A 57,671-nucleotide genomic window follows, 5' to 3' on the forward strand; every position below is an offset into this window, starting at 1 on the left:
TTTTTGCGAATCAGAAAATCGCCGAAATGCTCGCCTTTGTGGCGTTGTTTGCCGTACTGTTCGATCAGCGGCGTTAATACGGCCACAATCTCGTCTTCGGTCAGGTTTTCCCGATACAGTTTATTGAGCCGTTCCCCGGCGAACCCCGCCCCCAAGTACAGGTTATAGCGTCCGAGCGACTTGCCGACCAGGCCGATTTCCCCCAGAAAAGGGCGCCCGCAACCGTTCGGACAACCGGTAACGCGCAGCGTGATCGCGTCTTCGCTCAAACCGTTGCGTTGTAGCACCGGTTCGAGCAGACTAAGCAGATCCGGTAGCCAGCGTTCACTTTCCGCCATCGCCAGACCACAGGTCGGCAGCGATACGCAGGAAATAGCATGACGGCGGATACCGCTCCAGTTGTCCGGCAGCGGTATCCTATGTTCGGCAAGCAGCGCTTCGATACGCGGTTTGTTGTCCGCGCTGACTCCGGCGACGGTCAGGTTTTGATTGGCGGTGAGACGGAAATCTCCCTGGTGTATCCGCGCGATTTCGCGCAATCCGACCAGCCAGGCAGTTTCCGGCGTATCCTTGATACGCCCGCTTAATATTCCCAGCGTCAGATGCCACAACCCCTGCTGACCCTGTACCCAGCCGAGCGGATCGCCGTTATGTTCGAAACGAAACGCTTGTGCGGGCTCCAGCTGAAAGCCCAAACGCGAGGTCAACTCGCGCAGAAACCAGTCGGTACCGCGGTCGTCCAGCGTATATTTGAAGCGCGCATGCTTGCGGTTGCTGCGGTCGCCGAAGTCGCGCTGTATGCTCAATATTTGCTCGGCTACCGTTAATACCTGATCGGAGCGGCAGAAACCAATCACGTCGGCGGTGCGCGGATAGGTTGCGACATCGCTGTGAGTCATGCCCATGCCTCCGCCGACGCTGACGTTGAAACCGGCTATTTTCCCGCGTTTGACTATGGCGATGAATCCCAGATCCTGCGCAAAGACGTCGATATCGTTATGCGGCGGCAATGCCAGACCGATTTTAAATTTGCGCGGCAAATAGGTCGCGCCGTACAGCGGCTCCTGTTCGGGCTGCGCATCGGCAACCGGTTTTTCATCGAGCCAGATTTCCTGAAAAGCGCGCGTTTTCGGCAGAAATTGCTCGCTCAGCAGCCGGCTCCAGTGGTGCAGCTCGGCATGCAATGACGAGAGACAGGGATTGTTGTGACTGACTACGTTACGGTTCACGTCGCCGCAGGCTGCTATACTGTCGAGCCCCGCCTGCGCGAGACCGGCGACCAAAGCTTTCAGATTGCGTTTATAAACCCCGTGGTACTGAAAAGTTTGCCGGGTGGTGATGCGTAGCGAGGGATAAGCGTAGCGGCGCGCCAGATCATCCAGAGCGAGCCATTGCTCAGGAGTGCAGATGCCGCCGGGCAGACGAAGACGCAGCAGAAACGAATAGAGCGGCTCCAGCTTCTGCTGTTGCCGCTCGTTGCGCAGATCACGGTCGTCCTGTTGATAGATGCCGTGAAACTTGAGCAGCTTGCCGCTGCCTGTACTGACCGCGCCGGTAACTGCATCGGCCAGATCGGCGGCAATGTCTCCGCGCAGAAAACGGCTGCGCGATTTCAGGTTTTCGTCTTCGCTCAACGCGTTTGCTGTTTTGACCGTCATTTGATACTTATTCATCCTTATAATTGCCCACGAAAAACACGAAAGGCGCGAAAACAAGCAAATACATAAATTTATCGCATACACACATAGCCGTACATCTTCAAAATTTTTCGTGTTTTTCGTGGACCAACTTCTTTACAGTTTAATAAACATCACGCTGGTAACGTTGAGCGCTTTGCAGCGCCTGCACGTAATCGACGGCATAAGCGCGGTCCTGCCCGCTTTCCCTCTCAACCACCCCAAGCAAGGCTTCGTGGACATCCGGAGCCATCTGTTTGGCGTCGCCGCATACATAAAAATGCGCGCCCTCCTCCAGCCAGGCGTAAAGTGCGCGGCTGTTTTCGCGCAGGCGATGCTGCACGTAGACTTTTTGATTGCCGTCGCGCGAAAAAGCCGCATCAAGATGCGTCAGCAAGCCGTTCTTGCGGTGTTCCAGCCATTCGCGCTGGTAGAGAAAGTCGGTATTGAAATTCCGATCTCCGAAAAACAGCCAGTTTTTTCCGCGCGATCCGCTGGATTCGCGTTCTTCCAGAAAGGCGCGGAACGGTGCGACGCCGGTTCCGGGCCCGACCATGATAATCGCCGTATCCGCGTCGTCCGGCAGACGGAACCCCGGATTTTCATGAACAAAAAACCGGATGAGGTTTCCTTCCGCACTGTCGGCCAGAAAAGTCGAGGCTACCCCATGGCGCAGCAGTCCGTGGCTTTCATAGCGCACCACGCCGACGGTAAGGTGTACCTCGTCCGGATTGGCGTTAATACTGGAGGCAATCGAATATAAACGCGGCTGGAGCTTACGCAGCAGCGCGACAAACTGACTCGCGGTAATGCCGTTGAGCGGATAGCGGCGCACGATATCGATAATTTCGCGTCCATTAAGAAAATCACGCAGCGCATCGCGCTGATTTTCATCCAATAAGCTTCTCAGTTCGTGTGCATCCGCCAGCGCCGCGTATTTCTCCAGAAAAGGGCGGCTCAGCGTGGTAATCTCGTAATCCTGCAGCAGAGCGCGCTCCAGCCCGGCTTCGCCGCCGCTTGCTGACGGCACCGGCGCGGACGGATCGAGTTGCAGAGCGCCAATCAGATCATTTACACGATCCTGGCGGTTGGCGGGTACGACACCGAGAGCATCCCCCGGCGCGAAACGCAAGCCGGAACCTTCGATCGATAGCGCAATGTGACGTACATCCTTGCTCGAACCGCGCCCGGTCAGACGCTGATTTTCCAGCAACGCTGCCTGGAGTGGTTGCTTTTTCGAATATGCGCCTGCTTCCGTCTGCACCGCTATAGCCTCGGTCGCCGCTACTTTTCCCGATTGCGGCAGTTTCGCCGCTATCTCATCAATCCACCCGGCAGCGGTATCTTCGAAATCGACATCGCAATCCACGCAGGCGTGCAGGCGCGACGCTCCCAGGTCTTCCAAGCGAAGGTCGATATCATGACCGGTCTTACAAAAGTATTCGTAACTGCTGTCCCCCAGCGCCAATACCGCATAGTGCAACTCCGGCAGCTTAGGGGCCTTGGCGCTGTGCAGATAATCGTAAAAAGCGCGCGCGTTATCGGGCGGTTCGCCTTCGCCATAAGTGCTGACCGCAATCAGCAGCACATGATCCCGCTTGAGCTGGGCGCTTTTATAACTCGCCATGCTTTCCAGCCGCGCCGCCGTGTAGCCGAGCTCCTGCAACCGTGTATGGAAGGTCTTGGCAAGTTTATCGGCATTTCCGGTCTGCGAGCCGGAAAGTACAGTGATGACCCGTACGCTCGACGGCTCCTGAACCGCCACGGTTGAGGATTGTACACGCGCGTTTGCGTGACCGGCCAGATAACCGCTGATCCAAAGCAGTTGCGGAGAAGAAAGTTCGTCCGTGAGTTTATTGAGGCTGTCCCATTGCTGGGAGGACAAAGGTGTGCTGAGTTTGTTCACTGAATAGATTCTCTCGTCAGTCTTGAAAGCGCCGTCAAACGGGAGTCAGACGGCGTATCGCGGAAACCCGCTCGCACAATGCCTGCCTGCAAAGGCCGGATCAAAGCGTCACAGTCCGGTATGGATGATACAGGGAGCCATTGTCTTTAAAAAATCTGAAATGTTATTTGTTTATTACCAATAGAAATATCAGACACCCCCATATTGCGATCAAATCCAGGTTGAACGATAAATAGCAAAATCGACCGATGACGGGGCTGCCACATCCCCATTGCTGCTCAGAAAGCAGTACATCAGCAACATTGCTTTCTGTGGCGCATAGCTACGGCGTATTCGACTATTAAACACCGACAAACCAATAAAGCATATCGTGGCATGCTATGTGCTTGACATGATACATGCACAACTCTTTAGTTCGTTCAGGCCTTTTTTTAGGAAGGGGAAGTTTGGTATCGGCGCAGAGAGCTTCCAAAGCCTGTCCAGAGCGAAGCCGAAAGGACGAACTTGCAGCGTGTTTCAACTGGCTTGCCTCAACCCGACTGCTTCGGCCATGAGTCTAAAGCACGCACTGAATAGATACAGTGACGCAACATAAGCTTCCGATGAAAACTTTGTATTCGCGATCGGCCTTTCGCATCCTTTAAGCCCGATCCCACGGGGATAGCCAACGGTAACCGAATAGATAATACCATCGACCCTTTCCAATTTTAATCGAGACGAAACATGTCAGAAACACGCACCCCGGAATATCCGGCCATTAATCCGTTCTACAACTCCCGGCCATGAACACAAAGTGGCTTAACACCTGTGCGCTGGTCCTGGTGGTGGTGGCAGTTGCGCTGGTAGGATTTAAAAACATTAAACGCGATAAGGGGCATCCGCTGCTCAATGTTTCCTACGACCCGACACGGGAGCTCTACACGGAAATCAACACCAGATTCATCCCCAAATACGAGGATGAAACCGGCGACTGGGTAGGAGTCGAGCAATCCCACGGCGGCTCGGCGCGTCAAGCACGAGCCGTAGCCGCTGGTTTAGCTGCTGATGTCGTAACGCTGGCGCTTCCGTCCGATATAGATGTTCTGGTCAAACACGGACTCGTCGCTCAGGACTGGCAAAAACGCTTTCCGAACCATTCGCAGCCTTACTCGTCCACCATTGTTTTTGTGGTGAGAAAAAACAACCCGAAGCACATCAAGGACTGGCCGGATTTGATCGGAGCGGATGTCAACGTTATCACTCCGGACCCGAAATCTTCAGGCAATGGCAAACTCAGCCTGCTGGCTGCCTGGGGATCGGTGATCAAACGCGGCGGCAGCGAAAATCAGGCCCGCGATTTTATTGAGCAGCTTTACAAGCATGTGCCGGTACTGGGACAGGGTGCGCGCGATTCTACCACTACATTTGTACTGGCAGGCGTGGGCGACGTACACCTGACCTGGGAAAATGAAGCGTTACGCGAAGTGAAGGAATCCAGGGGCGAGCTGGAAGTCGTCTACCCGCCGCTTAGTATCCGAGCCGAACCGAGCGTCACATGGGTCGATAGCTATGTGGAGCAGCACCAGTCCGCTTCCGCAGCCAAGGCTTATTTAAGCTATCTTTACACCGATCAGGCCCAGGAGATGTTTGCCAGGCATGGCTACCGGCCGATCAACGAAAAAATTCTGCAGGAGAACCGGAATCAACTGCCGGAAATCGCGCTATTTCCGGTAACGCTGATCGCCAGGGACTGGAACGATGCCCACACAAAATTTTTCGGTGACAACGGGATATTCGATATCATCCGCCGGCCCGTCGCCGGATCTCGCTCAGCGAATACTCAACCTCTATCGGCCAATGCCCCATGAAGACTTCTATATTTTTTCGTTTTAACTACTATAGCTGGGACGTTGCGCGCCGCGACTTGGTTGCCGGCGCCACGGTTGCCGCGATTGCGATTCCGCAGGCAATGGCTTATGCGCTTATAGCCGGAGTCGATCCGCGTTTCGGTCTTTACTCTGCAATCGTGGTAACGTTGATTGCTTCCGTATTCGGGTCGTCCTCCCATTTGATCAACGGGCCGACCAATGCCATTTCATTGCTGGTTTTTGGGACATTGGCCGCTTTCGACGAGCGCTTTGAAACTTATCAAGCGCTGTTTCTGCTGGCGATTCTGGTCGGCATCATCCAGACCCTGATTGCGGTATTCAAGCTCGGCGATCTGACGCGCTATGTCTCCGAATCGGTCATACTGGGTTTCATGGCCGGAGCCGGCGTGCTGGTGGGTTTGGGTCAGGTCGGTAATTTCCTGGGTGTCGCAAAGAAGGGCAGCGCTGACCAATCCGTGCTGGTGCAATTATGGGAAACTCTCACCAAGGGCGGAGCGTTTAATCCGCGTGCTATCGGTCTTGGTATCGGAACCATCGTTCTGGTGCTGCTTTTGCGCCGACTGATCAACCGCTACAAGCTTCCGCAAATGGACATGCTGCTGGCGTTAATCGCAGCTACCGTGATCGCAGCTATCTTCCAATGGTCTGCGCCGGGAACGGACGGCAAAACAATAGTGGCCGTCGTCGGTAAAGTCCCTGCTGCGTTGCCTTCATTTCATGTTCCGGAAATTGATTTCAACTGGATAAGCAAATTACTCAGCGGCGCCATTGCCATTTCATTTCTCGGGCTGCTGGAAGCGCTGGCCGTCGCGAAATCAATTGCGACCTATACCCGCCAGTCTCTCGATTATAATCGCCAGTGTCTTGCCGAAGGCGTCGCCAATCTTGTCGGCGGCTTCTTCCAAAGCCTCCCCGGCTCCGGCTCGCTGACGCGATCGTCCATAAATTACCAAGCCGGCGGTATCACCCGTATGTCCGGCGTCTATTCGGGGCTGATCGTAGCCGTCGTAGTTCTGCTGTTTGGACCTTATGCGCGTTTTATCCCAAAATCCGCACTGGCCGGCCTGCTTTTCATCACTGCAGCCCGATTGATCGACTGGAAACGGTTGGGCTATGCATTGCGCGCATCCTGGTTCGATGCCGCGCTGGTGCTGGTGACGGCTTTTTCGGCGATCTTCATCAGCGTCGATGAGTCGATCCTGATCGGCGTGGCTATTTCGATTTTGCTTTATCTTCCTCGCGCTACCAAGCTGACGATACGTGAGCTTGCGGTAACGCCTGAACGGGTTGTTCGCGAACGCCTGCCACAGGATGCGCAGGCCGATGCCGTGCTTATCTACGATCTGGAGGGTGATCTGTTTTTCGGGGCCGCGCCGGAGCTTGATCATTACCTTGATGACATTAAACATAAAAGCATGCAATCCGGCATCAGGTACGTCGTTCTACGCTTAAGGCGCACCCGTAATCCCGATGTGGTGGCGATTGAGCATTTAGAGCGCTTTTTACACGACGCAGAAAAACTCGGCATCACCGTGCTGTTGGCAGGAGTACGTCCCGATCTGGCAAAAATCCTGCACAACGCCGGATTCATGCGCTGGCTATCTGCAGATCGCATCTTTTTTGAGGAGGATGAACGGTACTCGGCTACCATTCTTGCCGTGCGGCACGCCTACAAACTGCTGGGCCGAAGAACCGATATGCGCGGAGAGGAAGCAGAATCATGGTATTACCTGATTTAGAGACGAAGTGTGTATATATGTATATGCTTGGCTTGCGCCGCCTGAAGCGTAGCGCGGAAGGCCTAACCCTAACCTAACCGGTCATGGCGCAAGCGTCGTCCCCTATCATGCAAACGCATGCGCCACCACGCCAGGCTTCCCCTCACCCAGCCTCTCCCAGCGGGCATGAGCATCTACAAATCTCCCATCGCCTTTCCTGGAATTTCAAACCTTCGAGGAAAAGCAAAGTCGGCGAAGGCTTGCAATTCCTCAATGGAATATTCATTCAAGACGCCCCCATAGGCTGAAGCTCTTGAACAGACCATCCAGCAAAGCGGGCGCGGTGACCGGGCGCGTTCGCTTCATTTGCCGTCCCGATAAACGCACCAAAAACTCCCGCGTGCGCACCGTCTGTTCAACGGTTTCCCGCATCGGCCGCCAAGCCAGTACGCACGCCTGCGTGGCAATGAGGACGCACTTGAATAACGCCGGTCCGCTTTCCTGTTCCAGCATTCCAACTGATGCCCCGCTGCCTTGAGCAGTTTGAAGAACGATTCTATCTGCCGGCGATAGTTGTACCACAAGGCAATCCGCTCTGCCGGAACAGATAACTCCACGTTGGTCGGCAGATACCATTCCGCTAGGCGTCGCATTCTATCTCCACGTTTTGGTGAGACAACGCCGGCAACGGCCTCGCCAAACTCAAGAGTGTTACTTGTTTATTTGACGGAAACCGCCACAATGCCTGCGCATGCGAAGCACGGCGCGTACCGGCAAACAGCGCTTTCATGCCCGCTGCCGCGGCTCATGCGTGCAATTGCCATGCGCGCTGACCAGGTTTTCGTACCGTCTCTTCAGCCGAGGTTCAAACTTGAAAAAATCTGATGCATACTACATTCATCGCAATTTATCCGACTTGTGTAGATACCTATGCCCAAGACAGAAAGGAGAGCCGGTGTTCGCTTCGCGATTTGCACGGTAACGATAAGCCATGAAAAACGCTAGTGTAGAATATGGGGTTACTGCCTACCAACCAGCAATTGGCGAGAGATTATGGACATATTGGCAGCATACTCTGAATTACCCGGCATGCCTGTCTTGTTTAGACAAGAAATTAATATATGTTAAGGTTTCAAACCGATAATTGGCATGGACGTAAAAATGAACTGCGAAAATAAACCGGTACGGTTTTGTGCCGCACCGGTTTTTTTAAACAGACTGCATCAACCCTGCAGGTTGAGGCCGCCCCCGCTGATTTTCAGCAGGGCGGAAACGAGTGCATCCACCTCTTCACGCGTGTTGTATAGCGCCAGCGAGGGGCGCACCGTGGTTTCCAGGCCAAAGCGCCGCAGGATAGGCTGTGCGCAGTGATGGCCTGAACGCACCGCTATTCCGGCGCGATTGAGTTCCGCGCCGATATCCTCCGTCCGGTATCCTTTCAGGATGAAGGACAGCACGCTCGCCTTGTCCGGCGCTGTGCCTATCAGCGTCAAACCCGGTACGGTATTGAGCCCCTGCGTGGCGTAAACCAGCAATTCATGCTCGTAACCTCCGGCATTTTCCACGCCTATTTTTTGCAGATATTCCAACGCGGCGCCCAGCCCGACGGCATCGGCTATGTTGCCGGTCCCGGCTTCGAAACGGTTGGGCGGATGCTGATAACGCGTCTGTTCGAAGGTGACGTCTTCGATCATGTTGCCGCCGCCCTGCCAGGGCTGAGTCGCTTCCAGCAACTCGGCCTTGCCGTAAACGGCGCCAATACCGGTCGGTCCGAACACTTTGTGTCCGGAGAATACAAACCAGTCACAGTCCAGCGCTTGCACGTCGGTAGCCATGTGAGCGACGGATTGCGCGCCGTCCACCAGTACGCGCGCACCGTAACGATGCGCCATTTCGACCATGTTCTTCGCCGGGGTCACCGTTCCCAGGGCGTTGGATACCTGGGTAAAGGACACCAGCCGGGTGCGCGGCCCGAGCAGGCGTTCGTATGCTTCGAGTATGACCTGACCGTTGTCGTCGACCGGGACTACACGCAAAATCGCTCCGGTTTCGGCACATAATTGCTGCCACGGTACGATGTTGGCGTGATGCTCCAGCCAGGTAATCACGATTTCGTCGTCCTTGACGAGATTCTGCCTGCCCCAGCTTTTGGCTATCAGGTTGATGCCTTCCGTGGTGCCGCGTACGAAGATGACCTCATCCGCGGAGCCGGCATTGATAAAGCTCCTGACTGTTTCCCGTGCGCCTTCGTAGGCGTCGGTCGCCCTTGCCGCCAGTTCATGCGCGGCGCGGTGGATGTTGGAGTTCTCATGCTGGTAGAAGTATGAGAGCCGGTCTATTACCACCTGCGGCTTTTGCGTGGTTGCCGCGTTGTCGAACCAGATCAGCGGCTTGCCGTTGACGCGCTCCTGCAGGATCGGGAAGTCGCGGCGCACGGCGTACACGTCGAAAGGCGGATGCGCCGACCCCGCAATCGGTCCATAAGCATCCCTGCCCTGCGGACTGAGTTGATCGACAAAGTAGAACGCCGCCGGAGACGCCGGCTGCGCCGGCGCTGAATACGGCAGCGCATACCCTGCCGGCGCCGGCGAAGTTAAATCCAGACCATGCAACGGATCGTTCCATTCCACGCCCGGCACGTCGAATCCGACGGGAACGATAATTGCGGCCGGCTCCGCTTTGGCCGGCAGCGCCTGCGCGAACGGTGCGCCGCTTACTTCGACACCGCTGGGACGACCGAGCTGCGCATGCTCGGCCATGCTGCCTTCGCTGCCGGGAACCTGGGAAAACAGCTGATTGGCCAGTTTCGCCAGTTCTTCGACGGAAGGAAGTCCAGCCGGTATGGCGTGGGTCAATGCGTCTATGCCGACATTACTTGTATTCATGATATTGGCCTACATCGACATTCTCGAGTACGGCAATAGCATCTTCAGTAAGCACTGCAAGCGAGCAATACAGCGAGATCAGGTAGGACGCGATCGCTTTGTGGTTGATCCCCATGAAACGCACCGACAGTCCGAGGCTTTGCTGACCCGGCAGGTTGGGCTGGTACAGGCCCACTACGCCCTGGCGGCTTTCGCCGGTGCGCAGCAACAGAATGTTGGTTTTGCCGTTGGTGACCGCCAGTTTGTTGCTTGGAATCAGCGGGATGCCTCTCCAGGTGACGAACTGCGAACCGAACAGGCTGACGGTGGGAGGCGGTACGCCGCGCCAGGTGCATTCGCGGCCGAAGGCGGCGATAGCCGATGGATGCGCCAGGAAGAACGCGGGCTCTTTCCAGACCAGGGACAGCAGTTCGTCCAGATCGTCCGGGGTCGGTGAGCCGGCGCGGGAGCTTATACGCTGGGCGGCTGCGATATTGTTCAGCAGGCCGTATTCCTTGTTGTTGATCAGCTCGCTTTCCTGACGTTCCTTGATGGTTTCGATGGTCAGGCGCAACTGTTCCTGGATCTGGTTGTGCGGCACGCTGTAGAGGTCGGACACCCGCGTATGCACATCCAGCACCGTGTTGACGGCGCTCAACATGTACTCGCGGCCCCATTCTTCGTAATCGACAAAGGTATTGGGCAGTTCACGCTCGTCGCGCCCGGAGCAATCCACCGTGACCCTGCTTTCGTTCTTGACCCGGTTGACGCGATAGATGCCCGCTTCAACAGGCACCCAGTGCATTAAATGAGTCAGCCAGCGCGGGGTTATCGCGGCATATTGGGGAACGGTCTTGGTGGCGTTCGCCAGGGTGCGCGCGGCAACATCGCCCAACGCGGTTTGGATCTCGTGTTTGTCAGTCATCTGTTATCCGTGTCTTCCTTATTGATTTAAAAGTCTCACACTCACGAGCTGGATATGCCTTACCATCTAACTCTAGATGCCAGCTCCCCCATCAAAGAGTTCATGTCTGACCTGCGCCTGACTGATGTTGCTGCATGGCGGCACACTCCGCGTCAACCAGACATTGCCGCCTATAACCGAACCGCGTCCGATGGTCACACGCCCCAGTATGGTTGCGCCTGCGTACACTACCACGTCATCCTCTACTATAGGATGACGTGCATTACCTTTGATCAAATTGCCGTTTTCGTCGGTCGGGAAGCGCTTGGCTCCAAGCGTCACCGCCTGATACAGGCGCACCCGATTGCCGATGATGGCGGTCTCGCCGATCACCACGCCGGTGCCGTGATCGATAAAGAAGCTCTCACCGATGCTGGCTCCCGGATGAATGTCGATTCCTGTTACCGAATGCGCAATTTCAGAGATCATGCGCGCTATCAAACGCGCGCCCTGCGAAAACAGCACATGCGCCAGACGGTAATGAATGTTTGCGACGATTCCCGGATAGCAAACCAGCACCTCATCGACGCTTTGCGCCGCCGGATCGCCCTGGTAAGCCGCTTCTATATCGCTTTCCAGCAGAACACGAATGGCCGGCAGCTCTTGTGCAAAATTCACCGCGATTTCCGCAGCCCGATCGCGTACCGCCGGTAAATTCGTCTCTACCTTGGATGAAAACAACAACTCGCGCTGCAATTGCAGCAGTAACTTGCGCAACGCGACGTCCAGCGTATGCCCGACGAAATAATCTACCCCGCCCTTCGCCAAGTCGGGCGACACCAGCCGGTTGGGAAACAGCGCGGCCGTCAACCCCTCGACTATCTCTTGCAACGCCTTACGCGACGGGAGCTTGGGAGGGTTGCTCAGACGCTGGCGTCCTTCCAGCGATTGTTCGCGAATATCCCGCAATGCTGTTACGATCTCATCAACATTCCACCCCCCCCCATCAAGCAGCTCGGCATGGACAAAATGCTGCAGTTCGCTCAGACTCATACAGCAAGACCCTGCTCGTTAAACACGCCATCGAACAAGACCGAACTCAAATAGCGCTCGCCGGAATCAGGCAGGATTACCACCAGGGTTTTACCCTGATGCTCCGGTCTCCGGGCTAGCCGCACCGCAGCCGCAACCGCCGCGCCGCTGGAGATTCCCGATAAAATGCCTTCTTCATGCGCAAGACGTTTGGCATAGAGAACCGCATCCTCATTGGTAACCTGCTCGACCTGGTCGATCAGGGATAAATCAAGCACCTCCGGCACAAAACCGGCGCCGATCCCCTGGATCTTGTGGGGGCCGGGCTTCAGCGCGTCGCCCAGACGCTTTTGCGTCAAAACCGGGCTTGCCGCCGGCTCTACCGCAACCGACAGAATGGCTTTGCCCTGAGTATTCTTGATGTAGCGGCTGACGCCGGTGATCGTACCGCCGGTGCCGACGCCGGAAACCAGAATATCGATGCCGCCATCCGTATCATTCCAGATTTCCGGCCCGGTGGTTTTTTCATGGATGGCCGGATTGGCCGGATTTTTGAACTGCTGCAGCAGCACGTAGCTCTCTGGATCGGAAGCCGCAATCTCTTCAGCTTTCGCAATTGCGCCTGACATGCCTTTGGCCCCTTCGGTCAATACCAGCTTGGCGCCATAGGCGACCAGCAGTTTACGCCGTTCCAGACTCATGGTTTCCGGCATGGTCAGCGTCAGCGGAATCCCGCGCGCGGCAGCGACAAAGGCCAGCGCAATACCGGTGTTGCCGCTGGTGGGCTCAATCAACTGCTTACCAGGCCCCAGCAATCCGCGCTGTTCTGCGTCCCAAATCAAAGCCGCGCCAATCCGGCATTTAACCGAATAGGACGGATTACGGCCTTCCACCTTGGCCAGTATGGTTGCCCCTGCGCCATCTGTTACCCGATTGAGTCTTACCAGAGGTGTATTGCCAATACTAAGTGAATTATCTTCGTACCACGTTGCCATAACCGACTCCAAAAATAAAAAACAATAAAAAAGCCGAACGCCCTGTTTGAGGGCGTCCGGCTTCCGGTTGTCCGGTCAGCACGCGAGCGTGTATACCGGGCCATTATCCCATCAACAATTACATTTCACAACGGCTACCCCGACCCGCCCGCCATAAAACGGCACTTCCTTGTAGAGACAAGCACGGTCACAGCCGCGCATCATCTTGACATTACCTATCTGGCGTTTTCATAGTCGCCAAGCTTTTGATCCAGTTTCTTCATCAATCCATCAAAACCGTCCTCTTCCAGAGTATGCGCATATTGCGATTTCTTCAGTGCTAGATCGCTGACGCCGTCAACCACTATATCGCTGATACGCCACTGGCCGTCAAACGGTGAAACCAGATATTCGAACCTCACAGGCGTTTCCTTTGGCGCTACTAATTTATAAGCCAGACGCACTCGTGTTTTAACCGGCTGAGCTGTTTCGTATTGAAACTCCTCGCCGGAATAACCGTTAAATTGTGCTGCATATGTGGCTACGCCCAACTCAGTCAGACGTTCGACAAACATATTACGCTGATCGTCGGACAGCTCCTTCCAATGTGCCCCAAGCGCGATATGGGCTATGGCGTTAAACTCAAGCGTAGCGCGCACCACAGGACCCAGCTTTTTTTTACGACCCTGAAACCCTAAAACCTTGGCATTCTTCATCGCATCGATCAGAGCGGCATTCAATTTGTCGACCACCAGACGGGCAGCGCCTGCGCTACCGTCATCGGCTGCAGCCCATGAAGAAAAAACTATGAGCAACACCCCAAAAAACACCCGCAGCCGCATGATAGATACCCCATTCCAAGTAAATTGACACGAATGGGATCATATCATACACCCATACCATTCCCCTATGAATTGTACCAATGCAACAACAAGTTGCCGCTTTTGAAACGACAAAGCCCTATCCCGCCACGACCTGCCGGAGAGGCTCCGTTCGCCGGTCATAATAAGCCCCTTTAACCAGATCGGCTCGCAGCACTTTAGCCAGCAGGAAATCCTTTTCGTTCAGTACCCCCTCAACCAGCAATTGCGTATCCATGCCATGTATAACTGAAAGCAGTGTCGTCTTGCGGCGCATATCCTCGCTTTCCTTTTTCAACGTTGAAAAAAACGTGCTGTCCAGACGCACAAAATCCGGCGTGACGCGATAAAGAAACTCGATGCAATAGCGCTCAAGAAATTGCTCGTTGGCTTTATCGTCGAACTTTATTGCTGTTCCATAGCCGCGATCCTGATAGTTTTTCAACCCTTCCAGCAGCAGCTTCAACTGCCGATCATACACCGGAGTTATCGGCACCGTGATGACAACCCGGCGCGGCTGCAGCCCGCAACGAAAAATCACCTCTTCGAAGTAAGCGCCGTGATCGCGCTTCACTCCCAGCACATGACGCGGATGCACCTGCAAAAACAGATGATAGTCCTCATGAGCAATCGGCAGGTAGTTCAGCATATGTATGGTGCGGCACAACCTGTCCAGGTTGATAATGTTACCGATGTCGGCATCGTGATAAACCCGCGCAGAAGAGGCAAGCCCTGCATCGGACTGAAAAGCCTGCAATATCGCATCGTGTCCCACTATACGATCAACCTCGCTTGAGTGATGTATGGGTTCGAATTCGGTAGCCAGACGCAATTCCCCGAAACGACCCGCTACCTGCCCCGCGCGCACAGTCAAAGGCGGCTTGGTCAATCCCTGCTCGTTACTGATACGCTGATTAAAATACTCGACTAAATCGGATAATGGCATAACGCTCACCTTGTTAATTCATTTTACCAGGGAAGCCCGTTATGCCCTGACAGATGGCATAACGGTCAAACAAACTTATAACAACATCGCATAACTTCTCCTCCACAAAAGTTGAGCAATCATCACGTCGGCGGCGCGCCGGAAATATTGGCTTCCATGCATGCATCCCTGCCGCTTTCCCTGCCTCAGCACTAGAGGCGCCACCCCGCATTTATCAGAAGGGGAGGTTACTCAGCTATCCGCTTTGGGTCTGCAGGTTAGAAGCCAGAGTGTCGAGACGGCGCCGTTACCATCCATGAAAAACTCAGGCATCCCCGCCATAAACGGTCTCGATACCCCCATTTTGCAACGTCCCATTCGGCGGCGGCTGAATAACCCGCCAAAAACAGCTTTTCCTTACGAGTAAAGAACTACCGAATTATTGCTTTTACTTACTGAGCAAAAATCTGATCGAACACGCCGCCATCGGCAAAATGCGTGTTCTGCGCCTTGGTCCACCCGCCGAAAACCTGATCGACAGTAAACAGGTTCAACGGCTTGAACTCAGACGCGTGTTTTGCAAGCACGTCCTTATCGCTGGGGCGATAGAAGTGTTTGGCGGCCAACTCCTGCGCTTCCTTGCTGTATAAGTAGGCCAGATACTCGGTAGCCACTTTTTCCGTTCCATGACGTTTGACTATCGTATCTACAACTGTCACGGGCGGTTCGGCAAGCACGCTGACCGAAGGCACGATAACTTCATACTTGTCGTTACCGTATTCCTTAAGATTAAGATAGGCTTCATTCTCCCAATTAATCAACACATCTCCGATTCCACGCTCGACGAAGGATACGGTCGCGCCGCGCGCGCCTGTATCCAGTACCGCAACGTTTTTGTAGAAACGCTTGACAAAATCGCGCGCCGAAGCTTCATCGCCGTATTTCTTTAGCGCATACCCCCACGCAGCCAGATAGTTCCAGCGCGCGCCGCCTGATGTTTTGGGATTGGCCGACACCAAGGCCACGCCCGGCTTCACCAGATCGTCCCAGTCCTTGATATGCTGCGGATTGCCTTTTCTAACCAGAAACACGATGGTGGATGTATAAGGCGAGCTATTGTTTGGCAAACGCGACTGCCAGTTTTCAGGTATCAGCTTGCCTTTCTGATAGAGCTGATCAACGTCATACGCCAATCCCAATGTCGCGACATCGGCATCCAGTCCGTCGATAATGGCTCGCGCCTGCTTGCCGCTGCCGCCGTGCGACTGATTGATTTCGAGGGTTTCTTTCGATGTTTCCGCCCAATGCTTGATAAAAATCTTGTTGTAGTCCTGATAAAACTCGCGCGTAGGATCATAGGACACATTCAACAGTGTCAGGCCCGCCGCTTGCAAAGCACCTGCGCCAAGCGTTGCAACAAGAGCAAGTGCAGTTAGAAACTTTTTTAATCTGTTTTTTGTCATGATTTTCTCTGTCATTAATAAACAACGTTACATACTATCAAATAGAATAGATACTTACCCGATCAAAGCCTCAACAATTCGTTTTATACGCGCTGAAAAAGTGCCGCATATTAAATTTTTCCCCTGGTACTTCCAGTAACGGCGAAAGCCGGCCGTCATTTTGCCCAACTTGCCAACATCCACCAAACTGCAAGGTTCTCAGCGCATGAAGCATCCCCATAAAAAAGGCGGGCAGTAAGCCCGCCAAGACGTTGACACCACGAGGAAATTAAAACCCCTTCAAACTCACGCCTTACCTGGAGTTTGCATCGAAGCGCAATTTTTCCTTGCGCTCGATCTGCACGATACGTCCGTCATGAATCACGATTTCCAGAGAGCCGTATCGTAAATCCTTCAACAATTCCGCGATCAGCAATTCAGGCTTGTTCGCCTTCCCGCTATTCGCCACAACCTGATCCGACACCTTATTCTCCGACTGCATATGTACATGTTGGGTACAGCATAACAATTGCCGGATATTTTTAAAAAGAATCAATAGTAATTTATTAATTCCATTATGGAATAACACGGTCTATACAAAAACTTAAGCCCAGCATGGAATTTGATCATATGGACGATCGGCGGGCCGGCCGATTACCGCCAAGGAAAGACATTTCACAGCGACTCGCTGAAACAGGTTTCAGAGCGATGCCGAATATTCCGAAATATCCCTTAATAAACTCAAGCAGCTGGCGAGCGGCGATTGAATACTTAAGAATACAACTCTACTACCCTGCACGAGGCCATATCGATATAGCTTAGATGAATAACCATATGGTTTAAGTGAATAGTAAGAACTATAGGCAACATAATACAATGAACATGGCCCATATTAAGGGCAGACGGGTGATGCCGTTGTGAGCGCGCTAAACGCCGCACATGTGACTTGTAACTTGTAATTTGGAACCCGAATATGAGATTTAAAACAAAACCACTGGGGTTTGCCATCACGGCAGGAACGGCGCTCATGACAGCGCAATTTGCGCTGACCTCCCCTGTATGGGCAACTACGCCGCCTTCTGATATTGATGCGACGCTCACACCGGCGCCTGTCTCTGAGCCTGCAAAGGCTGCCCCCCCTGCTACCGCCAAGCGTGAAGCGGTCCCTGCTGAATATGCCGGCCAAGGAATCAGCACAGCCAAGGCGCCCAAAGACGATCCCAAAGGCAGTATAGCGCCAGAGTACTTTAACAACCGCCCACGTCAAAACCTGGGGGCGGTCGAAAGCCAGAGAAAGGATGAGCTTTCAGGCAAGGCCAACTGGGAAAATAAAGAGAATTTCAGACTTCACGATCTTTTCCAGCTTCCGGAGTGGATTTCCTTGAGCATTGAGGATCGCATCCGCTATGAGGCCTATGCCACTCCCTGGCGTGGCGGTGCTCCAACCAAACAATCCTTCGTGGGGCAGGACGCCCTTGTTAATCAGCTGGTCGTGTGGAACGAGTTTCGTTTCAACGATCAATGGCGCGCAGGGTATGAGTTTTGGGATGCACGATCGTTGGTCAACGGGCCTTATCAGCAAGGTTACACTAAAACCGGTGCCACGGTAATTCAGCCCTATGTCGACTCGCTGAACAGCTCAACGGTAAATACCGGACAGTTCGCCCAGATTTACGCGGCTTACATCCATCGTGGCCTCTTCGATGCGGTCGATAGCGAAACCAAGGCGGGCCAGATGACGATGTCAGTCGGTTCGAACCGTCTCATCGGTCGCGCGGCTTATCGCAACACCCAGCAGCAGTATGTGGGTGTACAGCAACGTTTTCGCGAAGCGAAGGGGGATTGGGAGCTTCTTGCGTTCGCCAACGTACCCGAAATTCTGTATCCAGGTTCGCCAACTCCGCAGAATTACAGCTCAACGTATAGCACGCAGCAGGCCATGACCGATAACGTTATCTGGAACCGGCCGCAGACCAATGCCTATTTCACCGGCGCCATGTTTACACAAAACAAGCTGTTCGACGGCAGCAAGGGTGAACTCTACCTCTACTACCTGAATGAAGGCCCCGAGAACATCCTCAACCGGAGGCTCTTCACCCCAGGTTTCCGTATTTATAAAGCCAGCAAGAAGGGGGAGTTCAACTACGAACTCGAAACCATCGGTCAGACCGGAACTGCCGTTGTGAAGTCATCCACTGCGAATTTCCAGGCCAATCTCTATAACCCCACGGCCTTGACGAGCGCTTCCAACGCATCGACTTCCTCTTCCGGATACTTGCCGTCACAGAATGTAGGGGGAGTATTTCAGCACATCCATGCTGGTTATACCTTCGACACCAATTTTGACCCAAGACTCACACTCCAATGGGATTATGGTACCTCACACTTCGATACCCTCTATGGTCCGACCGTCTTCGAATACGGTCCCACGGGTATCGGCGGCTTCTTTGCCAACCGTACCAACATTAATTCCCCAGGCTGGAAGTTCGAGTTTATCCCTCATCGCGATGTCACGGTCTATGTCAACCAGCGCTGGTGGTGGCTCGCAGACGCCTACTCTACCTCGGGCTGGGCAGGCACCAACATTTTCAACTCGACCAGTGGAAAAAATTATCAGGGCAGCTATGTAGGCCAAACCATCGAACTCAATGCTCGCTGGGATGCCCACGAAAACGTGTCTTTCCAGGCGGGTTGGCAGGTGCTCATGAAAGGCGATCTGGCCATCTCTGGTACGGGCGCCGTGGGCGTGGGCAGTGTTCAAACAACCACCGGAGGCTATTCCACCAGCGGTCTTTCAGGCGGATGGACCAATGGCGCAATCCAGCACAATGGCAGCAACGTAAACCTCTGGTATACCCAGATGCAGGTTAGGTTCTAACGAGCCACTACTCACGAAACGGAAAAACGTACGCATGGGAGAGGCTTGTCCGAGAACTCGACATTTAGAAAATATAACCATAACTTTATGGTGTTTTATATAACAAAATAACACCATAATGAAGTAGCGGATTTTTCTTGATTCGTATTCTCGGACACCCTCCCAGGCATTTCTCACCTCTTACGGCAGGGACACCTGTCATCAGACGCCCGCCGCGCATACCCGAACGAGCAGTTTTCCTGCACCCGGTACCTCCGTTGCACCCTCTTTCGCGCCGGGCAAATTCGTCATGCATACACTACTGTAGCCGAAGTGCGGATTTTCTCGAAAACGAGGTTTTTTTGAAAAGGCGGACAGCCCTACACAAGTTAAACGGATTACCGTGCAAATCGCGAAGCGAACACCTAACCCCTCTCCCCGCTGGGCATGGGCATCTACAAATCTCCCTTCGCCTTTCCTGGAGTTTCAAACCTTCGAGGAAAGGCAAAGTCGGCGAAGGCTTGCAATTCCTCAATGGAATATTCATTCAAGACGCCCCATAGGCTGAAGCGCTTGAACAGACCATCCAGCAAAGCGGGTGCGGTGACCGGGCGCGTTCGCTTCATTTGCCCCGATAAACGCACCAAAACCTCTCGCGTGCGCACCGTCTGTTCACCGGTTTCCCGCATCGGCCGCCAAGCCAGTACGCACGCCTGCGTGGCAATGAGGACGCGCTTGAATAACGCCGGTCCGGTTTCCTGTTCCAGCATTCCAACTGATGCCCCGCTGCCTTGAGCAGTTTGAAGAACGATTCTATCTGCCGGCGATAGTTGTACCACAAGGCAATCCGCTCTGCCGGAACAGATAACTCCGCGTTGGTCGGCAGATACCATTCCGCGAGGAGCTTGCCTTCCTGGTCCCGTATCCGGCCAGCCACCCAGCGGGCGGCTAAGGGTGGCCCGGAATGGCTGTTACCTGTTGGCCTTGGGCGTCTTTTCCTTTGGGGCGGGACGGGTGACAACCCCTTCGGCACTGGCCAGCCATTGTTCTCCCGTCCGACCTTTGCAATCCACTCCACGCACCTGCTCGAACACCAGCTGCCGGGCCGCCTCCGCAACGCTATGGGCCCGATTTTCAAAGTGAACTTTTGATCCGCCCCTGATCCGTACCCGCCATCTTTGCCCGGCTGGGTTCCATTGCCGCCAATGGCCAGCCGGATCCGCTTCCCGGTCAATTATATGCACCAATGGCCGACTGAATCCCTGGTTTTCCAACCATGTGATCCGTTCCGTCAGTTCATCCGGATGCGTCTGACCGTCGCCCTGTCAATCCGGCACTCGCGTTTGCCACACCCCTTCATCGATGACCCCATTCTGAACCGGGGCCGCCAGCGGCGCGCCGCTCTGATCACTCGCCAGTAGCGTACTTTGCAATTCATAACCGACATCTGTGCCGTGTGTCGGTTGTTTGCGATCCTTCCTTATCGTGTGCGTGTTGTAGTTGATCCGCGACCCATCGTGAACACACAACGCATGGGCGTCGCATTCTGTCTCCACGTTTTGCTGAGACAACGCCGGCAACGGCCTCGCCAAACTCAAGGGTGTTTCTTGTTTATTTGACGGAAACCGCCACAATGCCTGCGCATGCGAAGCACGGCGCGTACCAGCAAACAGCGCTTTCATGTCAGCTGCCCCGGCTCATGCGTGCAATTGCCATGCGCGCTGACCAGGTTTTCGTACCGCCTCTTCAGCCGAGGTTCAAGCTTTAAAAAATCTGATTGCATACTACATATCATCGCAATTTATCCGACTTGTGTAGATACCTATGCCCTCAGGGAGAGGCGGGGTGAGGAAAACCTGGCTCTGCGCATGCGTTTGCATGATACGGGGCGACGCTTGCGCCATGACCGGTTAGTATTCGGTATAAACAGTTCATTCTATCCTTACGGCATAGCCCAGTACCGGCTCCGGGCTTGTCCAAGAATGAATGAAAACTGTCCGTCACGATGAAATCATCTCATGGTTAGACAGAGTTTGCCCCGAACATAGGCATAGCCGAAGCTATAGCGGGAAGATCAAACGACACGGACGAAGCGAATGCTCCGTCCGTGGTTGATAAACAGCAAAAGACGGGGAAGCTATGACGGGTTGGCAGTTGAAACTTTTCCGGAGGCGGCTTCGGCATTGCGCTGGGCCAATACCCCGATCAAACGATCCAGTGAACCGTAGCGCTCGATATCTCCGGTAAAACTGGTGCGGTAATTTTGCACCAGACTGATGCCTTCGATCAGGATATCGTAGACCTTCCAGTCATTATTGGTATTTTCCATCCGGTAACCCACGCGAACCGGTTCGCCATCCTTGCGCAATATCTCGGTCTTGACCTCGATACGCTTGGCACCCTCTTCGATTTCAAGCGGCGAATAGCGGATGGTCCAGTCTGAATACTCGGTGAATGCGGTGGTGTAAGTCCGCACCAGCAAGGTTCTGAACTCTTTCTTGAACGACTGTTTCTGCTCGGGGGTAGCGACCTTCCAATATTTCCCCAGAATCAGCATCGCCACCCGATCGAAGTCGACATGCGGATCGATCACGCTTTCGACAAAACTCACAGCCTTGGGAAAGCTGTTTTTATACTCGGGACGCTGCAACGTGGTCTGCAACTGCTTCGAAGTATCCTGAATAACCCGTTGCGGCGGAAGCAGGTCCGCATCGCCGGCCGATGCCGGAACCGGCGCGCCGAAATAACCCAAGGCGATCAATGAAAAAACCCCGGCCAGCAAAATATTGCTTAACTTCATATTTAAGTACTCTCGATTATAGCTATCATTGTATTATCATAACGCGCTGTTCAATAATACACCATCGCAATCACCCCCTGTACCCCCTTGGTCACAAACATTGGAAACCTATGCATCCAGCCAGCAACCCCGCGCTTTGTCTTGGCCGAAGGCCGCGCAGAATGCGCAAGGACGATTTCAGCCGCCGCTTGATGCGGGAAAATACGCTGACCGCCGACGACCTGATCTATCCGGTTTTTGTGCACGAAGGGCAAAATCGGCGCGTAGCGGTCGCCTCCATGCCGGGCGTGGAGCGCATCAGCGTGGACGAGCTCATCCGCGAAGCCGAGCGCGCTTATCAATTGGGCATACCCGCCATAGCACTGTTTCCGGTCACGTCCGAAGATAAAAAAAGCGGCGACGCCGCCGAAGCCTACAATCCGGACGGTCTCGCGCAACGCACCGTGCGCGCGCTTAAACAGGCGCTGCCGAAACTGGGCGTAATCACCGATGTAGCGCTTGACCCGTTTACGACGCACGGACAGGACGGACTGATTAGCGCCCAAGGCTACGTGCTCAACGACGAAACTGTTGAGGTTCTTGTCAAACAGGCGCTTTCCCATGCGGAGGCCGGGGCAGATATAGTTGCGCCGTCGGACATGATGGACGGCCGCATCGGCGCAATACGCGAAGCGCTGGAGGACGCCGGACATATCAATACGCGTATTCTCGCCTATTCGGCCAAGTATGCTTCCAGCTTTTACGGCCCGTTCCGCGACGCTGTCGGCTCCGCCGCCAGCCTCGGTCAGGCCGACAAATACAGCTACCAAATGGACCCGGCCAATTCCGATGAAGCACTAATGGAAGCAGAGTTGGATCTCTCCGAAGGCGCCGACATGATCATGGTTAAACCGGGCCTGCCTTATCTGGATGTGTTGGCCCGGATCAAGGAACGCTTTGCCGCCCCCACTTTTGTTTATCAGGTCAGCGGAGAATACGCCATGCTGAAAGCGGCGGCGGGCAACGGCTGGCTGAACGAAAAACAAACCGTTCTGGAAACCCTGCTGGCGTTCAAGCGTGCGGGAGCCGACGCCATTCTGAGCTACTACGCGCTGCAAGCAGCGCAATGGTTACGGGAAGGTCGGGGATAACTAAAGCTACTTATCGAGATACAACATGAAAAGACCTGAATCCCCTCAAAGCACCCTCCCTATTCAGGGCATTACACTGCTCATCATGATTGCATTCACACTGATCGGCGTGGCAGTCACCGATTATTCGCCGCAAGACGCATTCATTTACTGGATGGTCATGTTCCTGGTATTCGGTTTAACCTCCATCGTGGCCGGCTGGCACAGCGCGCACCTGCAGGTGCTGCTGGGGAGACAAAGCGCGGTCAAAAACCTGTTAAGGGAACAGTTCATGCACTGGTCAGGCGCGCTGGTCATAGTCTCCGCCCTGTTCAGCTTTGTAATGGCCGGACATATGACGCAGGAAGCGACCGGTCTCATGGTCATGCTGCTGCTGGGATTGACCACTTTCCTCGACGGGATACGCCTAGGCTGGCGCTTTTGCCTGACAGGCATTTATCTGGCGGTAGCGGTGGCAGCGGCCAACCTGCTGGAGAACTCCCTGCCGGCCCTGCTGGCGTTGGCGATCACGATCATCGGCGCCATTATTTACCTGCAACGCCGTAAAAGCGAACCGCCAACCGATATGAGTGCTCCACGATCATGAATACGACATTCGGCGTCGATCGCTACGCCGTCTTCGGTCATCCCATCGGCCATAGCAAATCGCCGCGCATACACACGCTTTTTGCCCAACAAACCGGGCAAACTATTGACTACAGGGCTCAGGACGTGATGCCGGAATCGTTCAACATGGACGTGGAAAGTTTCTTTGCAAGCGGAGGGAAAGGCTTGAACTGCACGGTGCCGCTTAAAGAGCTTGCCTTCAATCTCGCCTTACAAAAAAGCGAGCGTGCGCTTCATGCCGGCGCCGTCAATACCCTGATGATTGATGCAACGGGCCATTTGTGGGGGGATAACACCGATGGCGCAGGCCTGATATGCGATTTAACAATCAATCTGCAGTTGGATCTGAGCGACAAACGCTTGTTGATACTCGGCGCAGGGGGTGCCAGCCGCGGCATTATTCAACCGCTGCTGGAACAAAACCTTGCCAACCTCGTCATTGCAAATCGCACTGTAGAAAAAGCGCACGCGCTGGCAAAACAGTTCTCCGGTTCAGGGGCCCTGGCAACCTGCAGCTTCGATGCGCTGGCTGGTCAACAGTTCGATTTGATCATCAACGCCACATCCGCAAGTCTGAGCGATGAGCTCCCCCCTCTTTCCGGCTGCCCGCTGGCTGCCGACGGAGGCTGCTACGATCTGGCCTATGGCACGCAACCCACAGCATTTGTACGCTGGGGGCGGGAAAACGGCGCGTCTTTCAGCAAGGACGGCCTGGGCATGCTGGTCGAGCAGGCTGCACTGGCCTTTTATCTCTGGCGCGGGGTACGTCCCGATACAAGGCCCGTAATCGGTCTGCTGGAAAGCGAAAGAAAATAGACATGCATTGCATATCTTGACGCACTAAATTTATACGACCTTTTTATATCGCTTGCTGTAGCCTTCACATCCGTCAACCTGATTATCCGCGCAGGTTCCGACACCGTTATTTTTTTGTGGGGGTTATTATGGATTTCGCTTATCTGTCGCTTATTTTTCTGTTTCTTATTTTTATCATTTTGGGCGTAGCCGGCTACGACGTTGTCAAAATGAAAAAATACCATAAAACCATTCCCCCGTTGCAACGCGGTTCTCGTTGAGAGAGTATAAAAACCATGTCTGAACGAACTTATATTGGTATAGAAAATCAGAATAACCACGCATGGCGCGTCGTATTATTAACTGAACAAGGCAGCATCGTTTCAGGTATTTTTGAAAATACCTCCCTGGATATTGCTGCATTTTGCAAATATATTTCAGAATACTGCATCAAACCGAAAATATGCCTGAAATGGCGCGATGCGGGTGTTTTTGAGCTGATCTCGGTCATTTCAAGCATTCCCGATGTCGAGGTTATCCTGATGTCGGAAGCCGGCTTCAAGCTGCACAACGACTGGATCGCGCACAACAAAAACGAACTCGACATAAAAAAGTCTTTAACTTTGGCCAACCAACTGGCATATTGCGCAAAACGGTTTATTTAAGTTTGATCTGGTTGATGCGCTTGTTTTACCTTACAAGCATATATGGGGGGCTGGTAGTATGCGCGAGCATATTCTGACATACCGTATTTTCCGTATCTATTCCTGCACGAGCTCGATATGAGCGGCAGCCAGAGTTGGGTAGTGGATGACGACCGCTCCATACGTTGGGTGCTGGAACGGGCTTTACAGAAAGCAGATATAAAACCGCGCTGTTTTCCCAACGCGGGCCTGTTGCTTAATGCGCTGGAAAGCTCTGCTCCCGATGCCATTCTAACCGATATACGCATACCGGATATGGATGGTTTTACGCTGTTGAAACGGCTTAAAGCCTCCCATCCCGCCATTCCAGTCATCATCATGTCGGCGCACTCCGACCTGGACAGCGCAGTCTCCGCGTTTCAGGGCGGTGCCTTCGAATACCTGCCCAAACCTTTCGATCTGGACGACGCGGTCGGTCTGATCCGCCGCGCCTGCAGTCAGGGCCGGCGGCAGCGTCAGGAGCGCAACGAGATTTCGGATCTGGCCCCAGCCAAAACCCCGGAAATTATCGGCGAGGCGCCGGCGATGCAGGAAGTATTCCGCGCTGTCGCGCGTCTGGCGCGTTCGCATATCACGGTGTTGATCAACGGCGAGTCCGGCACCGGCAAGGAGTTGGTGGCAAGGGCTCTGCACCGGCACAGTCCGCGCGCCAACAAGGCGTTTATCGCGCTGAATATGGCCGCGATACCGCGCGACCTGCTGGAGTCTGAGCTGTTCGGGCATGAGCGCGGCGCATTCACCGGCGCGCAATCGCGGCGCGCCGGGCGTTTCGAGCAGGCCGACGGCGGCACGCTGTTTCTGGATGAAATCGGCGACATGCCCGCCGAGCTGCAAACGCGTTTATTGCGCGTGCTGGCGGACGGCGAATTCTTTTCGGTGGGCGCGCATACGCCGACGCGCGTCGACGTGCGCATCATCGCCGCCACGCATCAAAACCTCGAAACCCTGGTTGCACAGGGACGTTTCCGCGAGGATTTGTTTCACCGCCTGAACGTGATACGCGTGCATATTCCGCCGATGCGCGAACGGCGCCAGGATATCCCGTTGCTGCTCAGGCACTTCCTGCTGGAAGCCAGCCGGGAGCTGGGCGTGGACGCAAAGGTACTATTGCCCGACGTCGAAGAATACCTGTGCCGGCTCGATTGGCCTGGTAACGTCAGACAGCTCGAGAACACCTGCCGCTGGATTACGGTGATGGCGGCGGGGCGCGAGGTGCATCTCGACGACCTTCCACCCGAATTGCTGCAGATCCGGCAGCATGAAACCGTTGCATTGGCGGAGGGCGGCTGGGAAGCAGCTTTCAAGCGCTGGGTATACGACAGTCTGAGCCGGGGCGGACACAATGTCGCCAGGGACGCCATAGACGTTTCGGAGGGTATACTGATTACTACCGCGCTACAGTTTACGCGCGGGCGCAGACAGGAGGCGGCAAAGCTGCTGGGCTACGGCAGGAATACGCTGACGCGAAAAATCAGCGAATTGAAACTCGGCGTGTAGTTAAGGATACGGCTAAAACAAACTTCCCGGATCTGTACTATCCTGTTTTTTGGTGAATGCGCCAAGCCTATCCACCCTACTCGATAACGCCAGCCTATCGCAGGGCGGACAAGCGCAGCCCATCCGCCGTACAACCTTCCGCGCAACCGGGTACGGGAGTTATAGTTGACCTGAATACCACGCCGGAGCGCAATAAACTCCCTGCAGGAGTTGGCTTTAGCCCGCGAGCGACTTTTTACTCGCGGGCCAAAGTCCGCTCCTGCAATAAATTCAGCCTAAGCGATCATGGCGCAAGCGCCGCCCCCCTATCATACACAACGCTTGCGCCACGAACGGTTTCCCTCACCAAGCTTCTTCGGTGGGAGATATGGCCGCCAAATTTATACAAACTTTTTACACTGCTTGCTGTAGGCTTTTTCAACCGTCGACCTGACGCTCCGTACAGGTTTTGTACGCAAAAACTCTTGAAAGATGTGGAGGTTATTATGGATTTCGCGTATCTGTCGCTGATTATTATCTTTTTCATTGTCAGCATCCTGTTTGTTTTAGGGTGCGATATTCTGGGAGAAAAACAATGAGCTGGTTATATCTTCTGAGTGGCGGCGTTGCCTGCGCAATATTCGCCTATTTACTGGTGGCGCTATTTTATCCGGAGAAATTCTAATGACCGGTAATGCACTGATACAAATCTCGGTCTATATTTTCGCGCTGCTGCTGCTTGCCAAGCCGCTCGGCAGTTACATGGCGCGCATCTACGAAGGCAAGTTCGGCGCTTTTACGCGCATACTGACCCCTATTGAAAACCTGATTTACCGCGCTAGCGGGGTCGATCCCGCGCAAGGCATGCGCTGGACTCAATATGCGCTTGCCATGCTGGCGTTCAATCTCCTCGGCCTCCTCGCCGTTTACGCATTGCAACGGCTGCAGTTGCTGTTGCCGCTGAATCCGCAAGGCTTGCCGGCAGTGACGCCTGACTCGGCATTTAACACCGCCATCAGCTTCGCCACCAATACCAACTGGCAGGGTTACGGCGGCGAAGCCACCATGAGCTATCTGACTCAGATGCTGGGTCTGACCGTGCAGAACTTCGTTTCCGCCGCAAGCGGCATGGCGGTTCTGGTTGCGCTGATACGCGGATTCAACCAGAAAAATACATCGACGCTGGGAAACTTCTGGGTCGACATGACGCGCAGCACGCTCTACATCCTGCTGCCGCTGTCGTTCATTCTGGCTTTGGTTCTGGTGGGCCAGGGCGTTGTTCAAACCTTCAAACCTTATCAAACAGTGCCGTTGGTCGAGTCTTATACCTATGATCAGGCCAAACTCGGCGATGACGGGCTGGCGCTCAAAGATGCGAACGGCGAACCGGTCACGGAAAAGCAAACCGCTACCGAACAAACCATCGCAGTCGGCCCTGCCGCATCGCAGGTAGCAATCAAGCAGCTCGGCACCAACGGCGGCGGCTTCTTCAATGTGAACTCAGCGCATCCGCTGGAAAATCCGACGCCGCTTTCCAACTTTCTGGAACTCCTGTCGATACTGCTGATACCCGCGGCGCTCTGCTATACCTTTGGCGTAATGGTTGGCGATACGCGCCAGGGCTGGGCGATCCTGTCAGCCATGACCATCGTACTCGTGGTGGCTATCTTCATCACGGTCGGCGCAGAGCAGGGAGGCAATCCGTTACTGGCTGAATTGGGCGTCGACCAGATCAACTCGCCGTTACAGGCGGGCGGCAACATGGAAGGCAAGGAAACGCGCTTCGGCATCACCAATTCTTCGCTCTGGTCAGTAGCCACCACGGCGGCGTCGAACGGATCGGTCAACGCGATGCACGACTCCTTTACGCCGATAGGGGGCCTGGTGCCAATGGTGATGATGCAGCTGGGCGAAGTTATTTTCGGCGGCGTCGGCTCCGGACTGTACGGCATGATCGTGTTTGCAATGGTCGCCGTGTTTGTGGCGGGCCTGATGATAGGCCGCACCCCGGAGTATCTGGGCAAAAAGATCGAAGCCTACGAAATGAAAATGGCCGCCATCGTGATACTGATTCCTCCGTTGATCGTACTGGTCGGGACGGCGGTTGCGGTCATTGCTGCGGCGGGCAAAGCGTCGGTATTCAATCCAGGGGCGCATGGTTTCAGCGAAATTCTCTATGCGTTTTCCTCGGCCGGCAACAACAACGGCAGCGCTTTCGGCGGACTCTCTGCCAACGTACCCTTTTATAACGCGATGCTCGGCATAGCCATGTTTTTTTCACGCTATTGGCTGGCGATTCCAGTACTGGCAATCGCCGGTTCTTTTGCCGCCAAAAAGACGGTGCCGGTGGGCGTAGGCACATTGCCCACCCATACGCCATTATTTGTTGTGCTGCTGATCGGCACCGTGCTATTGGTCGGCGCCCTCACCTTTGTGCCCGCCCTGGCATTGGGGCCGGTGATTGATCACCTGCATATGCTCGGCCTGCATTGATCGTCTGGAGAATATTAATGAGTAAAAAATCCTTATCCCTTTTCGATGCGGACATCGTACAGGTAGCCCTGGTTGACTCCCTGAAAAAACTGACGCCGGGCCAGCAGATCAAAAACCCGGTGATGTTTGTAGTCTATGTCGGCAGTATCCTGACTACCATCCTCTGGCTGCAGGCGTTGACCGGACAGGGCGAAGCGCCGGCCGGCTTCATACTGGCCGTTACCTTATGGCTATGGTTCACGGTATTGTTCGCCAACTTTGCCGAAGCGGTAGCGGAAGGACGCAGCAAGGCGCAGGCCGCCTTTTTGCGTAGCGCCAAGCGCGACATCGCCGCCAAAAAGCTGAGCTCGCCGGCCTACGGCTCCGCCCACTCGCTTGTTCCGGGCGCCAGTCTGAGACGCGGCGACGTGGTGCTGGTGGAAATGGGCGATTTCATTCCCGGCGACGGCGAGGTCATCGAAGGCGTAGCCTCCGTGGACGAAAGCGCGATTACCGGCGAAAGCGCGCCGGTAATCCGCGAATCGGGCGGCGACTTCAGCTCGGTAACCGGCGGCACCCGTGTTTTGTCCGACTGGCTGGTGGTGCGTATCAGCGTCAATCCGGGAGAAACCTTTCTGGATCGCATGATAGCTATGGTCGAAAGCGCCAAACGCCAGAAAACGCCCAACGAAATCGCGCTGACCATACTGCTGGTCGCGTTAACGCTGGTCTTTCTGTTCGCCACGGTTACCTTACTTCCGTACTCGGTTTACAGCGTGGAAACATCCGGTGACGGTCACCCGGTTACCATCACCGTACTGGTAGCGCTGCTGGTCTGCCTGATACCTACAACCATAGGCGGGTTGCTTTCCGCGATCGGCGTCGCCGGCATCGGACGCATGATGCAGAAAAACGTCGTCGCCACTTCCGGTCGCGCGGTGGAAGCTGCCGGCGACGTCGACGTGCTGCTGCTCGACAAAACCGGCACCATTACCCTCGGCAACCGTCAGGCGTCCACCTTTATCCCGGTCAAAGGCGTGCTAGAACGCGACTTGGCCGACGCCGCGCAATTAGCCTCGCTGGCCGACGAAACACCTGAAGGCCGCAGCATCGTGATTCTGGCCAAACAGAAATTCGCGCTACGCGAACGCGATGTGCAGTCGCTGGGCGCGACCTTCGTGCATTTCAGCGCGCAGACGCGCATGAGCGGCGTCAACCTGAACGACCGGCAAATCCGCAAAGGCGCCGCCGACGCGATCCGTCAATATGTCGAAGATCAGGGCGGCAGATTTCCGGACGATATCAGCAACCTGGTGGACGATGTCGCACGGCGCGGCAGCACACCGCTGGTCGTGGCCGAAGGCGCGCGCGCCCTCGGAGTAATCGAGCTGAAGGACATCGTCAAAGGCGGCATCAAGGAGCGTTTTGCCGAACTGCGTCAAATGGGCATCAAAACCATCATGATTACCGGCGACAACCGCCTGACCGCCGCCGCTATCGCGGCTGAAGCGGGCGTCGACGATTTTCTGGCGGAAGCCACGCCTGAAGCCAAGCTGCGCCTGATACGCGATTACCAGTCCAACGGACGTCTGGTCGCAATGACCGGCGACGGCACCAACGACGCGCCGGCTCTGGCGCAAGCTGACGTCGCAGTGGCGATGAACAGCGGAACGCAGGCCGCCAAGGAGGCCGGCAACATGGTGGATCTGGACTCCAATCCCACCAAACTGATCGAAATCGTCGAAACCGGCAAGCAGATGCTGATGACGCGTGGCGCGTTGACCACATTCAGTATCGCCAACGATGTCGCCAAATACTTTGCGATTATTCCGGCAGCGTTTGCGACGACCTACCCTGCGCTCAATGTGCTGAACGTGATGGGACTGGCCACGCCCGCCAGCGCGATATTGTCGGCGGTGATATTCAACGCGCTGATCATCGTCGCATTGATTCCGCTGGCGTTGAAAGGCATCAGCTATAAACCGGTCGGCGCTGCAACCCTGCTGCAGAACAATCTGCTGATTTACGGCTTGGGCGGCTTGCTAATTCCGTTTGTCGGCATAAAGGCGATTGATCTCGTACTGGTTGCCCTGGGTCTAGTTTAAGGAGGAAAACCTATGTTTACACAACTCAAACCCGCCGTCATCATGCTGTTCCTCTGGACAGCGATAACCGGCGCTATCTATCCAATGCTGGTCACCGTACTGTCTCAAGGCCTGTTTCCATCCCAGGCGAACGGCAGCCTGCTGAAAAACGCGCAGGGAAAACCAGTGGGTTCGGCCTTGATCGGCCAGCCGTTTTCCGACACCCGCTACTTTTGGGGCAGACCATCGGCGACTTCGCCGATACCGGACAACGGCGCGGCATCCAGCGGTTCCAACCTGGGACCTACCAACCCGGCGCTGGCCGATGCAATCAAGGCCCGGATTCAGGCGCTGAAAGAAGCCGATCCGAAAAATCAGGCGGCTGTGCCGATTGACCTGGTCACGGCATCCGGCAGCGGTCTGGACCCTCACATCAGCCCTGCGGCTGCGCGCTATCAACTCAACCGGATAGCCCAGGCAAGACGCATCAGCGCCGCCAAGGTTTCGGAACTGATAGAAGCGCATACGGAAAAAAGATTCTGGGGTTTGCTGGGAGAACCGCGCGTCAATGTGTTGAAACTTAACCTCGCGCTGGACGGGATGTGGTTTTAACCGGGGTTTATTGTATACAATCGGTAAGGTACGCCATGCGTACCTTACGCGGCTTGAGGATATGGTTAAAATAATTTACGGTTTGCAGCCCCCATCGACAAGGTTCTCCCGAGCGTAGTCGATAAAGCAGGATAAACGGAGATGACGAACCAAGTTTTTTTACCATATCCTTAATGCCAGGAATTAAAGATTTATGTAGATCAAAGAGAACATCATCATGAATGCACTTTCGGAATGCCGCAACGCCATCGCATGGATAAGCGGTTTCAAAGTCAAACGCAAAAAAGACCTGATGCATCTGCTGTTGCTTGCCCTGATGGCGAGCGTAGGCACAGGCGTCATCCTCTCCGTCATCGATCCCGCCATCCATAACCCGTTCGACGGCATCTGGGCGGCATGGGGCACGATGACGCATGTCGGCTTCGGCGACGTGGTGCCGACCTCATTTTTCGGACGGCTGCTGACGGGACTGCTGATCCTGGTCGGAATCATCCTGTTTGCGCTGTTTACCGCGATCATTTCGGCGGAATTGATCGGACGCGACGTGCATACGCTGGGTAACGATGTCGGACGTGTCGAAGGCGCAGAAAACCAGATACTGCACGAAATCAAACGCTTGCACGAACGCCTGAACGAGCTAGAGAAAAAGCTCCCGTGAACGACATACGCCCGAACCCGGACGAACTGCTTGCGCGCGTCGAACGCGACAAATCGCGCGCGCGCCGCGGCCGCCTGAAAATCTTTTTCGGCGCCGCCGCCGGCGTAGGAAAAACCTACGCCATGCTGCTGGCGACACGCGAAAGAAGAGCTGAGAACATCGATGTTCTGGTCGGCCTGGTCGAAACGCACGGACGTAAGGAAACACTGGCGCTGCTGGAAGGGCTGGAGGTGCTACCCCCGCGCCAAATCGAGTACCGGGGCAAAACCCTGCACGAGTTCGATCTGGATGCCGCGTTGAAACGCAGACCCTCCATCATCGTCGTAGACGAATTGGCGCATAGCAACGTAGCCGGTTCGAGACACCCCAAACGCTGGCAGGATATAGAAGAACTGCTGGAAGCGGGTATCGACGTTTATACCGCCCTGAATGTACAGCACCTCGAAAGCCTGAACGATATCATCGGTCAAATTTCCGGGATACGCGTCTGGGAGACCGTACCCGACACGGTGTTCGAAGGCGCAAATGAAGTCGAGCTGGTCGATCTTCCGCCCGACGAGCTGCTGGTACGGCTCAAGGAAGGAAAAGTCTATTTGCCCCAGCAGGCCAGAGAAGCCGTCAATAATTTTTTCCGCAAGGGCAACCTGATTGCGTTGCGCGAACTGGCATTGCGGCAGACAGCCAATCGCGTCGACGCGCAAATGCTCGATTACCGCGAAGACAATGCGATACGCGATATTTGGCAAGTCAGCGAGCGCGTAATGGTTTGCATAGGTCCCAACGCGGCGCTGGCCGAACGTCTGGTGCGAGCGGGAAAGCGCTTCGCAAACGGCTTGCGCGCGCCGTGGATCGTGCTCTATGTGGAAACCCCTGAGCTGCAGCGCCTGCCCGCCGAGGAGCGTGACGCGGTATTGCGCATCCTGCGCCTGGCGGAACAGCTCGGTGCGGAAAGCGCCACCCTGAGCGCGCCGGATATGAGTCAGGCCATCATCCGCATCGCACGGGAACGCAACGTCAACAAACTGGTGATGGGCAAACCGTCGCGGCGAGGATGGAAACGCTGGCTGCTGGGCTCGGTAGTCGATACCCTGATCGGTCAGGCTCACAATATCAACATCTATTTGCTGGGCAGCCCCCAGGGCGAAGAACACACGACCTACAACATTCCAGGACTATCTACGCCGCGGCGTGCGCCGTTACCCGGCTTGACTACCCGGATTGCCAGTAAAAAAACCGGCTATATATGGGCGCTATTGGTAACTCTGGTCAGCACCTTGCTGGCGCGCCTGATGTTCGAACGCTTCGAGCTTGCCAATCTGGCCATGGTCTACCTGCTCGGCGTGGTTTATATCGCAACGCGCTATGGCCGAGGCCCGTCCGTGCTGGCGTCGGTGCTGGGCGTGGTCATGTTCGACCTGTTTTTCGTTACGCCGAGCTATACTTTTTCGGTTTCCGACACGCAATACCTGTTCACCCTGGTCGCGATGCTGACCGTCGCCATGCTGGTCAGCCACCTGATGGCCAACGTACGCTCGCAGGCCAAGGTAGCCTCGCACCGAGAGCGCCGGGCAACCGTACTCTATGCAATCAGCAAGGAACTGGCGAGCAGCCAGACCGAGGCGGATGTCGTCAGTACCGCGGTCCGCCACATCTACGCTGAATTCGGCAGCCGCAATGTGATTCTGTTGCCTGATCATAACGGCCACATAGTCAACCCCTGCGGCCGCAGCATGAAGGAATCGCTGCATAAAACCGATCTGAGTATCGCGCAATGGGTTTTCGACCACAATGAAATGGCCGGACAAGGCACCTATACCCTGCCGGGCGCGAAAGCCATCTATTTCCCGCTCAGCAGTGACGAAAATACCGTAATGGGCGTACTGGCCCTGCTGCCGGTCAACCTGCGCCGCATATTCCTGCCGGAACAGCAAAAGCTGCTGGAAACTTTTTTACGCCTGATTGCCCAGGCGATCCACCGCCTGCGCATGGCCGAGCAAACCAAAAAGGCGCATATGCAAATGGAGGCGGAACAACTTCGCAACTCACTGCTAAGCTCGATATCGCACGATTTGAGAACGCCGCTGGCGACCATCGTCGGATCGGCCAGCGCATTAGTGGATGAAGAGGCCAAAATTTCGCGCCAGGACAAGCTCGAACTGAGTCACGCCATTTATGCCGAGGCCTTGCGCATGTCAAACCTGGTCAACAATATCCTCGATATGGCGCGGCTGGATGCCGGCGTTGTGGAACTGAACAAACAATGGCACCCGGTAGAGGAAATCGTCGGCACGGTTTTGACGCGACTGCAGAAACACCTGGAGTCGAGACCACTCAAGGTTTCCATGCCGCCGGGCCTGCCGATGGTATACGCCGACGCGGTGATGATCGAACAAGTGCTGATCAACCTGCTGGAAAACGCGTTGCGCTATACGCCCGACCGCTCCGCACTGGAAATTCTCGTGGAAAGCTCGAGCGAAGCTGTCTACATTTCGCTTGCCGACAGAGGCCCCGGCTTGCCGCCGGGACAGGAAAACCGCTTGTTCGAAAAATTCGCGCGCGCCAAGCACGAAGCGGCGCAAAGCGGCGTCGGGCTGGGGCTGGCCATTTGCCGCGCGATCGCCGAAGCCCATGGCGGCACCATGACGGCAAACAACCGGCCTAACGGCGGCGCCATATTCACGCTGAAATTACCCTTGGAGCAGACCCCGCCGACGCTGGCAGGTGAACAGTAATGGATACGGCCGAAACCGTCATCCTGGTGATAGAGGACGATCCTCATATCCGAAAATTTCTGAAGACCGGGCTGGCCACGCATAACTTCAAAATTTTTGAAGCGACAACGGGGCGGGCCGGCGCCACCGAAGCCTTGGACAGAAAACCGGATCTGATCATACTGGATCTGGGCTTGCCCGATATGGACGGCGTACAGGTCGTGCGGGAATTGCGGCAATGGACGGCGCTGCCTATTATCATTCTGTCGGCGCGCAGTACGGAGCAGAGCAAAATCGAAGCGCTCGATGCCGGGGCGGACGATTATCTTATCAAACCATTCAGCCTGGGTGAATTGCTGGCGCGTATCCGGGTTGCACTCCGTCATGCGGTCAGCACGCGCGAGCAGGATCAATCCGGCAGCTTCGAACATGAGGGGCTCAAGGTTGACCTGATCAACCGCGCGGTATATATCGACGGGCAGGAAATTCATTTAACTCCGATCCAATACCGCCTGCTCGCGATGATGGTCAGAAATGCGGGACGCGTATTGACGCACCATCAGATACTCAAGGAAATCTGGGGGCCGACATTTACCGACAACGCGCATTATCTGCGTATTTACATGAGTCAGCTCAGACAAAAAATCGAATCCGATCCGGCCCAGCCAAAATATCTATTAACCGAATCGGGCGTCGGTTACCGGCTAAAGGTGTAAATCAGTGCGTCCCTTTTACTCAAAAAGGACACACGCTTCCGCGATTTTATCACTGTTCAATATCACCGAATAGACTGCTATTCAACAAAATAGGCTGCGGGAAAGGATGATAGCGCAATCAAGCCACCACCGTCGGCCCTGATCGTAGTAGCCCAAGAGGGATGGATTCGCTTCGTAGTTGATAGATGGACAAGCTTCCGCGCGTCCCTACATACTTGCCCGCAAAACCAAAGCCGGTAGATGCATAATTCCCGATTTTAAACATAAGTAATCTGAACAGTTATGCTGCCAGCACCAGCATCGGAAAAACCTCGACCAGCCCTTGGGTGATGTACTCAACCGCAATGGATAAAATAATCAGGCCGAATACGCGGGTTATCACATTCATACCGGTAGTCCCCAGAAAATCAGCGATTTTGTCTGCCATAACCAGACACAGCAGCACAGCCAAAGCCACAGTAGCAATAACACAACACGCGATTAAATCATAGCTCCATGAATTGTTCAGACTATGGGAGACAATAACGGTACTCATGGCTCCAGGACCACTCAACAGAGGAATTGCCATCGGCACGATAGCAATAGACTCTTTACCAAACGATTCTGCTCGTTCTTCCGGTGTATTCCGGGAACGGTCGTGAGAAGCCTGAAGCATGGAAACGCCCATAAACGAAATAACAATACCGCCTGCAATTTGAAATGCTGGAATACTGATACCAAAAAGCTCCAGCAAAAATTTCCCAGTTATCAGAGTAATCAACAATACCGCACCAACCGCCAGCGCACAAACACGGGCTACTTCCCTCCGCTCCTCAGGGCTTCGATGTACAGTCAGACTAATGAACAACGGAATGGCGGCAATAGGATCTACTACCGACAGGAGACCGGCAAGCAGTTTGATATATTCATCAAATTCAAACATCATTTTTCTCCGGCGGTATCTCAGCGTTCATCACAAATCATCACAAGAAATATTCACAGTAGAATACCGAGGCTCATCATCGCTAGGACACAAAAAAGCGTTAACTCTCATTATTTCCATAAGACCATTAATTACTTCCGACATAATCCTGTTCGCATAGCCGCACGACTCATAATCTATTTAATTTCAATTAGACCATATATTCGGCACAATCGGCAAGTATCCTCGCATTACTGACAGTTGATTTAGAATTGCGGTACCTGTTCAACCGTAATTTATACTGTTAAAATCCTGTCCGCGCAACAAACCATGGCTTTGTAATTATTCTGCAATCACGACAGTATTCGCAGAGCGCTTCGTTTACTTCATGGCGAGACCGCCTCATAGCAACCGTTATTTTCCACATGTAAAACAAGGTGCAAACAGATGATGTTGAGTACAAAATCCAGTTTTCAGCTAACGAGGTGATACTTGTAAAGTACCCGCTGCTTTCAGGGAGCGACTGAACGGCTACCAGTTTCAGCGTAAAATAAAACCGTGCATCAAAACAAACATAAACCTATGGGAAAAATTATGAACGCATCCTATCGCAAAGGAAAAGAGCCAAAATCGTTCGATTATTTGGCAAAAAAACTGATATATTTAGTTGAGTTAAACAGTGAAAGAAGCGATTTCCATCGCTCTGGAAATGCAGCCAAATCAGCAAGCGCTTCATTTATCTCACTAAGAAACAGCTTTAATGCCCTACTACTGCCTCTTCAACGCGACAATAAGCTTAGTTTTTATATTAACGCAATGAATACAGAGCAGGTTATGAATATCAAATTGAACATACTGGAACAATGTAACATAGATATTACATTGAGACTGGACGGAGAAAGACTGGAATCCTTTCAGACGGTTAGCACGCTCGACAAGACGACAGAAGAGACAAACAATATTTCGTTCACCATTGACCTGGATAAACGCGACATACCGGTATGGGTTTCTCAGGAAAAAGATGTCGTTCCCACAACGGGCCTGGCGGAATTTATATTAAAATACTACATGGCCATAGCTATTGACTTGTACCCGGCTTTTGGCTCTATCCGATAGTTACCGGCAACGAAAAAGCACCGTTCGATTATCGGTGCCGGCACATAATACATAATAAAAACGCCTTTGTAAAACAAGGAACCCCGTTTATCTGAAACTGCAGGAGGATTAAATAAGCACTTTTGAGCGCGATGTAAACCGTATAAACTATCCGATGCTAAAACAGTAGAGGACGGTGGCAATCAATAAGCCATGCCATCACCCGATTGTCATATCCTGCCGTGACTGCAAAACGCTTATAGGCGACTGCGCAGCCGACTGGCGCTCGGCATACCTCAAAATATTCCCATCTCGAAATATGCGCGCCCCAAAATGCTGACGTGCCTAAAGAGTTATCTGGATCCCGCTCAGCAACAAATCGCCGCATCGCTGCAAGTATGAAAAACAGCAACAAACGAAACATCAAGAGGGCGAAAAGTGACTTTTGCAACCTTCAGCGCCACAACAAAGCAAGCGCTCCAGCGTGAATCGCTCCTGTAGTGAGCCCCGAACACTCAATTCACGCTGTCAACTCGTGTTTACGCTGTTACGTCAATGTTATGGCCAAGACTGCCGTGCGGCTTGCCGACATGTACGATAGGGGCGGAAGCGGCTGGAGCAACTTGCGCAGTAGACTCCAGGGCTTTCGCAAACTGCTGTTGCTGCAAGTGGCTGACACTGCTCAAAGATTGAGCTAAAGTGGCGGAATAGCCATTGATTGATACACTCACAGTTACCCCCCCTCTTATAATTCGACAAGTTATGGTTTAATAGATAACAGATGCGGATCGAACGGTGTCGACGCAACAAACATGATAGCGATGTTGCTTACCGGTCATTACCTTCGTGTCTAATTTTAAACAATATCTACTACGCATTCCATCGTCTGCTTCAGGTTTACAATCCATCGGTGAACTTTTCCTTAAAGTTTCGACAACTATGCAGCATACGGCGACGAAAAGGAAGCGAGGGGACCGGATGGCATGGATGGACGCAGTTCGGGCTCCCTCGGTTAAACGGCTTTTTTGGGGTGAAACCGGGCGACTGCCGCCTCTTCACCCATATCCAGAATTGCCCTCAACTCACCGGTTTCGAACAGTTTCTGCATCTGAACCACGATATCCGGGTCGAACATGATACTTTTTTTATCATTAATTTCCGCCATCGCCCGTTCAACAGGCCACGCGTCCTTGTAGGGGCGTTTGGTGGTCAGCGCGTCGAACACATCGGCAACTTTTACGATTCGCGCCGATAAGGGTATATCGCTGCCTTTAATTCCATACGGATAACCGCTGCCATCATAATTTTCATGATGACCGGCGCATATTTCGCGGGCAGTGCCGTAAAACATATTGCCGCCTAAAATACGAACGCCGGCCATGGAATGGGTTTTCATCACCACCCATTCATCATCGGACAGTTTCCCCGGTTTCTTAAGAATCTCGTCCGGGACGGACAGTTTGCCGATATCATGCAACATGCTCATCAGCCCCATATGCTCAGCCTGCTCGGCCGGTACACCCATCGCAATCGCCAGCGTTTCAGTATAATGGCGTACACGGTAAAGATGGCTGGAAGTATCTTCGTCCTTGCCTTCGGCTGCGATGCACAGCATAAGGACCGCGTCTTCATAGGCAGACTCCAGTAAACCTTGCGCCTCATCAAGCCGGCGTTTCAAATCGTATGCATCAAGCGCACGCGCAACGGTAAAGCTCAGCTCTTGCGGATCCCAGGGCTTGGCGACGTATTTATAAATATGCGCTTCATTAACGCAAGCCACCAACGATTCCATGTCCGAATATCCGGTCAACAGAATGCGCACTGCATCAGGCTGCTTGAACAACGCATGCTCTAAAACCTGCTCACCGGTAACGCCGGGCATGCGTTGATCGCAAATAATAAGATGAACCGTTTGTTCGTTCAATATCGATATAGCTGCACTACCATTATCAGCGGTAAGCACATTGTAGCCTTTGCGAAATGCCCGGCGCAAAGCGGCAAGAACATCCGGGTCATCGTCAACAATAAGAAGAGTATGCATCTAACTCGCCCTCTGCGAAATAAGCGGAATGGAAATAATAAAGGTGGTGCCTTTATCAACATCGGATTCAACAGTCAGTGTTCCATGGTGCTTTTCTATAATTCCATAGGAAATGGATAATCCGAGCCCCGTGCCTGTACCCACATCCTTGGTAGTAAAAAAAGGATCGAATATTTTCTCCTTTACCGCATCGGATATACCGATACCGGTATCGCGGATAGTGACGACAGCGCAATCGCCCTGCCTGGCCGTTTTGACAGTAATAACGCCCTCTTTCGGTATTGCCTGTATCGCATTGGCCAGTATATTCATAAAAACCTGATTTATTTCTCCTGCGCAGCAATCCACCATTTCATTGAGTTTATAATCTTTTTCAATAACAACGCGATTTTTATAGAGATGCTGCAGCATTTGCAAGGTCGAATTCAGTCCGTCCTCGATCAATACGCTTTTAACTTCGCCCTGATCGAGCCTGGAAAAATTTCTAAGCGCCAGCACGATATTTTTTATCCTTTCCGCGGCCTGTTGCTGACTGCCTATTAACTGCTCCAAATCGTCAACAATAAAATCATAATCAATTTCGCCGAGAAGCTTTTGAAGCTTCTCCCGCCCATCGCCCGTCATACACTGTCGCTGCGCAAAATCCAGCGTGTTCTTTATATCGTCGATATATTCCTTCAACGGCTTCATATTCGCATAAATGGCGCCGACTGGATTATTGATTTCATGAGCTATGCCGGCAACCAGCTGCCCTAAGGATACCATTTTCTCCGACTGCACCAGATGGGCCTGCGCGGACTGCAGTTTCTTCAGTGCCTGCTGGAGCTCTGTCGTCCTTTCATTAACCTGTATTTCCAGATTTGCATTAAGATTTTCAAGCTCCTTTTCCACCGACGCCTGTTTCGCAAATGCAGCCGCCAGCTTCTCCGCCATCCGGTTGAATGCATATCCCAGATTGGCTACCTCATCCTGACCGGAAACGACTACTCTGACCGATAAATCATTTGAATCCTCGACATTTACAATCGTGGATGTCAGTTTCTTGATCGGACTAACCATATGGCGGCTTAACAGCATTACCAGCAATATCATGGGGAACGCAACGGAACCGGCAGCGATAAACAAATCCAGCATCAATTGTTCCAGAGGTGCTCGCGCAACATTTTCCGGGACAAATGCGGCAATCTGAAATTTGAAATTACCTATCTCCATGGGAGAAGAAATCGAGCCCAGGTAGCGCTTCCGATCGAACACCCATAGCTTTTGCGCGGAAAAACCGTCCTCGACGGGAATGGACCTGACCCCTGTGTCGGTAAACAGGTCGGCATTGTTCATGGTGGATACGCGCAACGCAAAATTGGTTTCCGCAGGTTGCAAGGTACGGCTGACATCCTCCCAGGAGTGCGTCATGACCAGATAGCCCTGCTCAGGCAATTGCGGCGCTCTAAGCGACGCGGCATGCGCAATGATGTCGCCCGCTATGTAATCGACATGATGCTTGAAAATAAACCTGTAATCATTCTCAGGCAGCCATTGTCCGGGCATCGGATTACCAAGCACGCCCGCCTGGGTAGATGCAATCAATACCTTTTTCGCATTAAAAACGTACAGATCGCCGTGTAAATGGTAATAATTTTTCAGATTCAGCAGTTCCATGCCGATGCGTTTATCCAGATCGTCCACCACCACATCCAGCATCACGGAAGAGCTGAGCCAGGACATGAGATTGATACGCTCGAACTGCAGAATACGGTTAAGCTCGTCAGCCTTGTGATCGGCGATATCGGTCAGATTATGATTGATTTGCAGATCGATTTTATTGGCGAAGGCATGAAAAACAACAGCGCTTAATGAAGCGGTTACCAGCAATACGCTAAAACTGACAAACACAGCCAGCCGGATCGACAATGAAAATCTGGACATATCAGTTACCAGGAAACTGCTGAATTATTTTTATCTGCGGATTTTGCGGCCTGGTTTCCACATAACCAATAGCTCCCTTAACTCTCTCTACAAAGAGAATAACCGCCTGTTCGGAGTTCTGGATTATTGGCGGATTAACCCCCCTGAACAGCATTTCATCCCAATAACTACTCAATTTTTCAGGAGAACTGTTGAATATCGCAGATGTAAAACGGCTTCTGACAGTACTCTGCGCCGGGAGATTAATCGGCATTATATTATCGCCATTCGTCCAGCTTCGTTTCTTCAGCAAATAAATGGAAGCTATATCGTTTTTATCCAGCTGTTCCTGATGCAAATCCTTGTTGACGATAATATAGATATCCGCCTGCACCGGCAATACCGAAAATAATAGCAACAGGAATGGCAGGAAAACGCGCGTCATCAAAACAGCACCGCAACCGCACCGAATACTCCGGTTTGAATCTGCTGGTCATACACGGTACCCGGCACCTGATTCGCCCCGGAAGACGTCTGCTGCCATTCCAGTTTGATGGAATAATGGCTCTCAGGACGCCAAACCAGACCGATCAAACCGATATCGACGGGATCGCTTTTATAGGCAAACTGAAAATGCTCAAACCTGCCAATGGCATGAAAACCATAAAACAAAGGGATAGCCATTTGCAAATAACCGCCCCAATCGGCTGAATGCGCCAACGGGGTCGGGTAATATACGTGCGTATAAAGCAACTCCGTTTCCAGCTCGAAATATCGGTGTTTCCAGTTGGCGTCGAAACTGACGCCTGCATGACTGGAGTCAACACTGTTGCTGTTTTGCAAGCGCGCATATTGCAGCTCGATACCGGCGTAAAACTCCAGATCCTCGTGCAAAGTCCAGCGTCCGCCGAATGTAGTCTGATAACCGGGCTGATTGGGTCCTATGGAAACCGGCAGGAATTCAGTATAGGGCTGAACATAGACCTCCACGGCATGTCCGGACATCAGATCGAATTCGTGGCGCGCCTGCAGACCGGTTATATAGTTGGCTACCGAAGAAGCCGAGGTTATCGGTCTGTTGACGGTCCAGACCAGCGGCGAGGCATGTATCAGGTTCCAGTGATTGATCGGCGCTAGAAATTTGCCCGCGCGTAAGGTATCGCTCTCGGTGACTTCGAAATCGTTATATAAACGCTCGATTGTCAGTTGCGCGCTATTGAACTGCGCGCCCTTTCCCTCAACCCACAACGGAGCGGCGTATATTTCCGCCTCCATGAAGGGGTTTATCCAGCGATTGATTCTGGCCGAAACGAACAGCGCAAGATCGTCCAGCGTAATCGAAGCCTGCGCGTTCTTTGGTCCGGCGCCCTCCAGATTGACATACCCGGAAAAACGCCATCTATCGAAAAACGAGGGTTCGGCGTCTGCCGCCGAAAGTTCTTTATGCTCGTCCAGCCATTGCGCTTGCCACTGATCGAAAAACGAAGGCTGATCGCCGGCGCGCGCTACCGAGCCGCACGCAAGCAGTATCATGCCGAGCAGTGCTGCTGAAACCCGGACTAAGACTTGTCCGGATTTGTACTTACATGAGAGCAAATATCAGTCCTATGAATCGTGATAAGCAACTATCGGGGTTGCAGCCTCTGCAAACCATCATCATCTGTTGTTGCTATTGTAAGCGTAATCGATGCAATGCGGGCAAACCGAGCTCCGTCTACGGACGAAAAGTGTATCCAGGTCTTCGCAGCAATTAAGTGAGAAAGGATGGAAAGGCTATTACGATTGTTTGAGCCGATAGCAACCTGACAACTTTAAGCTGCGATAGCGTATGTCGATCTGGATCCGGTGCGCGCCGGGATTGCCGAAACACTGGAAACTTCAGAACTCACCTCGATACAACAGCGCATAGCCGATTTGTCCGGCATGGGCGCGGCATCCGGCAACAATCCACGAAATGCGCAGAACTCCGGCAACCCATACGCCGAAACGTCTACCTGGGCGGCGCTGATGCCGTCCGACGCCACCAGCCGTAGCGGCTGGGCGCATCCGTTTGCGTTCGAGGGCTATCTGGAGTTGATCGGCTGGCGCGGCCGCGCGTTGCACCCCACCAGGCGCGACTTTATCCAGGAAGACCAGGCGAAGTTACGGAATCGTCTCGGGTTTCGAAGACAAAACGTTTATCAATGATTTTGCCGATCACATTCAGAAAGCGTTTGGTTCCGCGATAGGCGTTCCGGCGGCAGAGTAAGTATCTTCGCGGAGTCCGAATGGCGAGAAAGATGTTTGCAGCTGCGCAAGCGGCATGGCGTTTCTAAGGGAAACGTACGAGAAAGCCAAACGAAACAAACACAAACGCACCCGCTTTGTATACCCGGCACAACCTCCGCAAGCTCCTGCAGTATAGAAATCACGCAATTTTGCAATAAAAAACCAGATAACCAAAACCGGCGCCCGCAAGGATTAACCAACCCGAGTTAACCCGGTAACGGAACAACAAGAAAACCGATGCCAGGGCAAGCAAGCCGGTGAAGCAGTCTACCATTGTCGTCGCCCCCAGCCGCCAGGTTACGATTGCCATCAGCGCGAGCGAAGCGACATTCACGCCATCCAGGAATGCGCCGGCAATTGCGGATTTGCGTAGCCTCGGTACGAATGGCCCGCTGATCGCGACAAAGAAAAATGCAGGGATGAAAATGCCGGCTGTGGCTACTACCGCTCCCTTCGTACCAGCCAACACATAGCCGATGAACGTGGCGGTGGTGAACACCGGCCCCGGAGTGATCTGGCCAACGGCAATCGCATCCATGAGCTGGGCGTCGGTCAGCCAGTGCCAGCGTTCGACCAGATCGGCATTAAGAAAGGCCAGCAGCACGTAACCACTGCCGAACAATATGGAACCCACCTTGGCGAAGAATAAAAACAGCGTCCAGAGGTTGAACGGCATGGATACGGCGGCGGCTCCGGCAACGCCCGCAGCCGAAATGAACGGGAAAACCGGCGCGATGCCCAGCAAAGGCGGGCGAGACCCGAATACTGCGTTTCGCCATGCTTTCCCGGCCCGAACACCCGCCACGAGCAGTCCTGTGCCAAAAAGAACGGCGAGTTCATCAGCGCCGAAAAAAATCAGCCCGACGCCGAGCAGCCCGGCCAAGGCCAGCCCCGTATTTTTGACCGCAGTGCAGCCCAGCCCCCACAAGGCTTGGACAATCACTGCGATGATGACGGGTTTAACGCCGTAGAGCAGCCCTTCGGTTTGCGGCAGCTCGCCAAATCGAACGTAGGCCCAGGCGATGACGCCGACGATCAGCGTTGCAGGCAAAATGAAGCAGCATCCGGCAATCACCAGGCCCGCCCATCCAGCGCGGCGATGGCCGATGTGTATGGCCAATTCAGTGGAGTTCGGACCGGGAATCAGGCTGGTCGCACCGAGCAAATCGAGAAACGCCTCGCGCGTGAGCCATCGCCGCCTACGCACGACCTCGTCTTCCATCATCGCAATATGCGCAGCCGGACCGCCAAACGCCGTCGTACCCAAGTGGAGAAACAAACCGGCGAGTTCAAGCAACCGGTACAGCCAAAGGCTGATATTACGTACTTTCTCTGTCATGCCCACGATCCCGGCAACACGCTCGGCCGAACGTCAGGATAAACACAGGCCGGGCGAGCATACCCGGCAAGACCGCCAGGCATCGAACAGATTGCGCTGCGCCTGCGTCAGCTTTATTCATTATTTCGTCAAATCGCGGTAAGTACGGAAAAAAGAAAAGGCGGAGTAAATCATCACAGCAAACAATACCCACTCTTCCACCGACACGGCGGCCGGATCGTCATCCAACACGATCATCGCAATGGCCGAAACCGTAAATAGTGAGAAATAACTCAACAGCGTCAACATCATGCCCCCCAAAGCTCCAGCGCTTCCTGCTCGCTGCCTTCGGTATCGGCGACCTGCAGATCTGAGCGTAGCGATTCCAGACCGGCAAAGTCGAACAGCGCCACGTCCGCCAATTGCGAGGGCGCCACGTTCTGCAACGCGCTGAAAATGGTTTCCGACCGTCCCGGCGCCTGCTTTTCCCAGGATAACAACATTTCCTTCATCGCCTGACGCTGAAGGTTTTGTTGCGATCCGCAAAGATTGCACGGAATAATCGGAAAATCCTTGGCCTGCGCATAGCGCGCGATATCCTTTTCCTTGCAAAAAGCCAGCGGACGAATGACGATGTGCCGCCGGTCGTCGCTCAGCAGCTTGGGCGGCATGGATTTAAGGCTGCCGCCATGAAACAGATTCAGAAAAAATGTTTCAAGTATATCGTCGCGATGATGGCCCAACGCGATTTTGGTTATACCATGCTCGCCGGCATAGCGATACAGCATGCCGCGTCTGAGCCTGGAACACAGCCCGCAAGTGGTTTTCCCTTCGGGGATCACCCGTTTAACGATACTGTAGGTGTCTTTTTCAATGATATGAAACGGGACGCCTCTGGCGCTCAGGTAACCCGGAAGCACATCTTCCGGGAAGCCGGGCTGTTTCTGGTCGAGGTTCACGGCGACGATATCGAAATGCACCGGCGCGTTGACTCTCAGACTCAACAGCATATCGAGCAGCGTATAGGAATCCTTGCCACCGGAAAGACAAACCATGACGCGGTCGCCTTCCTCTAACATCCGGTAGCGGGCAATGGCTTCGCCCGTCAGCCGGCGCAAACGTTTTTGCAGTTTATTGAACTCGTACCGCTGCTTTTCGTTAAGCGCCTGTGCAGCCGGCTTAGCCTGCATACCGCTGAAAGATCAATGTCGCATTGGTGCCGCCAAAACCGAAGCTGTTGGACATGACGGTATCAAGCCGAGCATTGTCAACACGCTCGCGCACCACGGGCACGCCTTCCGCGCCGGGATCCAGTTGCGTGATATTAGCGGAGGCGCTGATAAATCCTTCCTGCATCATCAGCAGCGAGTAGATCGCTTCATGCACGCCGGCGGCGCCCAGCGCGTGACCGGATAACGATTTTGTCGATGCGATTGGCGGCACCTGGTCGCCGAAAACTTCCTTGACCGCCTGCAACTCCTTGATATCGCCGATAGGCGTACTGGTGCCGTGGGCGTTGATGTAGTCAATTTGCCCCCGGGTGGTCGCCATAGCCAGACGCATGCAGCGCACCGCGCCTTCGCCCGAAGGCTGCACCATGTCATAACCGTCGGAAGTGGCTCCGTATCCCACCACCTCGCCGTAAATTTTCGCGCCGCGCGCCTTGGCGTGCTCCAGTTCTTCCAGCACCAGCACACCGCCGCCTCCGGAGATCACGAAGCCGTCGCGCGTCTCGTCGTAAGGCCTGGAAGCGGTCAGCGGATTATCGTTATATTTCGAAGACAAGGCGCCCATCGCGTCGAACAGCACGGTCATGGTCCAATGCACTTCCTCGCCGCCTCCGGCGAACACAACGTCCTGCTTGCCCAGTTGAATCTGCTCGGCGCCGTTGCCGATGCAATGCGCGCTGGTGGAGCAAGCGGAGCTGATGGAGTAATTCACGCCCTTGATCTTGAACGGCGTCGCCAGACACGCGGAGTTGGTGTTGGACATGGCGCGCGGCACCATGTACGGTCCGACCTTTTTTACGCCCTTTTCACGGAAAGTATCCCACGCAAGCAACATGTTCGAGGTCGACGGCCCACCCGATCCCATGATCAGACCGGTGCGCGGATTCGAAACGTCGGACTCTTCGAGTCCGGAATCCTGTATGGCTTCCTGCATCGCGACATAATTGAACGCCGCGCCGTCCCCCATGAAACGCCGCGCCTTGCGGTCGATCAAATCTTCCAGCGCGATTTTAATAGGCCCATGCACATGGCTTCTGAAGCCCAGCGTCTGGTACTCTTCGCTGAATGCGATACCCGAGCGCCCCTCGCGCAAAGACTCGGCAACAGCCAGTTTATTGTTACCCAAACTGGAAACGATACCTACACCGGTTACGACTACACGTCTCATAATGGGCCTCCTCAGAAATCGTCCGTAGAGATAAACAGACCGACGCGCAGGTCGGTCGCTTCATAGATGATTTTGCCGTCGCACGCCATTGTTGCATCGGCGATCCCCATCACTAATTTACGCATCATGACTCTTTTGAGATTGATCTGGTAAGTAACCAGCGAATTGTGCGGCAATACCTGTCCACGAAATTTTACCTCCCCAACGCCAAGCGCCCGTCCGCGCCCCTTTCCATCCATCCATCCCAGATAGAAACCGACCAATTGCCACATGGCGTCGAGACCCAGACAGCCGGGCATAACCGGATCGTTCTGGAAGTGACAGGAAAAAAACCACAGAGCGGGATTTACGTCCAGCTCCGCAACTATCTCTCCCTTTTTAAGGGCTCCACCATCGTCGTTGATTCGGATAATCCGGTCAAACATCAGCATCGGCGGCAGCGGCAGCTGCGCGTTACCTGGACCAAACAATTCACCCCTACCACATTGGAGCAGTTCTTCCCGGGTATAGCTATGCTGCTTTTGCATTGTTATTTTTGGCACCTTGACCGGCATATATTAAGTTAAGAATGATATTATCGCTCACTTGGAAAATAAATTCAGTAGCAACGTCAAAACCAGGGCTACAGACTCGCCATACATATAATGAACTCACGCCACGACATGCATACACATTCGCTTGCGTCCGACGGCGTCTATGAACCGGCGGAACTGGTACGACATGCCGCGCAGGCCGGCATCACCGAACTGGCGTTAAGCGATCACGACACCACCGCAGGCATAGTCGAAGCCGACGCAACGGCGTGCCAGACAGGGATAAGACTGATTCCCGCCGTTGAAGTTTCCACAAGCTGGCAGTCAAAAGCCATACACATTGTGGGCCTCAACATCGACATCGACTCGCCGGTTTTGCAAGCCGGCTTGCGAGAGCTGCAAAACATACGTGACGCCCGCGCCAGAGAAATGGGAGCCCGGCTGACAAAACACGGTTTTCCGGATAGCTATTCCGCTGCCATGGCGCTTGCCGGAGCAGGCATGATAACGCGCACGCATTTTGCCAGACACCTGTGCAATATCGGCGTAGCAGGCAGTATCAGCGAGGTGTTCGAGCGCTATCTGAGACAGGGAAAGCCGGGCTATGTATCCACGCAATGGGCGGAAATCGGCGATGCCATTGCCTGGATTAAAGCCGCTGGAGGCGTAGCGACATTGGCGCATCCCCATCGCTATAAACTGACCGCCAGCTGGTTGCGCCGGCTGCTCACCGACTTCAAGCAGGCGGGAGGACAGGCAATGGAGATTGTTTCAGGAAACACGCCGCCGCAGGATATACAAAGCGCCGCCACTCTGGCGCGAAAATTCGAGCTATTGGCTTCGACAGGCTCCGATTTCCACGCCCCCGAACACACCTGGGTCAAACTGGGCAGGCTGCCTGCCTTGCCAGCCGACCTTGTGCCGGTTTGGAGTTGCTGGCGTGCATGACGGCAAAAACACCATTGAGCGATGTCTGTGGGCCTGTAAAACGCCGGAAGAGCAGCATTATCACGACAAGGAGTGGGGCGTTCCCCAACACGATGACCGCGTTTTGTTTGAGTTTCTGGTGCTCGAAAGCGCTCAGGCCGGCTTGAGTTGGCTGACAATACTGCGCAAACGGGAAGCCTACCGCGCAGCTTTCGCCGGATTCGCTGTCGAACAGGTTGCAGCGTTCGACCCGAAAAAAGTCGAGGAACTCATCGCCAATCCCGGCATAGTTCGTAATCGTCGCAAAATCCTCTCGGCCGTTTCCAACGCAAAGCTGTTTCTGGACATACAGGAAAGCTTCGGCAGCTTCGACAGCTACTTATGGCGCTTTGTCGACAATACACCGCTTCAAAACGCCTGGCGCGGCGCCGGCTGCGTACCTGCGCATACCCCGCAATCGGACGCATTAAGCAAGGATCTGCGCCAACGCGGCTTTCAGTTTACCGGCACCACTATAATGTATGCCTATATGCAGGCAGTAGGCATGGTGAACGATCACAGCATTAACTGTTTTCGCTGGGCGGAGTGCGCACGCCCCAAACAGTTGCAGGAAACCCCATAAAGACGCTTTGGCGCATCCAATAGCAACCCCCGGTAGACAACAGCCATTGACACCTTACAAAGCGGCGAACCAGCCGTTCCACGGTTGAAGAATGCAACCCGCCTCCATCCCTAAAAAATAATACAGCATTTACGCATGAATGATTGAAATAGACATAAGGCTTCTGTATGCTTGAACTCGGCTGCGTTTAGGATCGTTGCAGTTGAGTCTGTACAGTTAGCCTCTGTGACCCTCTTCAACCGCTCCCTCTCCCAGTTGGAAAGCCGCGCGATCAGTAAATATAACGGGTTGTATCGGCTCAGTTGAGCATATTTAAGTTAGTGAGATTTAACAAGCATGTCACAAGAGCAGAAAGGAACCGTAAAATGGTTCAATGAAACAAAAGGTTACGGGTTCATCCAAAGTGAGAAGGGTGGCGATTTGTTCGTTCACTTCCGCTCCATAGTCGGGTCGGGATTTAAAACACTCAAGGAAGGGCAAGCGGTATCCTTCATTGAAGTACAGGGACAGAAAGGCCCGCAGGCAGATAACGTAACTGTTCTGTAACGGCGTATTTAGGAAATGCTTTGAAAAAGCAGGCCGCAAGCAGGCCTGCTTTTTTGTTTTTTAGTCCGCAATCGGCTGCGCCCGGGTAATACTGCGGACCCAGTGTCATACACTCCATAATAAATTTTTGAGTCATCCTCCTGATGGAATCAACCGAAACATCCTTCACATTCTCAGAACTTTCGATTTCCGCTCCTCTACTTCGAGCAATCAGCGAAATCGGTTATGAAACCCCGTCACCTATCCAGGCGGCAAGCATCCCTCACCTTCTGGCGGGACACGATCTCCTGGGCCAGGCGCAAACAGGAACCGGCAAAACCGCCGCGTTTGCCCTTCCCATACTCAATGCCGTGGATCTTAACCGGCGCGAACCGCAGGCTTTGGTGCTGACTCCTACGCGCGAACTGGCGCTGCAGGTAGCGGAGGCATTCCAGAGCTACGCTCGCCACCTGCGCGACTTCCATATCCTGCCCATCTACGGCGGACAGTCCATGGACGTGCAGCTACGTCAGCTACGTCGCGGCGCCCATATTATCGTCGGTACGCCGGGCCGGGTAATGGATCACCTGCGCCGCGAAAGCCTCAACCTGGACGGTTTGCGCACGCTGGTGCTGGACGAAGCCGATGAAATGCTCAAAATGGGCTTTATCGACGATGTCGAGTGGATACTCGAACATACGCCGCCCAAGCGGCAAATCGCATTGTTCTCGGCGACCATGCCGGAGGCGATCCGCAAGGTTGCAAAACGTCATCTGCGTGATCCAAAGGAAGCACGCATAGAAGCGAAAACAGCGACGGTCGAAGCCATCTCGCAACGCTATTGGCTGGTATCCGGCGCGCATAAGCTGGATGCGCTGACGCGCATCCTGGAAGTCGAAGACTTCGACGCGATGATCATTTTCGTTCGCACCAAAGTCGCTACCGAGGAACTGGCGGAAAAGTTATCGGCCCGAGGTTATTCCGCTGCGGCGCTGAACGGCGACTTGAGTCAGGCGTTGCGTGAAAAAGCGGTAGAGCGTCTCAAGAAAAAGTCTCTGGACATCCTGGTCGCCACCGACGTCGCCGCGCGCGGACTGGACGTTGAACGAATCAGCCACGTCGTGAACTACGACATACCTTACGATACGGAAGCCTACGTACACCGCATAGGCCGCACCGGACGCGCAGGGCGCAAAGGCGAAGCCATACTGTTTGTCGCACCGAGGGAAAAACGCATGCTGGGCGCAATAGAAAAAGCCACGCGCCAGCGCATACGCGAAATGCATCTCCCCTCCCAGCAGGACATTGCCGATCGCAGAGTCGAACAGTTCCGCGAACTGGTCATGAGTACGCTGGAGAATGAAGAACTAAGCTTCTATAGCAACTTCGTACAGCATCTTGCCAAGGAACAAAAACTGACTGCGCTGGATCTGGCCGCAGCGCTGACTTTCCTCGCGCAAAAGGAACGCCCGCTGCTGCCCGCCCTCAAACCTCCCGCCAGCGAACTCTCTCATGACAGAGGCGACGCCAAAACCCCGCGCGCGCCCCGCAGAGAGCGCCCCGAACAGGCGGGCGGCGAACCGCGCGAAAACCGACGGCGCGAAAAAGGCGGTGATGAAGAAGGCGTGTTGTACCGTCTGGAGGTCGGACGCAACGACGGCGTGACGCCACGCGAGATAGTCGGCGCAATCGCCAATGAGGCCGGCATTCCGGGACGTTTTATCGGACACATCAAACTTTACGACGAATTCAGCACCGTCACGCTTCCTGCCGACACGACCAAGCAGGCGCTCAAGAAACTGGAAAAAACCTGGATCATGGGAAAACCCATACAGATACGGCTGTGGGCGGACGAAAAGGCAGGCCCGAGCGTTTCAATCAGGAAACCTAGAAAAAAAGCCGTATCGCCCGAGTAAGCTGTTTGAGGAATCGCGTCCGGAGCGGCAGAGCGGAAGCTGACCCGTGATAAACGCACTGTGGTAAAATGCTACAACGCATGTCGAATACGGCTTTAATCGCGGCGCGCAAAAGCACAGAGCAAGTGTCCGTTGTTCCGGTACTTTGTCGTCCAGAAAGCTTCCATGCGGAAGCATGGCAAGAGTTGAATAATTATCAGCTAATATACGAACTAAAAAAATCGGGAAGGATTATATAATTATGAACCTAAATTTTATTCTGGCAAAAACATTGCAATTTGTAACGTTTTTGTTTTTTATCTTCATGGTATTGGTGTATTTCGGCCTGGTACTAATGCTGGCGCTCGCGGTGCTGTGGTACACAACCAAAATCATCACGCTGATCGGTTTGCCGGCAGTGATTGCGGTTGCCGCAGGAATAGCCGCCCTGGGTTACGTCGGTCTGACCCTTACACGCATGCCACTGCTTTACACGCTGATTCTGGAAGTCGGTCTTGAACTGGTTAACTTCGGTCAAACCCAGGTTAAACGCTTCGATCCCATCGTCGAAAAGGCTGCAAACAGATAACCGTACCGGACACGTAGAGAGGGGTATGAAGACTGCCGACAGCATTTGATCTGGTCGGCAACACCCCTCTGGTTCGTATTAAACACTTGCTGCCCAAATCGGCTGGAGCCGCGCAAGTCGTTGCCAAACTGGAGTTCTTCAATCCTGCTCACAGCGTAAAAGACCGCATCGGTCTGGCCATGATCAATGCCGCCGAACAGGCAGGATTAATCAAGGCCGACACCATCATACTCGAGCCCACCAGCGGAAATTCCGGCATAGCGCTGGCGATGGTTTGCGCAGCGCGCGGCTATCCTTGCGCGCGCTGACCATGCCGGAAACCATGAGCAGGGAAAGACGCGCGCTGCTGCGCGCCTATGGCGCCGATTTGATTCTGACTCCGGACCCGGCGGAAGGCATGTCCAGCGCCATCCGCAAAGCGGAGGAGCTGGCTGCCGCGGATCCCCGTTACTTTATTCCGCAACAGTTCAGAAACCCCGCCAATCCGGCCATCCATCGCAGCACGACCGCAAAAGAAATCTGGCGCGATACCGACGGGCAAATCGACATACTGGTTGCGGGCGGTGGACACCGGCGGCACCATAACCGGCGCAGGCATGGCGCTTAAGGAACGTAAACCGTCAATTCAATGCATTGCAGTGGAGCCCGACGCGTCGCCGGTACTTTCAGGCGGACAAAAAGGCTCACACCAGCTACAAGGCATCGGCCGCCGGTTTCGTACCGGAAATACTTAATCGAAACGCCTACGATGAAGTTATCCATGTAAAAAATGACGATGCGCTGGAAACAGCGTGCCGTTCGGCACGGGGGAAGAAGGTCTTCTGTAGGCATCTCGCGTCCGGCGCAACCTTGTGGACGGCATTACAGGTCGCTCAACGCCCGAAAAACAAGGAAAAACTGATAGTCGCAATCGTCCCATCCTTCGGAGAGCGCTATCTGAGTACGACGCTTTTTGCCGGGCTCAGTGATTAAAGGCGGCATGGTAGGATAGGGTGCGCGACCAGTATTTGCGCCGGTATAACCCTTAACGCCGCCGCGTGGTCTTGTCGTCAGGCAATACGATGTTCAGCTCGAGTATTTCCCGCGTTTCATCCTGATCCATGGTCACGGTAATATCTTCGCGATCAACTTTCACATACTTTCCGATTACCTCCAACAGTTCGCGCTGCAAATCCGCCAGATAGGGCGGCTTGTTGCGCTCAGCCCTCTCGTGCGCGACCAGTATTTGCAGGCGCTCCTTGGCAATGGAGGCGCTCGGCCGTTGCGTAGACAGAAAATAGTCAAGCAGCCCCATATCGTTACCCTCCAAACAAGCGGCCGAAAATTCCTTTTTTCTCCTCCTCCAGAAAACGATGAGGAACCTCTTCGCCCAGATATCGGCGCACTACATCGGAATATGCTTGCCCTGCATCGCTACGCTCATCAAGAATCACCGGCGTACCGGCATTGGAAGCGCTCAACACGGCCTTGGACTCGGGAATGATGCCCAACAGATGCAGCGACAATATTTCCTGCACATCATCGACACTGAGCATTTCACCCAACTTCACGCGCTGAGGCGAATAGCGCGTCAACAACAGAAACTCCCTGATCGGCTCAGCACCGGTTTCGGCGCGGCGCGACTTGCTTGCCAGTATGCCCAGCATGCGGTCCGAATCCCGTACCGAAGAAACTTCAGGATTGGTTACGACAATCGCATCGTCTGCAAAATACATGGCCAAGGTAGCGCCACGCTCGATGCCTGCCGGCGAATCGCAAATGATATACTCAAAAGTCTCACTCAACTCATTGAGTATTGCTTCAACACCGTCGGCGCTCAGCGCATCCTTGTCACGGGTCTGAGAAGCGGGCAATATGAACAGATTCTCCGAGCGCTTATCCTTTATCAAGGCCTGATTCAAGGTCGCTTCACCGTTGATGACACTGATAAAGTCGTACACTACACGACGTTCGCATCCCATAATCAGATCAAGATTACGCAACCCGACATCGAAATCTATCACTGCGGTACGATGTCCTTTCAGCGCCAGCCCCATGGAAATAGCAGCACTGGTTGTCGTTTTTCCTACACCGCCCTTACCCGAAGTTACTACAATGATACGCGCCAAAACCAAATCCCCCGCTCATATTTTCAAGATCCTCCTTGCAACAAGAAGGTCAGTTAAGGAAGCACTGAATAAAGCACTCCGTTCGTGATTTTACAAACCCGCCATGAACGGAAACTATAGCTTGCCGATCATCCCAAGCCCGTCCGGGCATAAAATCAACTTTCCCGCATGGATACGCTGCGACATGTTCGAAGTCAGCCGCCGCAGCCTACCCTCCGGATATCGATAGCCTGAGAACCTAGCACATGATAAAACTTGTAAATCCAGCTTATCCACACGCTAATGACATGACGATCGGAGATAAACTATTTTCAAAAACGACACGCCGGGCGATTTCTCTTATCAGTACGCAACATTGATATTACGCAAAAGAATAATCAGTATTTACCTAAATCACAAGTTCTCGATAATCAGCGCGTTATCGCGCAACTGAATCTTGACAGGCTTACCTTTGTCGTTTTCGTTCAATTGCTCGTTAACCCGGTAATGCCCGGCTACCGAAATCAGTTCCGCCTGCAGATCCTGACAGAATATCCGGCTGCTTTCCTCCCCCTGCGCCCCGGCCAGAGCACGTCCGCGCAAAACGCCGTAAACATGAATATTGCCATCGGCGATGATTTCAGCTCCGGCGCTAACCGGCGCCAGCACCACCAGATCGCAGCCCGAAGCATAAATATGCTGTCCGGAGCGGACAGGTTGATCGATTATTTTGCTTGGTGTCCTGGCCGGAACGGCGGAAGGTTTTACCGCTGCAGCAGGACGATGAGCTACTGCTGTCGCGGCCGGCTCGTGACGCAAATCGGCCAAAAGCGTCAGACCTGCTTGCGTGACGGCATCCTGCAAGAACGCGCCGCCACCGCGTAAACCGATGGGCGTCATCGATAACGAACGCAATATTGCCAGCAACTCGAACAATTCATGCTCAAGCAAGGACTCCTGCAGCTCCTGCAAATCAATGATCAGCGGCGCATTGCGAAAAAAAATCGGGGCCCGCTCGACCTTCTCAGCAAGCACAGGCTGCAAGGTTTGAATCTGTTTACTGAAAAGCCTCAACACCGGTACATTGATCGAACCGCTTTTCAACTCGAAAAGCGAACTTTCCGCCTGTTTCGTTACTGTCATCGAAGGCACTGACTCTCAAAAAGGTTATACTCAGAACATTATAGATTGTATCATCGTAAGAAGGTAATTAACCGATATAAGCCTTGCAACCTGACCTGACCGCATTCCATTCTTGTGAAAACTCAAAATATACCATCATACCGGCATACCGGCATGGAACACTGGTGACCTGCCAGTCAGGAGTTGCTGCGTAACCATCAATGAAAACCGGGTTAAGGCATTCTCAACCAGAGCGGCACACTAAAAACCTTACTTCAACAGCATAAGTTCCCAGGCAGACAAACCCCAACCTCTCATTCAAAATACAAGGAACTGCAATGAAAATCCATAGCATGACAGCGTTCGCAAGCGCAGAGCGGCTGATTTCAGGCTGGCAGGCCACATGGGAAATACGCTCGGTAAACCATCGTTTTCTCGACCTGTCCTTTCGTTTACCCGACGCATTTCGCTTTGTCGAAACCGTCGCTCGCGCCCAGGTCGGCAGTCACGTCAAAAGAGGTAGACTGGAGCTGAACCTGACCTTGAAAAAGGATATGCAGGAAGCGGCGCAAATCAGCATCGACACCGCGCTGATCGAAGAGCTGATACACGCAATGTCTACTATCGAACACTACAGCAAACACTGTTTGTCGCCGTGCTCGCCGCTGGAGTTGCTTCGCTGGCCGGGCGTACTCAAGGAATCCGACGTCGATAAGGAAGCATTGCAGCCGCAACTGCTGGATGCACTGGAAGAAGCGCTGAAACGGCTGGTAGCAAGCAGAGAGAACGAAGGCCGGCAATTAGCCCTGTTGATACAGGAACGTTGCGAGCAAATTCGCGCGCATATTGCCAAAACGCAGCGCAGGATTCCTGAAATATTGCACTTTAACCGGCAACGGCTGCAAGCACGTCTCGCGGAACTGGCTGCACGTCCGGAACCGGACCGTCTACTGGAACAGGAAATGGTATATCTCGCGCAAAAACTCGATGTCAGCGAAGAGCTTGACAGGTTGAACACCCACCTGGACGAAGTAACCCGAACGTTGCGACTTGACGAAGCGATCGGTAAGCGTCTGGACTTCCTGGCGCAGGAAATGCACCGGGAAGCCAATACCCTGGGTTCCAAATCGGCGGATAGCGAAACCACGCTGGCTTCGGTGGAAATCAAGGTGCTGATAGAGCAGATACGGGAACAGATTCAGAATATCGAATAACAAAAAAGCCCCGCAATGAGAGGCTTTTCAAGCAACAACACAATGAAGCAGCGTTGATGCTTACTTGATGGACATAATTTTCAACGCTCTGGCGTCAGCAACAACCTTCTTGCGCTCAGCAGCCGGCAGCGGGATAAGCCCCTTGCCCACCAGATAGCCTTCTTCGCCGGATGCCTTATCGCTGGTAAATTCGGCAATATAAGCTTCTATACCCGGAATCAGGGGAATATGCGCTTTCTTCACGTAGAAGAACAACGGACGTGAAATAGCGTACTTGCCGTTGGCAATGCTCTCGAAACCGGGCGCCTGCCCCTCAATAATAGCACCCTGCACCTTGTCGGTATTCTGCCCCAGGTAGCTGAAACCGAAGATACCGATCGTATCGGGATTCTGCTCCAGCTTCTGGATAATCAGATTATCGTTCTCGCCGGCTTCGGTGTAAGCG

At 53.9% G+C, this 57,671-nt stretch carries 54 protein-coding genes and 1 pseudogene (2 of these 55 only partly in view); 26 read left to right on the forward strand and 29 right to left on the reverse strand.

Translation table 11 applies throughout. The features are described 5' to 3' along the window. Both cysI and F6R98_RS15230 read right to left on the reverse strand, forming a co-directional pair. Positions 1–1,673, reverse strand: partial view of an assimilatory sulfite reductase (NADPH) hemoprotein subunit gene (gene cysI, locus F6R98_RS15225; RefSeq protein WP_228124902.1) — the 5' portion only. The gene continues 55 nt to the left of window position 1, outside the view; 1,673 of the gene's 1,728 nt are visible here — the first part of the coding sequence; the start codon lies at positions 1,671–1,673; its stop codon lies off the left edge, out of view. Positions 1,674–1,800: 127 nt separating this feature from the next. After that, complete coding sequence (locus tag F6R98_RS15230; protein WP_153249777.1) at positions 1,801–3,582, reverse strand: assimilatory sulfite reductase (NADPH) flavoprotein subunit; 1,782 nt, start codon at positions 3,580–3,582, stop codon at positions 1,801–1,803. Between the two features lie 782 nt (positions 3,583–4,364). On the opposite strand from F6R98_RS15230, the gene F6R98_RS15235 reads away from it, so the two are divergent. Continuing rightward, entirely contained in the window at positions 4,365–5,429 is a 1,065-nt protein-coding gene (locus F6R98_RS15235) for a sulfate ABC transporter substrate-binding protein (protein ID WP_153249778.1), read from the forward strand. Next, positions 5,426–7,189 (forward strand): SulP family inorganic anion transporter, encoded by a 1,764-nt coding sequence (locus F6R98_RS15240; RefSeq protein WP_153249779.1) that lies wholly within the window; start codon positions 5,426–5,428, stop codon positions 7,187–7,189. Before F6R98_RS15235 ends, F6R98_RS15240 begins: the two co-directional genes overlap by 4 nt. Positions 7,190–7,668: 479 nt before the next feature. Here F6R98_RS15240 and F6R98_RS22995 read toward each other — a convergent pair. The 9 genes and pseudogenes from F6R98_RS22995 to F6R98_RS15285 form a co-directional block, all read right to left on the reverse strand. Further along, positions 7,669–7,812, reverse strand: a pseudogene (locus F6R98_RS22995) (IS4-like element ISPpr4 family transposase); the annotation flags it as partial. Between the two features lie 579 nt (positions 7,813–8,391). Beyond that, positions 8,392–10,053 carry a family 2A encapsulin nanocompartment cargo protein cysteine desulfurase gene (locus F6R98_RS15250; protein WP_153249781.1) on the reverse strand — a complete coding sequence of 554 codons (1,662 nt, stop codon included), beginning with the start codon at positions 10,051–10,053 and terminating at the stop codon, positions 8,392–8,394. Continuing rightward, on the reverse strand, positions 10,040–10,957 hold the full coding sequence (locus F6R98_RS15255; RefSeq protein WP_153248720.1) for a family 2A encapsulin nanocompartment shell protein: 918 nt from the start codon (positions 10,955–10,957) through the stop codon (positions 10,040–10,042). The genes F6R98_RS15250 and F6R98_RS15255 overlap by 14 nt, the downstream gene beginning before the upstream one ends. A 72-nt stretch (positions 10,958–11,029) precedes the next feature. Further along, positions 11,030–11,989, reverse strand: a complete 960-nt coding sequence (epsC, locus tag F6R98_RS15260; protein ID WP_153249782.1) for a serine O-acetyltransferase EpsC — start codon at positions 11,987–11,989, stop codon at positions 11,030–11,032. Continuing rightward, positions 11,986–12,963, reverse strand: a complete 978-nt coding sequence (gene cysK, locus F6R98_RS15265; RefSeq protein WP_153249783.1) for a cysteine synthase A — start codon at positions 12,961–12,963, stop codon at positions 11,986–11,988. The genes epsC and cysK overlap by 4 nt, the downstream gene beginning before the upstream one ends. Before the next feature lie 215 nt (positions 12,964–13,178). Then, positions 13,179–13,784 carry an ABC transporter substrate-binding protein gene (locus F6R98_RS15270; RefSeq protein ID WP_153249784.1) on the reverse strand — a complete coding sequence of 202 codons (606 nt, stop codon included), beginning with the start codon at positions 13,782–13,784 and terminating at the stop codon, positions 13,179–13,181. A gap of 118 nt (positions 13,785–13,902) precedes the next feature. After that, entirely contained in the window at positions 13,903–14,748 is an 846-nt protein-coding gene (locus F6R98_RS15275) for an EAL domain-containing protein (protein ID WP_153249785.1), read from the reverse strand. Positions 14,749–15,179: 431 nt separating this feature from the next. After that, positions 15,180–16,190 carry a sulfate ABC transporter substrate-binding protein gene (locus F6R98_RS15280; RefSeq protein WP_153249786.1) on the reverse strand — a complete coding sequence of 337 codons (1,011 nt, stop codon included), beginning with the start codon at positions 16,188–16,190 and terminating at the stop codon, positions 15,180–15,182. 292 nt (positions 16,191–16,482) lie between these two features. Continuing rightward, positions 16,483–16,653, reverse strand: coding sequence for a YezD family protein (locus F6R98_RS15285; RefSeq protein ID WP_228124903.1), 171 nt, complete (start codon positions 16,651–16,653; stop codon positions 16,483–16,485). Positions 16,654–17,142: 489 nt separating this feature from the next. On the opposite strand from F6R98_RS15285, the gene F6R98_RS15290 reads away from it, so the two are divergent. Then, positions 17,143–19,047 (forward strand): alginate export family protein, encoded by a 1,905-nt coding sequence (locus F6R98_RS15290; RefSeq protein WP_153249788.1) that lies wholly within the window; start codon positions 17,143–17,145, stop codon positions 19,045–19,047. 434 nt (positions 19,048–19,481) lie between these two features. Here F6R98_RS15290 and F6R98_RS15295 read toward each other — a convergent pair whose 3' ends face one another. The 3 genes from F6R98_RS15295 to F6R98_RS15305 all read right to left on the reverse strand — a co-directional run bounded on the left by F6R98_RS15295 (position 19,482) and on the right by F6R98_RS15305 (position 21,826). Then, positions 19,482–19,865: a hypothetical protein gene (locus F6R98_RS15295; RefSeq protein ID WP_153249789.1), complete on the reverse strand. Its 384-nt coding sequence runs from the start codon at positions 19,863–19,865 to the stop codon at positions 19,482–19,484. A 486-nt stretch (positions 19,866–20,351) separates the two neighbouring features. Continuing rightward, the gene (locus tag F6R98_RS15300) at positions 20,352–20,708 is read right to left on the reverse strand and encodes a hypothetical protein (protein ID WP_153249790.1); all 357 of its coding nucleotides are present in this window, start codon (positions 20,706–20,708) and stop codon (positions 20,352–20,354) included. Positions 20,709–21,163: 455 nt separating this feature from the next. Further along, positions 21,164–21,826 carry an MlaC/ttg2D family ABC transporter substrate-binding protein gene (locus F6R98_RS15305; RefSeq protein WP_153249791.1) on the reverse strand — a complete coding sequence of 221 codons (663 nt, stop codon included), beginning with the start codon at positions 21,824–21,826 and terminating at the stop codon, positions 21,164–21,166. Between the two features lie 110 nt (positions 21,827–21,936). Between F6R98_RS15305 and hemB the strand changes: the two genes are divergently transcribed. The 12 genes from hemB to F6R98_RS15365 all read left to right on the forward strand — a co-directional run bounded on the left by hemB (position 21,937) and on the right by F6R98_RS15365 (position 35,790). Continuing rightward, positions 21,937–22,956 carry a porphobilinogen synthase gene (gene hemB / locus F6R98_RS15310; RefSeq protein ID WP_153249792.1) on the forward strand — a complete coding sequence of 340 codons (1,020 nt, stop codon included), beginning with the start codon at positions 21,937–21,939 and terminating at the stop codon, positions 22,954–22,956. Between the two features lie 25 nt (positions 22,957–22,981). Further along, positions 22,982–23,542: a hypothetical protein gene (locus F6R98_RS15315; protein WP_153249793.1), complete on the forward strand. Its 561-nt coding sequence runs from the start codon at positions 22,982–22,984 to the stop codon at positions 23,540–23,542. Continuing rightward, entirely contained in the window at positions 23,539–24,378 is an 840-nt protein-coding gene (aroE, locus tag F6R98_RS15320) for a shikimate dehydrogenase (RefSeq protein WP_153249794.1), read from the forward strand. The genes F6R98_RS15315 and aroE overlap by 4 nt, the downstream gene beginning before the upstream one ends. A gap of 275 nt (positions 24,379–24,653) precedes the next feature. Further along, the gene (locus tag F6R98_RS15325) at positions 24,654–25,022 is read left to right on the forward strand and encodes a hypothetical protein (protein ID WP_153249795.1); all 369 of its coding nucleotides are present in this window, start codon (positions 24,654–24,656) and stop codon (positions 25,020–25,022) included. Positions 25,023–25,139: 117 nt separating this feature from the next. After that, positions 25,140–26,558, forward strand: a complete 1,419-nt coding sequence (gene ntrC / locus F6R98_RS15330) for a nitrogen regulation protein NR(I) (RefSeq protein WP_153249796.1) — start codon at positions 25,140–25,142, stop codon at positions 26,556–26,558. 574 nt (positions 26,559–27,132) lie between these two features. Further along, entirely contained in the window at positions 27,133–27,222 is a 90-nt protein-coding gene (locus F6R98_RS15335) for a potassium-transporting ATPase subunit F (RefSeq protein WP_153249797.1), read from the forward strand. Then, positions 27,222–29,030, forward strand: a complete 1,809-nt coding sequence (gene kdpA, locus F6R98_RS15340) for a potassium-transporting ATPase subunit KdpA (protein WP_153249798.1) — start codon at positions 27,222–27,224, stop codon at positions 29,028–29,030. The genes F6R98_RS15335 and kdpA overlap by 1 nt, the downstream gene beginning before the upstream one ends. A gap of 17 nt (positions 29,031–29,047) precedes the next feature. Further along, entirely contained in the window at positions 29,048–31,114 is a 2,067-nt protein-coding gene (gene kdpB / locus F6R98_RS15345) for a potassium-transporting ATPase subunit KdpB (RefSeq protein WP_153249799.1), read from the forward strand. Positions 31,115–31,126: 12 nt separating this feature from the next. After that, entirely contained in the window at positions 31,127–31,705 is a 579-nt protein-coding gene (gene kdpC / locus F6R98_RS15350) for a potassium-transporting ATPase subunit KdpC (RefSeq protein WP_153249800.1), read from the forward strand. 217 nt (positions 31,706–31,922) lie between these two features. Beyond that, a complete protein-coding gene (locus F6R98_RS15355) occupies positions 31,923–32,363 on the forward strand; it encodes a potassium channel family protein (RefSeq protein ID WP_153249801.1) in 441 nt (146 codons plus the stop codon). Then, a complete protein-coding gene (locus F6R98_RS15360; protein ID WP_153249802.1) occupies positions 32,360–35,095 on the forward strand; it encodes a sensor histidine kinase in 2,736 nt (911 codons plus the stop codon). Before F6R98_RS15355 ends, F6R98_RS15360 begins: the two co-directional genes overlap by 4 nt. After that, positions 35,095–35,790, forward strand: coding sequence for a response regulator (locus F6R98_RS15365; RefSeq protein ID WP_153249803.1), 696 nt, complete (start codon positions 35,095–35,097; stop codon positions 35,788–35,790). The genes F6R98_RS15360 and F6R98_RS15365 overlap by 1 nt, the downstream gene beginning before the upstream one ends. Before the next feature lie 280 nt (positions 35,791–36,070). Here F6R98_RS15365 and F6R98_RS15370 read toward each other — a convergent pair whose 3' ends face one another. After that, positions 36,071–36,715, reverse strand: a complete 645-nt coding sequence (locus tag F6R98_RS15370; RefSeq protein ID WP_153249804.1) for a MarC family protein — start codon at positions 36,713–36,715, stop codon at positions 36,071–36,073. Between the two features lie 534 nt (positions 36,716–37,249). Here F6R98_RS15370 and F6R98_RS15375 point away from each other — a divergent pair. Further along, positions 37,250–37,807, forward strand: a complete 558-nt coding sequence (locus tag F6R98_RS15375; protein ID WP_194269970.1) for a hypothetical protein — start codon at positions 37,250–37,252, stop codon at positions 37,805–37,807. Positions 37,808–38,325: 518 nt separating this feature from the next. On the opposite strand, the gene F6R98_RS21675 is transcribed toward F6R98_RS15375, so the two are convergent. The 5 genes from F6R98_RS21675 to F6R98_RS15395 all read right to left on the reverse strand — a co-directional run bounded on the left by F6R98_RS21675 (position 38,326) and on the right by F6R98_RS15395 (position 43,262). Beyond that, positions 38,326–38,517, reverse strand: a complete 192-nt coding sequence (locus tag F6R98_RS21675) for a hypothetical protein (protein ID WP_194269971.1) — start codon at positions 38,515–38,517, stop codon at positions 38,326–38,328. Between the two features lie 281 nt (positions 38,518–38,798). Next, positions 38,799–39,827 carry an HD domain-containing phosphohydrolase gene (locus tag F6R98_RS15380; RefSeq protein WP_153249806.1) on the reverse strand — a complete coding sequence of 343 codons (1,029 nt, stop codon included), beginning with the start codon at positions 39,825–39,827 and terminating at the stop codon, positions 38,799–38,801. Then, the gene (locus F6R98_RS15385; protein ID WP_153249807.1) at positions 39,828–41,750 is read right to left on the reverse strand and encodes a sensor histidine kinase; all 1,923 of its coding nucleotides are present in this window, start codon (positions 41,748–41,750) and stop codon (positions 39,828–39,830) included. It abuts the gene before it with no gap. A 1-nt stretch (position 41,751) separates the two neighbouring features. Next, on the reverse strand, positions 41,752–42,174 hold the full coding sequence (locus F6R98_RS15390) for a type 2 periplasmic-binding domain-containing protein (protein ID WP_153249808.1): 423 nt from the start codon (positions 42,172–42,174) through the stop codon (positions 41,752–41,754). After that, positions 42,174–43,262, reverse strand: coding sequence for a hypothetical protein (locus F6R98_RS15395; RefSeq protein ID WP_153249809.1), 1,089 nt, complete (start codon positions 43,260–43,262; stop codon positions 42,174–42,176). The genes F6R98_RS15390 and F6R98_RS15395 overlap by 1 nt, the downstream gene beginning before the upstream one ends. Before the next feature lie 312 nt (positions 43,263–43,574). Here F6R98_RS15395 and F6R98_RS15400 point away from each other — a divergent pair, with 312 nt between their 5' ends. After that, complete coding sequence (locus tag F6R98_RS15400; RefSeq protein WP_153249810.1) at positions 43,575–43,916, forward strand: hypothetical protein; 342 nt, start codon at positions 43,575–43,577, stop codon at positions 43,914–43,916. 220 nt (positions 43,917–44,136) lie between these two features. On the opposite strand, the gene chrA is transcribed toward F6R98_RS15400, so the two are convergent. The 5 genes from chrA to fabA all read right to left on the reverse strand — a co-directional run bounded on the left by chrA (position 44,137) and on the right by fabA (position 48,239). Then, complete coding sequence (gene chrA, locus F6R98_RS15405) at positions 44,137–45,336, reverse strand: chromate efflux transporter (RefSeq protein ID WP_153249811.1); 1,200 nt, start codon at positions 45,334–45,336, stop codon at positions 44,137–44,139. A gap of 120 nt (positions 45,337–45,456) precedes the next feature. After that, positions 45,457–45,627 carry a hypothetical protein gene (locus tag F6R98_RS15410; RefSeq protein ID WP_153249812.1) on the reverse strand — a complete coding sequence of 57 codons (171 nt, stop codon included), beginning with the start codon at positions 45,625–45,627 and terminating at the stop codon, positions 45,457–45,459. Then, positions 45,624–46,505 carry a tRNA 2-thiocytidine(32) synthetase TtcA gene (gene ttcA / locus F6R98_RS15415; protein WP_153249813.1) on the reverse strand — a complete coding sequence of 294 codons (882 nt, stop codon included), beginning with the start codon at positions 46,503–46,505 and terminating at the stop codon, positions 45,624–45,626. Before ttcA ends, F6R98_RS15410 begins: the two co-directional genes overlap by 4 nt. Next, positions 46,495–47,712: a beta-ketoacyl-ACP synthase I gene (fabB, locus tag F6R98_RS15420; RefSeq protein ID WP_153249814.1), complete on the reverse strand. Its 1,218-nt coding sequence runs from the start codon at positions 47,710–47,712 to the stop codon at positions 46,495–46,497. Before fabB ends, ttcA begins: the two co-directional genes overlap by 11 nt. An 11-nt stretch (positions 47,713–47,723) precedes the next feature. Then, positions 47,724–48,239 (reverse strand): 3-hydroxyacyl-[acyl-carrier-protein] dehydratase FabA, encoded by a 516-nt coding sequence (gene fabA / locus F6R98_RS15425; protein ID WP_153251089.1) that lies wholly within the window; start codon positions 48,237–48,239, stop codon positions 47,724–47,726. A gap of 135 nt (positions 48,240–48,374) precedes the next feature. Between fabA and F6R98_RS15430 the strand changes: the two genes are divergently transcribed. The 8 genes from F6R98_RS15430 to F6R98_RS23010 all read left to right on the forward strand — a co-directional run bounded on the left by F6R98_RS15430 (position 48,375) and on the right by F6R98_RS23010 (position 53,775). Beyond that, a complete protein-coding gene (locus tag F6R98_RS15430; protein WP_265588104.1) occupies positions 48,375–49,193 on the forward strand; it encodes a PHP domain-containing protein in 819 nt (272 codons plus the stop codon). After that, a complete protein-coding gene (locus F6R98_RS15435) occupies positions 49,186–49,794 on the forward strand; it encodes a DNA-3-methyladenine glycosylase I (protein ID WP_315699607.1) in 609 nt (202 codons plus the stop codon). Before F6R98_RS15430 ends, F6R98_RS15435 begins: the two co-directional genes overlap by 8 nt. A gap of 336 nt (positions 49,795–50,130) precedes the next feature. Beyond that, the gene (locus F6R98_RS15440; protein ID WP_153249816.1) at positions 50,131–50,340 is read left to right on the forward strand and encodes a cold-shock protein; all 210 of its coding nucleotides are present in this window, start codon (positions 50,131–50,133) and stop codon (positions 50,338–50,340) included. Positions 50,341–50,483: 143 nt separating this feature from the next. After that, the gene (locus tag F6R98_RS15445) at positions 50,484–52,235 is read left to right on the forward strand and encodes a DEAD/DEAH box helicase (RefSeq protein ID WP_153249817.1); all 1,752 of its coding nucleotides are present in this window, start codon (positions 50,484–50,486) and stop codon (positions 52,233–52,235) included. A 241-nt stretch (positions 52,236–52,476) separates the two neighbouring features. Further along, the gene (locus tag F6R98_RS15450) at positions 52,477–52,803 is read left to right on the forward strand and encodes a hypothetical protein (protein ID WP_153249818.1); all 327 of its coding nucleotides are present in this window, start codon (positions 52,477–52,479) and stop codon (positions 52,801–52,803) included. Between the two features lie 86 nt (positions 52,804–52,889). After that, positions 52,890–53,111, forward strand: a complete 222-nt coding sequence (locus F6R98_RS23000) for a pyridoxal-phosphate dependent enzyme (protein WP_320412136.1) — start codon at positions 52,890–52,892, stop codon at positions 53,109–53,111. Positions 53,112–53,125: 14 nt separating this feature from the next. Further along, positions 53,126–53,410, forward strand: coding sequence for a pyridoxal-phosphate dependent enzyme (locus F6R98_RS23005; protein ID WP_320412137.1), 285 nt, complete (start codon positions 53,126–53,128; stop codon positions 53,408–53,410). Positions 53,411–53,436: 26 nt separating this feature from the next. After that, entirely contained in the window at positions 53,437–53,775 is a 339-nt protein-coding gene (locus F6R98_RS23010; protein ID WP_320412138.1) for a hypothetical protein, read from the forward strand. A 52-nt stretch (positions 53,776–53,827) separates the two neighbouring features. On the opposite strand, the gene minE is transcribed toward F6R98_RS23010, so the two are convergent. From minE to minC, 3 genes are all read right to left on the reverse strand, one after another. After that, positions 53,828–54,097 carry a cell division topological specificity factor MinE gene (gene minE, locus F6R98_RS15460; protein WP_153249819.1) on the reverse strand — a complete coding sequence of 90 codons (270 nt, stop codon included), beginning with the start codon at positions 54,095–54,097 and terminating at the stop codon, positions 53,828–53,830. Between the two features lie 4 nt (positions 54,098–54,101). Then, the gene (gene minD, locus F6R98_RS15465; protein ID WP_153249820.1) at positions 54,102–54,911 is read right to left on the reverse strand and encodes a septum site-determining protein MinD; all 810 of its coding nucleotides are present in this window, start codon (positions 54,909–54,911) and stop codon (positions 54,102–54,104) included. 393 nt (positions 54,912–55,304) lie between these two features. Next, a complete protein-coding gene (minC, locus tag F6R98_RS15470) occupies positions 55,305–56,033 on the reverse strand; it encodes a septum site-determining protein MinC (protein ID WP_153249821.1) in 729 nt (242 codons plus the stop codon). 317 nt (positions 56,034–56,350) lie between these two features. Here minC and F6R98_RS15475 point away from each other — a divergent pair, with 317 nt between their 5' ends. Beyond that, positions 56,351–57,226: a YicC/YloC family endoribonuclease gene (locus tag F6R98_RS15475; protein ID WP_153249822.1), complete on the forward strand. Its 876-nt coding sequence runs from the start codon at positions 56,351–56,353 to the stop codon at positions 57,224–57,226. A 60-nt stretch (positions 57,227–57,286) separates the two neighbouring features. Here F6R98_RS15475 and F6R98_RS15480 read toward each other — a convergent pair whose 3' ends face one another. After that, positions 57,287–57,671: the final stretch of a PstS family phosphate ABC transporter substrate-binding protein gene (locus F6R98_RS15480; RefSeq protein ID WP_228124905.1), read on the reverse strand. It continues 677 nt past the right edge of the window; the window shows 385 of its 1,062 coding nt (coding positions 678–1,062); its start codon lies beyond the right edge, outside the window — the gene reads right to left on this strand; it ends in the stop codon at positions 57,287–57,289.

It is taken from the genome of Candidatus Methylospira mobilis, from assembly GCF_009498235.1.
In the GTDB taxonomy this organism is placed as follows: domain Bacteria; phylum Pseudomonadota; class Gammaproteobacteria; order Methylococcales; family Methylococcaceae; genus Methylospira; species Methylospira mobilis.

Bases quoted from the DNA above. Each gene is read 5' to 3' on its own strand.
- F6R98_RS15235 (WP_153249778.1), top strand. From the start codon at position 4,365: ATGAACACAAAGTGGCTTAACACCTGTGCGCTGGTCCTGGTGGTGGTG.
- F6R98_RS15240 (WP_153249779.1), top strand. From the start codon at position 5,426: ATGAAGACTTCTATATTTTTTCGTTTTAACTACTATAGCTGGGACGTT.
- F6R98_RS15250 (WP_153249781.1), bottom strand. From the start codon at position 10,053: ATGAATACAAGTAATGTCGGCATAGACGCATTGACCCACGCCATACCG.
- F6R98_RS15255 (WP_153248720.1), bottom strand. From the start codon at position 10,957: ATGACTGACAAACACGAGATCCAAACCGCGTTGGGCGATGTTGCCGCG.
- epsC (WP_153249782.1), bottom strand. From the start codon at position 11,989: ATGAGTCTGAGCGAACTGCAGCATTTTGTCCATGCCGAGCTGCTTGAT.
- cysK (WP_153249783.1), bottom strand. From the start codon at position 12,963: ATGGCAACGTGGTACGAAGATAATTCACTTAGTATTGGCAATACACCT.
- F6R98_RS15270 (WP_153249784.1), bottom strand. From the start codon at position 13,784: ATGCGGCTGCGGGTGTTTTTTGGGGTGTTGCTCATAGTTTTTTCTTCA.
- F6R98_RS15275 (WP_153249785.1), bottom strand. From the start codon at position 14,748: ATGCCATTATCCGATTTAGTCGAGTATTTTAATCAGCGTATCAGTAAC.
- F6R98_RS15280 (WP_153249786.1), bottom strand. From the start codon at position 16,190: ATGACAAAAAACAGATTAAAAAAGTTTCTAACTGCACTTGCTCTTGTT.
- F6R98_RS15290 (WP_153249788.1), top strand. From the start codon at position 17,143: ATGAGATTTAAAACAAAACCACTGGGGTTTGCCATCACGGCAGGAACG.
- F6R98_RS15300 (WP_153249790.1), bottom strand. From the start codon at position 20,708: ATGAAAGCGCTGTTTGCTGGTACGCGCCGTGCTTCGCATGCGCAGGCA.
- F6R98_RS15305 (WP_153249791.1), bottom strand. From the start codon at position 21,826: ATGAAGTTAAGCAATATTTTGCTGGCCGGGGTTTTTTCATTGATCGCC.
- hemB (WP_153249792.1), top strand. From the start codon at position 21,937: ATGCATCCAGCCAGCAACCCCGCGCTTTGTCTTGGCCGAAGGCCGCGC.
- F6R98_RS15315 (WP_153249793.1), top strand. From the start codon at position 22,982: ATGAAAAGACCTGAATCCCCTCAAAGCACCCTCCCTATTCAGGGCATT.
- aroE (WP_153249794.1), top strand. From the start codon at position 23,539: ATGAATACGACATTCGGCGTCGATCGCTACGCCGTCTTCGGTCATCCC.
- F6R98_RS15325 (WP_153249795.1), top strand. From the start codon at position 24,654: ATGTCTGAACGAACTTATATTGGTATAGAAAATCAGAATAACCACGCA.
- ntrC (WP_153249796.1), top strand. From the start codon at position 25,140: ATGAGCGGCAGCCAGAGTTGGGTAGTGGATGACGACCGCTCCATACGT.
- F6R98_RS15335 (WP_153249797.1), top strand. From the start codon at position 27,133: ATGAGCTGGTTATATCTTCTGAGTGGCGGCGTTGCCTGCGCAATATTC.
- kdpA (WP_153249798.1), top strand. From the start codon at position 27,222: ATGACCGGTAATGCACTGATACAAATCTCGGTCTATATTTTCGCGCTG.
- kdpB (WP_153249799.1), top strand. From the start codon at position 29,048: ATGAGTAAAAAATCCTTATCCCTTTTCGATGCGGACATCGTACAGGTA.
- kdpC (WP_153249800.1), top strand. From the start codon at position 31,127: ATGTTTACACAACTCAAACCCGCCGTCATCATGCTGTTCCTCTGGACA.
- F6R98_RS15355 (WP_153249801.1), top strand. From the start codon at position 31,923: ATGAATGCACTTTCGGAATGCCGCAACGCCATCGCATGGATAAGCGGT.
- F6R98_RS15365 (WP_153249803.1), top strand. From the start codon at position 35,095: ATGGATACGGCCGAAACCGTCATCCTGGTGATAGAGGACGATCCTCAT.
- F6R98_RS15370 (WP_153249804.1), bottom strand. From the start codon at position 36,715: ATGATGTTTGAATTTGATGAATATATCAAACTGCTTGCCGGTCTCCTG.
- F6R98_RS15380 (WP_153249806.1), bottom strand. From the start codon at position 39,827: ATGCATACTCTTCTTATTGTTGACGATGACCCGGATGTTCTTGCCGCT.
- F6R98_RS15385 (WP_153249807.1), bottom strand. From the start codon at position 41,750: ATGTCCAGATTTTCATTGTCGATCCGGCTGGCTGTGTTTGTCAGTTTT.
- F6R98_RS15390 (WP_153249808.1), bottom strand. From the start codon at position 42,174: ATGACGCGCGTTTTCCTGCCATTCCTGTTGCTATTATTTTCGGTATTG.
- F6R98_RS15395 (WP_153249809.1), bottom strand. From the start codon at position 43,262: ATGATACTGCTTGCGTGCGGCTCGGTAGCGCGCGCCGGCGATCAGCCT.
- chrA (WP_153249811.1), bottom strand. From the start codon at position 45,336: ATGACAGAGAAAGTACGTAATATCAGCCTTTGGCTGTACCGGTTGCTT.
- F6R98_RS15410 (WP_153249812.1), bottom strand. From the start codon at position 45,627: ATGATGTTGACGCTGTTGAGTTATTTCTCACTATTTACGGTTTCGGCC.
- ttcA (WP_153249813.1), bottom strand. From the start codon at position 46,505: ATGCAGGCTAAGCCGGCTGCACAGGCGCTTAACGAAAAGCAGCGGTAC.
- fabB (WP_153249814.1), bottom strand. From the start codon at position 47,712: ATGAGACGTGTAGTCGTAACCGGTGTAGGTATCGTTTCCAGTTTGGGT.
- fabA (WP_153251089.1), bottom strand. From the start codon at position 48,239: ATGCAAAAGCAGCATAGCTATACCCGGGAAGAACTGCTCCAATGTGGT.
- F6R98_RS15430 (WP_265588104.1), top strand. From the start codon at position 48,375: ATGCATACACATTCGCTTGCGTCCGACGGCGTCTATGAACCGGCGGAA.
- F6R98_RS15440 (WP_153249816.1), top strand. From the start codon at position 50,131: ATGTCACAAGAGCAGAAAGGAACCGTAAAATGGTTCAATGAAACAAAA.
- F6R98_RS15445 (WP_153249817.1), top strand. From the start codon at position 50,484: ATGGAATCAACCGAAACATCCTTCACATTCTCAGAACTTTCGATTTCC.
- F6R98_RS15450 (WP_153249818.1), top strand. From the start codon at position 52,477: ATGAACCTAAATTTTATTCTGGCAAAAACATTGCAATTTGTAACGTTT.
- F6R98_RS23005 (WP_320412137.1), top strand. From the start codon at position 53,126: ATGAGCAGGGAAAGACGCGCGCTGCTGCGCGCCTATGGCGCCGATTTG.
- minE (WP_153249819.1), bottom strand. From the start codon at position 54,097: ATGGGGCTGCTTGACTATTTTCTGTCTACGCAACGGCCGAGCGCCTCC.
- minC (WP_153249821.1), bottom strand. From the start codon at position 56,033: ATGACAGTAACGAAACAGGCGGAAAGTTCGCTTTTCGAGTTGAAAAGC.
- F6R98_RS15475 (WP_153249822.1), top strand. From the start codon at position 56,351: ATGAAAATCCATAGCATGACAGCGTTCGCAAGCGCAGAGCGGCTGATT.